Origin of the sequence: Streptomyces sp. NPDC050147 (assembly GCF_040660195.1) — a bacterium.
Classification (GTDB): domain Bacteria; phylum Actinomycetota; class Actinomycetes; order Streptomycetales; family Streptomycetaceae; genus Streptomyces.
The window spans coordinates 170,453-227,648 of record NZ_JBFALJ010000002.1 but is presented as its reverse complement, the minus strand read 5'-3'; the positions used below and the strand labels follow the sequence as shown (position 1 = coordinate 227,648).

Annotated in this window: 49 protein-coding genes (2 of these 49 cut by a window edge); 21 read left to right on the top strand and 28 right to left on the bottom strand. The window is 70.0% G+C overall.

What is annotated here, in order from left to right; genetic code table 11:
• From AB0I94_RS04695 to AB0I94_RS04635, 13 genes are all read right to left on the bottom strand, one after another.
• Positions 1 to 281, bottom strand: the 5' end (the start) of a protein-coding gene (locus AB0I94_RS04695) for a beta-ketoacyl-ACP synthase III (protein ID WP_363307951.1). It extends 721 nt beyond the left edge of the window; only the first 281 of its 1,002 coding nucleotides appear in the window; it begins with the start codon at positions 279 to 281; its stop codon lies off the left edge, out of view.
• Complete coding sequence (locus tag AB0I94_RS04690) at positions 278 to 940, bottom strand: DUF6875 domain-containing protein (RefSeq protein ID WP_363307950.1); 663 nt, start codon at positions 938 to 940, stop codon at positions 278 to 280. The genes AB0I94_RS04695 and AB0I94_RS04690 overlap by 4 nt, the downstream gene beginning before the upstream one ends.
• Positions 941 to 1,115: 175 nt before the next feature.
• A complete protein-coding gene (locus tag AB0I94_RS04685; RefSeq protein ID WP_363307949.1) occupies positions 1,116 to 1,757 on the bottom strand; it encodes a hemerythrin domain-containing protein in 642 nt (213 codons plus the stop codon).
• 63 nt (positions 1,758 to 1,820) lie between these two features.
• Positions 1,821 to 3,659 (bottom strand): acyl-CoA dehydrogenase, encoded by a 1,839-nt coding sequence (locus tag AB0I94_RS04680; protein ID WP_363307948.1) that lies wholly within the window; start codon positions 3,657 to 3,659, stop codon positions 1,821 to 1,823.
• Between the two features lie 41 nt (positions 3,660 to 3,700).
• Positions 3,701 to 4,798 (bottom strand): histidinol-phosphate transaminase, encoded by a 1,098-nt coding sequence (locus AB0I94_RS04675; protein ID WP_363307947.1) that lies wholly within the window; start codon positions 4,796 to 4,798, stop codon positions 3,701 to 3,703.
• A 55-nt stretch (positions 4,799 to 4,853) separates the two neighbouring features.
• Complete coding sequence (locus tag AB0I94_RS04670) at positions 4,854 to 6,503, bottom strand: AMP-binding protein (RefSeq protein ID WP_363307946.1); 1,650 nt, start codon at positions 6,501 to 6,503, stop codon at positions 4,854 to 4,856.
• 2 nt (positions 6,504 to 6,505) lie between these two features.
• Complete coding sequence (locus AB0I94_RS04665; protein ID WP_363307945.1) at positions 6,506 to 7,516, bottom strand: acyl-CoA desaturase; 1,011 nt, start codon at positions 7,514 to 7,516, stop codon at positions 6,506 to 6,508.
• Positions 7,517 to 7,579: 63 nt separating this feature from the next.
• Positions 7,580 to 9,058, bottom strand: a complete 1,479-nt coding sequence (locus tag AB0I94_RS04660; RefSeq protein WP_363307944.1) for an MFS transporter — start codon at positions 9,056 to 9,058, stop codon at positions 7,580 to 7,582.
• A 65-nt stretch (positions 9,059 to 9,123) separates the two neighbouring features.
• Positions 9,124 to 10,083 (bottom strand): SDR family NAD(P)-dependent oxidoreductase, encoded by a 960-nt coding sequence (locus tag AB0I94_RS04655; RefSeq protein ID WP_363307943.1) that lies wholly within the window; start codon positions 10,081 to 10,083, stop codon positions 9,124 to 9,126.
• Positions 10,084 to 10,104: 21 nt separating this feature from the next.
• The gene (locus tag AB0I94_RS04650) at positions 10,105 to 11,121 is read right to left on the bottom strand and encodes an SDR family oxidoreductase (RefSeq protein ID WP_363307942.1); all 1,017 of its coding nucleotides are present in this window, start codon (positions 11,119 to 11,121) and stop codon (positions 10,105 to 10,107) included.
• Positions 11,118 to 12,443 carry an FAD-binding oxidoreductase gene (locus AB0I94_RS04645; protein WP_363307941.1) on the bottom strand — a complete coding sequence of 442 codons (1,326 nt, stop codon included), beginning with the start codon at positions 12,441 to 12,443 and terminating at the stop codon, positions 11,118 to 11,120. Before AB0I94_RS04645 ends, AB0I94_RS04650 begins: the two co-directional genes overlap by 4 nt.
• A gap of 2 nt (positions 12,444 to 12,445) precedes the next feature.
• A complete protein-coding gene (locus AB0I94_RS04640) occupies positions 12,446 to 13,339 on the bottom strand; it encodes a cyclopropane-fatty-acyl-phospholipid synthase family protein (protein ID WP_363307940.1) in 894 nt (297 codons plus the stop codon).
• Positions 13,336 to 13,584 (bottom strand): acyl carrier protein, encoded by a 249-nt coding sequence (locus AB0I94_RS04635; protein WP_363307939.1) that lies wholly within the window; start codon positions 13,582 to 13,584, stop codon positions 13,336 to 13,338. The genes AB0I94_RS04640 and AB0I94_RS04635 overlap by 4 nt, the downstream gene beginning before the upstream one ends.
• A 204-nt stretch (positions 13,585 to 13,788) precedes the next feature.
• On the opposite strand from AB0I94_RS04635, the gene AB0I94_RS04630 reads away from it, so the two are divergent.
• From AB0I94_RS04630 to AB0I94_RS04610, 5 genes are all read left to right on the top strand, one after another.
• Complete coding sequence (locus AB0I94_RS04630) at positions 13,789 to 15,543, top strand: thiamine pyrophosphate-binding protein (RefSeq protein WP_363307938.1); 1,755 nt, start codon at positions 13,789 to 13,791, stop codon at positions 15,541 to 15,543.
• Complete coding sequence (locus tag AB0I94_RS04625) at positions 15,540 to 16,220, top strand: SRPBCC family protein (protein WP_363307937.1); 681 nt, start codon at positions 15,540 to 15,542, stop codon at positions 16,218 to 16,220. Before AB0I94_RS04630 ends, AB0I94_RS04625 begins: the two co-directional genes overlap by 4 nt.
• The gene (locus AB0I94_RS04620) at positions 16,217 to 17,242 is read left to right on the top strand and encodes a 3-oxoacyl-[acyl-carrier-protein] synthase III C-terminal domain-containing protein (protein ID WP_363307936.1); all 1,026 of its coding nucleotides are present in this window, start codon (positions 16,217 to 16,219) and stop codon (positions 17,240 to 17,242) included. Before AB0I94_RS04625 ends, AB0I94_RS04620 begins: the two co-directional genes overlap by 4 nt.
• Before the next feature lie 151 nt (positions 17,243 to 17,393).
• A complete protein-coding gene (locus tag AB0I94_RS04615; RefSeq protein WP_363307935.1) occupies positions 17,394 to 18,590 on the top strand; it encodes an FAD-dependent oxidoreductase in 1,197 nt (398 codons plus the stop codon).
• Positions 18,591 to 18,680: 90 nt separating this feature from the next.
• The gene (locus tag AB0I94_RS04610) at positions 18,681 to 19,175 is read left to right on the top strand and encodes a hypothetical protein (protein ID WP_363307934.1); all 495 of its coding nucleotides are present in this window, start codon (positions 18,681 to 18,683) and stop codon (positions 19,173 to 19,175) included.
• A gap of 267 nt (positions 19,176 to 19,442) precedes the next feature.
• On the opposite strand, the gene AB0I94_RS04605 is transcribed toward AB0I94_RS04610, so the two are convergent.
• From AB0I94_RS04605 to AB0I94_RS04575, 7 genes are all read right to left on the bottom strand, one after another.
• Positions 19,443 to 20,180, bottom strand: a complete 738-nt coding sequence (locus AB0I94_RS04605) for a 4'-phosphopantetheinyl transferase superfamily protein (RefSeq protein ID WP_363307933.1) — start codon at positions 20,178 to 20,180, stop codon at positions 19,443 to 19,445.
• The gene (locus AB0I94_RS04600; RefSeq protein ID WP_363307932.1) at positions 20,180 to 22,672 is read right to left on the bottom strand and encodes a LuxR C-terminal-related transcriptional regulator; all 2,493 of its coding nucleotides are present in this window, start codon (positions 22,670 to 22,672) and stop codon (positions 20,180 to 20,182) included. Before AB0I94_RS04600 ends, AB0I94_RS04605 begins: the two co-directional genes overlap by 1 nt.
• A 54-nt stretch (positions 22,673 to 22,726) precedes the next feature.
• Entirely contained in the window at positions 22,727 to 24,958 is a 2,232-nt protein-coding gene (locus AB0I94_RS04595; RefSeq protein ID WP_363307931.1) for an MMPL family transporter, read from the bottom strand.
• Between the two features lie 103 nt (positions 24,959 to 25,061).
• Entirely contained in the window at positions 25,062 to 25,973 is a 912-nt protein-coding gene (locus AB0I94_RS04590) for a TauD/TfdA family dioxygenase (protein WP_363307930.1), read from the bottom strand.
• A complete protein-coding gene (locus AB0I94_RS04585; protein WP_363307929.1) occupies positions 25,970 to 27,595 on the bottom strand; it encodes an AMP-binding protein in 1,626 nt (541 codons plus the stop codon). Before AB0I94_RS04585 ends, AB0I94_RS04590 begins: the two co-directional genes overlap by 4 nt.
• Positions 27,585 to 28,232: a thermostable hemolysin gene (locus AB0I94_RS04580; protein ID WP_363307928.1), complete on the bottom strand. Its 648-nt coding sequence runs from the start codon at positions 28,230 to 28,232 to the stop codon at positions 27,585 to 27,587. Before AB0I94_RS04580 ends, AB0I94_RS04585 begins: the two co-directional genes overlap by 11 nt.
• Before the next feature lie 26 nt (positions 28,233 to 28,258).
• The gene (locus tag AB0I94_RS04575; protein WP_363307927.1) at positions 28,259 to 29,038 is read right to left on the bottom strand and encodes an alpha/beta fold hydrolase; all 780 of its coding nucleotides are present in this window, start codon (positions 29,036 to 29,038) and stop codon (positions 28,259 to 28,261) included.
• Positions 29,039 to 29,383: 345 nt separating this feature from the next.
• On the opposite strand from AB0I94_RS04575, the gene AB0I94_RS04570 reads away from it, so the two are divergent.
• The 4 genes from AB0I94_RS04570 (at position 29,384) to AB0I94_RS04555 (ending at position 34,131) form a co-directional block, all read left to right on the top strand.
• Entirely contained in the window at positions 29,384 to 29,563 is a 180-nt protein-coding gene (locus AB0I94_RS04570; protein WP_363307926.1) for a hypothetical protein, read from the top strand.
• A gap of 5 nt (positions 29,564 to 29,568) precedes the next feature.
• A complete protein-coding gene (locus AB0I94_RS04565) occupies positions 29,569 to 31,917 on the top strand; it encodes a TOMM precursor leader peptide-binding protein (protein ID WP_363307925.1) in 2,349 nt (782 codons plus the stop codon).
• A gap of 297 nt (positions 31,918 to 32,214) precedes the next feature.
• Positions 32,215 to 33,456: a histidine kinase gene (locus AB0I94_RS04560; protein WP_363307924.1), complete on the top strand. Its 1,242-nt coding sequence runs from the start codon at positions 32,215 to 32,217 to the stop codon at positions 33,454 to 33,456.
• A 69-nt stretch (positions 33,457 to 33,525) separates the two neighbouring features.
• Positions 33,526 to 34,131, top strand: a complete 606-nt coding sequence (locus AB0I94_RS04555; protein WP_363307923.1) for a response regulator transcription factor — start codon at positions 33,526 to 33,528, stop codon at positions 34,129 to 34,131.
• Between the two features lie 37 nt (positions 34,132 to 34,168).
• Here AB0I94_RS04555 and AB0I94_RS04550 read toward each other — a convergent pair whose 3' ends face one another.
• On the bottom strand, positions 34,169 to 34,849 hold the full coding sequence (locus AB0I94_RS04550; protein WP_363307922.1) for an NADH oxidase: 681 nt from the start codon (positions 34,847 to 34,849) through the stop codon (positions 34,169 to 34,171).
• A 513-nt stretch (positions 34,850 to 35,362) separates the two neighbouring features.
• On the opposite strand from AB0I94_RS04550, the gene fusA reads away from it, so the two are divergent.
• The 4 genes from fusA (at position 35,363) to AB0I94_RS04530 (ending at position 42,188) form a co-directional block, all read left to right on the top strand.
• Complete coding sequence (gene fusA / locus AB0I94_RS04545; RefSeq protein WP_363307921.1) at positions 35,363 to 37,477, top strand: elongation factor G; 2,115 nt, start codon at positions 35,363 to 35,365, stop codon at positions 37,475 to 37,477.
• Positions 37,478 to 37,781: 304 nt separating this feature from the next.
• Entirely contained in the window at positions 37,782 to 37,910 is a 129-nt protein-coding gene (locus AB0I94_RS04540; protein ID WP_363307920.1) for a DUF6408 family protein, read from the top strand.
• 178 nt (positions 37,911 to 38,088) lie between these two features.
• Positions 38,089 to 40,134, top strand: coding sequence for a DUF2075 domain-containing protein (locus AB0I94_RS04535; protein WP_363307919.1), 2,046 nt, complete (start codon positions 38,089 to 38,091; stop codon positions 40,132 to 40,134).
• A gap of 110 nt (positions 40,135 to 40,244) precedes the next feature.
• Positions 40,245 to 42,188 (top strand): DUF2075 domain-containing protein, encoded by a 1,944-nt coding sequence (locus AB0I94_RS04530; RefSeq protein ID WP_363307918.1) that lies wholly within the window; start codon positions 40,245 to 40,247, stop codon positions 42,186 to 42,188.
• 154 nt (positions 42,189 to 42,342) lie between these two features.
• On the opposite strand, the gene ychF is transcribed toward AB0I94_RS04530, so the two are convergent.
• On the bottom strand, positions 42,343 to 43,431 hold the full coding sequence (gene ychF / locus AB0I94_RS04525) for a redox-regulated ATPase YchF (protein WP_363307917.1): 1,089 nt from the start codon (positions 43,429 to 43,431) through the stop codon (positions 42,343 to 42,345).
• A 197-nt stretch (positions 43,432 to 43,628) separates the two neighbouring features.
• On the opposite strand from ychF, the gene AB0I94_RS04520 reads away from it, so the two are divergent.
• Positions 43,629 to 44,288, top strand: coding sequence for a DUF6542 domain-containing protein (locus AB0I94_RS04520; protein WP_363307915.1), 660 nt, complete (start codon positions 43,629 to 43,631; stop codon positions 44,286 to 44,288).
• Between the two features lie 25 nt (positions 44,289 to 44,313).
• Here AB0I94_RS04520 and ppgK read toward each other — a convergent pair whose 3' ends face one another.
• Complete coding sequence (gene ppgK, locus AB0I94_RS04515) at positions 44,314 to 45,057, bottom strand: polyphosphate--glucose phosphotransferase (protein WP_363307914.1); 744 nt, start codon at positions 45,055 to 45,057, stop codon at positions 44,314 to 44,316.
• Between the two features lie 35 nt (positions 45,058 to 45,092).
• Entirely contained in the window at positions 45,093 to 46,076 is a 984-nt protein-coding gene (locus AB0I94_RS04510) for a 4-hydroxy-3-methylbut-2-enyl diphosphate reductase (RefSeq protein WP_363307913.1), read from the bottom strand.
• A gap of 84 nt (positions 46,077 to 46,160) precedes the next feature.
• On the opposite strand from AB0I94_RS04510, the gene AB0I94_RS04505 reads away from it, so the two are divergent.
• From AB0I94_RS04505 to AB0I94_RS04490, 4 genes are all read left to right on the top strand, one after another.
• On the top strand, positions 46,161 to 47,552 hold the full coding sequence (locus tag AB0I94_RS04505) for an APC family permease (RefSeq protein ID WP_363307912.1): 1,392 nt from the start codon (positions 46,161 to 46,163) through the stop codon (positions 47,550 to 47,552).
• A gap of 108 nt (positions 47,553 to 47,660) precedes the next feature.
• On the top strand, positions 47,661 to 48,911 hold the full coding sequence (gene xseA, locus AB0I94_RS04500) for an exodeoxyribonuclease VII large subunit (protein WP_363307911.1): 1,251 nt from the start codon (positions 47,661 to 47,663) through the stop codon (positions 48,909 to 48,911).
• A 120-nt stretch (positions 48,912 to 49,031) separates the two neighbouring features.
• Entirely contained in the window at positions 49,032 to 49,292 is a 261-nt protein-coding gene (locus tag AB0I94_RS04495) for an exodeoxyribonuclease VII small subunit (protein WP_363307910.1), read from the top strand.
• A 166-nt stretch (positions 49,293 to 49,458) separates the two neighbouring features.
• A complete protein-coding gene (locus tag AB0I94_RS04490) occupies positions 49,459 to 50,049 on the top strand; it encodes a malonic semialdehyde reductase (RefSeq protein WP_363307909.1) in 591 nt (196 codons plus the stop codon).
• A gap of 78 nt (positions 50,050 to 50,127) precedes the next feature.
• Here the strand turns inward: AB0I94_RS04490 and AB0I94_RS04485 are convergent, their stop codons facing one another.
• The gene (locus tag AB0I94_RS04485; protein WP_363307908.1) at positions 50,128 to 50,646 is read right to left on the bottom strand and encodes a DUF4245 domain-containing protein; all 519 of its coding nucleotides are present in this window, start codon (positions 50,644 to 50,646) and stop codon (positions 50,128 to 50,130) included.
• A 215-nt stretch (positions 50,647 to 50,861) separates the two neighbouring features.
• On the opposite strand from AB0I94_RS04485, the gene glpX reads away from it, so the two are divergent.
• The gene (glpX, locus tag AB0I94_RS04480; protein WP_363307907.1) at positions 50,862 to 51,893 is read left to right on the top strand and encodes a class II fructose-bisphosphatase; all 1,032 of its coding nucleotides are present in this window, start codon (positions 50,862 to 50,864) and stop codon (positions 51,891 to 51,893) included.
• 160 nt (positions 51,894 to 52,053) lie between these two features.
• On the opposite strand, the gene AB0I94_RS04475 is transcribed toward glpX, so the two are convergent.
• Positions 52,054 to 52,473, bottom strand: a complete 420-nt coding sequence (locus AB0I94_RS04475; protein ID WP_363307906.1) for a WhiB family transcriptional regulator — start codon at positions 52,471 to 52,473, stop codon at positions 52,054 to 52,056.
• Between the two features lie 127 nt (positions 52,474 to 52,600).
• Positions 52,601 to 53,281, bottom strand: a complete 681-nt coding sequence (locus AB0I94_RS04470) for a DUF1707 domain-containing protein (protein WP_363307905.1) — start codon at positions 53,279 to 53,281, stop codon at positions 52,601 to 52,603.
• Between the two features lie 159 nt (positions 53,282 to 53,440).
• Between AB0I94_RS04470 and AB0I94_RS04465 the strand changes: the two genes are divergently transcribed.
• Positions 53,441 to 55,108, top strand: a complete 1,668-nt coding sequence (locus AB0I94_RS04465) for a fumarate hydratase (protein WP_363307904.1) — start codon at positions 53,441 to 53,443, stop codon at positions 55,106 to 55,108.
• 78 nt (positions 55,109 to 55,186) lie between these two features.
• Here AB0I94_RS04465 and AB0I94_RS04460 read toward each other — a convergent pair whose 3' ends face one another.
• Positions 55,187 to 56,722, bottom strand: a complete 1,536-nt coding sequence (locus AB0I94_RS04460) for a ricin-type beta-trefoil lectin domain protein (protein WP_363307903.1) — start codon at positions 56,720 to 56,722, stop codon at positions 55,187 to 55,189.
• 122 nt (positions 56,723 to 56,844) lie between these two features.
• Between AB0I94_RS04460 and AB0I94_RS04455 the strand changes: the two genes are divergently transcribed.
• Positions 56,845 to 57,196: the 5' end (the start) of a class II fumarate hydratase gene (locus AB0I94_RS04455; RefSeq protein WP_363307902.1), read on the top strand. Its footprint extends 1,055 nt past the window's final position; the window shows 352 of its 1,407 coding nt (coding positions 1-352); the start codon lies at positions 56,845 to 56,847; its stop codon lies off the right edge, out of view.

Genomic DNA, 57,196 nt, shown 5'->3' with positions numbered 1-57,196 from the left:
TAGGTGAAGGTCGCGGCGATGACGCAGGTGATGTCGGCCGGCGTGATGCCCGCCGCCGCGACGGCCTTGGCCGCGGCCTCCTCGGCCATCACCGCCAGGGTCTCGTCGGGTCCCGCCCAGCGCCGGGTGCGGATTCCCGTGCGGGCGCGGATCCACTCGTCCGACGAGTCGATGAGGCTGCTGGCCTCTTCGTTGTCGACGATCCGGTGTGGGCGGTACGTTCCCACACCCATGATCCGTGCGTAGCGGGCCCCCTGGGACGTGCTCAGTGCCGGGCTCACGTGGTGCCCCACTTGCCCCGCGCCTCGGCGAAGGCCTCGGCGAACAGCGGGTCGGCGACCGAGCCCCGCTCGTGCCTGCCGCCGTACCGCTCCTCGTAGGCGGCGAACCACTCGGGGTCCGAGTCGAGGAACAGTACGTCGTGGAAGGCCATCCAGCGCATGGCCAGCATCGGCACCGGTGAACGTGAGACCTCGAACTCCGGGTTGCGGGCGGCCCGTTCGTCGCACTCCGGGTGGAACTGCGCCAGCATCAGACCGCGGCCCACGAGTTCGGGCTTGGCGAGCGCGTGCGCCTCGTCGAGCAGGCGGTGGCTGCCCTCGGGCAGTCCCGTCAGGACGAGGACCAGGGTGTGCAGGACGCGGTTGCGGCCCTCCCACCGTGTGCCCTCGAAGGCCTCGGCCATCCGGCGCACGAGGCCCACCATTCCCTCGGCGTCGGTCCCCGGGTCGACCTGCCACTCCTCGATGCGGAAGCTCTGCGCCTTCATCGAGGATTCGACGAACGGGCAGACGGCGCCCTCCCGGTTGATACGCTCGTGCGGACGCATGATGAACTCTTCTATCCACTGCCGCCCCCGTTCCAGGGGCGATGCGGCCGAGCGGTCTGGTGTGTCCGCCCTCCCGTACTGCGGAGTGACGGCCGATACCGACGGACTCATGAGGGTTCCCTCCGTGAATTCAGGACGCACTGAACCGCCACCCGGACTCGCGTGACGCAGAGGGGTGTTGAGGTCGCTACGCGACTCAGCGGTTCAGCTCGGGCAGTTGTTGGTCTTGGCCGGTCAACTCATCTCAGGGCGTTGCTCGTCCGGTCGCGCGGCGGTCCGGTGGAACTCAGTAGTTGTCGCCGAAGGCGGCGCGCTGACGCTTCTCGAGCCAGCCGCTGAACAGCTTGCCGATCGGCGCGGCCGCGACGCCGCCCTGCTCCCCCGGCCCGGCCACGGACAGCAGCCACGCCGGCATGAAGCGCAGTGTCCAGCCGGGTGCGGTCTTGCGCATGTGGGTCGCGAAGCCCTTCCAGATCTGCTTGCCGAGGGCTGGGGCGAGGCGGCCGAGGAGCTCGCGCTCCTCGTCGCCCGCGTGCCCGGCAAGCTGTTCGCGCACCTCCTCCGTGCGTTTGGCCAGTTCCGTCGCGACCGCTGGGTCCGTGCCCAGGCGTTTGCTCGTCTCGTGCCAGGTGTGCAGGACCTTCGCCAGCTCTTCGTGCTCGGCGGTCATCAGGGCCAAGGCCTCCTGGTCGGCGCCCAGTTCACGCAGGCGCGGCCAGAGGAAGTCGTCCTCGCCCTCGTGGTGGTGCTCGATCACCTGGAACAGCTTGTCCACGTAGTCGAGGAGGGCGGCGGCCTGTGCGGCGTCGGGCGTACGGGCCAGCTGCTCGGCGCTGCGGGCCACGCGGTCTAGGTCGCGCACCATGGCACGGTGGGCCAGCAGCATCGTCTGGTGGCCCGAGGGCAGGTGGGCGATGGACTCGGTCATGAATGTCGCTCCTTACAGGTCAACGGCGAGCGGTACAGGTGTGCGCGCGCCGGGCACTTCGGTTCACCAGGCCTCGTCCGGCACGGTCATGAGCACCGTGTCCGTCTGCTCCGCGACACGACGCTCTGCGGTCAGCAGCGGAAGCACCTCCTGGGCGAAGAACCTGGCTGTTGCGATCTTGCCTCGGTAGAACGCCGCGTCGGGGGCGTTCAGGCCATCCGGCCGCTCCGCCAGTTTCGACTCGGCCACCGTTGCCTGCCGGAGCAGGAGCCAGCCGAGGAGTACGTCGCCGGCCGCCATCAGGAGCCTGGTCGTGTTCCGTCCGACCTGGTACATCGCTGTGGATTCCTCGAAGGACCGCAGCAGGTGCCCGCCCATGACGTCGACGATGGCCCGCAGCTGCGTGACAGCATCCGCCAACTGGGCGTGCGCCTGCGTGAGTTCCGAGCCCGCCTCGGTGAGTGCCGTCTTCTCCACCTCGGTCAGCAGCGCACCGAGCGCGGCGCCCTGGTCCTTCGCGACCTTGCGGAAGAAGAAGTCGAGGCCCTGGATCGCGGTGGTTCCCTCGTACAACGTGTCGATCTTGGTGTCGCGGATGTACTGCTCCAGCGGGAAGTCCTTGAGGTAGCCGGCGCCGCCGAAGATCTGCAGGGCATGGTTGAGCTGCTCGCAGGCGCGCTCCGAGCTGTAGCCCTTGACGATCGGCAGGAGCAGGTCGTTGAGTGCCTTCGCCTCCTCGTCCACGCTGCCCGAGGCCTCGGCCTGCGCGATCCGGTCCTGCACCGTCGCGGTGTGGAGCACCAGGGCGCGCAGGCCCTCGGCGTACCCCTTCTGGAGGAGCAGGGAGCGCCTGACCTCGGGGTGGCGGGTGAGGGGGACCTTCGGTGCGGCCTTGTCGCCGAAGGCCGCCAGGTCCGTGCCCTGGAGGCGTTCCTTGGCGTACGCGACCGCGTTGAGGTAGCCGGTGGACAGGGTGGCCGCCGACTTCGTGCCGACGATCATCCGGGCCTGCTCGATGACCTGGAACATCTGCCGTATGCCGTCGTGGACCTCGCCGAGGAGTACGCCGACGGCCGGCTGCCCGGCGCCGAACGTGAGCTCGCAGGTGGCCGAGGACTTCAGGCCCATCTTCTCCTCGAGGGCGGTGGCGAACACGCCGTTGCGCCCGCCGAGGCGGCCCGTGGAGACGTCGGCGACGTGGAATTTCGGCACCAGGAAGAGCGAGAGGCCCTTCGTGCCCGGCTTGTGGCCCTCGGGCCGCGCGAGTACGAAGTGGACGATGTTCTCGGCCAGGTCGTGCTCGCCGGAGGTGATGAAGCGCTTGACGCCCTCGATGTGCCAGCTGCCGTCCGCCTGCCGGACCGCCTTGGTCCGGCAGGCACCCACGTCGCTGCCCGCGTCCGGCTCGGTGAGGACCATGGTGGCGCCCCACTGCCGGTCGACCATGAGGCGGGCGAGCTCGCGTTGTTCCGGGGTGCCGAGCCGGTCGAGGATCTTCGCGAAGCCCGCGAGTCCTTGGTAGAGGTAGAGGGAGGGGTTGGCGCCGAGCGCGAGTTCGGCGACGGCCCAGCGCAAGGACGGCGGGATGTCGGCGCCGCCCAGGCGGGACGGCAGGTCGAGCAGGTGCCAGCCAGACTCCATCCAGGTGCGGTACGCCTGCTTGAAGGAGTCGGGCAGCGTGACCGAGCAGGTCGCCGGGTCGTAGCGCGGCGGGGTGCGGTCGGCTTCGACGAAGGGGTCCGCCAGTTCGTGCACGGCGAGCCGCTCCACCTCGGCCAGGATGGAGCGGGCGGTGTCACGGCCCGTCGCCTCGAAGGCTCCCCTGCCGTACGTCCGGTCGCGGCCGAGGACCTCGAAGAGGTTGAACTCCAGGTCCCGCAGGTTCGACTTGTAATGGCTCATGGCGCGCTTCCTCGCTCCTTCGCGGCGATCACGGGTGGTGGTCAGTGGTGCCCGAGCAGGGCGGCCAGCGCCGTGGCCAGGCGCTCGACCTCGTCCACGGTCCCGACGGAGATCCGCAGATAGCCGGGGAGCCCGAGCACGTCGAGGTTGCGCACGAAGATGCGGTGCTCGGCGGCGAGCCGGGCCGCGAACCCGACGCTGTCGCCCGGGGCCGCTCCCTCCCCCGGCACTTTGACCATCACGAAGTTGGCGACGGAGGGGGCGTGTTCGATGTTCAGGGTGTCCAGAGACTTGCAGAGCAGTTCCCTGGCCCGTGCGTTGTCCGCGCGTACCCGGTCGATGTGTTCGGGCTGTTCGAGGGCGCGCAGCACGGCCCGCTGTGCCGGCCGGTTGACGTTGAAGGGCAGGGCGCCCGCGACCGTGTTGATCCGCTGGACGAGGTCCTGGGGGCCTATGACGAAGCCCATGCGGACCGAGGCGAGTCCCCATGCCTTGGAGAAGGTGCGGGTCACCAGGACACGGCGGCCCTCGCGCACCGCGTCCAGGGCGAACTCGTGGGCCGGTCCCGCGAAGTCCATGTACGCCTCGTCGAAGACGAGGACCGTTCCGCTGCGCTCCGCGGCATCGATCAGCTCCGTCACGGCGGCCTGGTCGAGCACCGCTCCGGTCGGGTTGAGCGGGTTGCAGACGAAGGCGAGTTCGGCGCCCCGCTCCATCTCGGCCACGACCCCGTCGACCGGGATCGAGGCGCCGCGCAGCGGGACCGTGTGGGCCCGCGCGCCGACGGCCGCGGCGGACACCACGTAACCGGGGAAGGTGGTGGCGGTGGTGACGACCGAGGCGCCGGGCTCGCGCAGGAACGCCATCGAGGTGACCAGGACCAGCTCATCGGTGCCGTTGCCGACCGCGATCATGTCGGGGGTGACCCCGAAGTGGGCGGCCAGCCTCCCGCGGAGCTCCCCGCACTCGCTGTCGGGGTATCGGTTGAGGTAGCTCGCCGCCTCCGCCCGCACGGCGTCGACGGTTCCGGGCGGCGGGCCGTACGGGTTCTCGTTGAGGTGCAGTCGCAGATGGTCCTCCTTGCCGACGATCTCGGTGTCGGCGAAGAAGCCCGGCGGTGGTGCCTGGACCTGAGGCATGTGGATCCCTTCTCGTACGGTGTCGCCACCCCGGCCGGCCGCACGGCCGGCCCGGTCAGCCCAGTTGGACGCGCGCTATGGTCTGCAGCTGATCGGCCTCCCCGCCGAGCAGGGCCCGGCAGCGGAAGCGCTGGATCTTGCCGCTCGGTGTCCGCGGCAGATGGCCGCGTTCCACGAAGACGCACTCGGAGAGCGCGATGCCCGACTTCTCCCTGGCCACGGCTGCGGCCTGGTCGGCGATGAGCTCGAAGTCGGCGCTGCTGCGCTTGGGTTCGAGCAGGAGCACCAGCTTGGAGACGCCCCCGCCGGCCATGTCGACGAGCGCCGAGCAGCCCTTGCGGACCGGGCCCATCGCCTCGACCGCGGATTCGATCTCGCTGGTGTAGACGTTGCGTCCGCCCACCGAGATCAGGTCGTCGGCCCTGCCGACGAAGTACACCTCTCCGTCGTGCACGAATCCCAGGTCACCGGTGTGCAGGACGCCGTCGTGGAACCGCTCGGCGGTGCGGTCGGCGTCGTTGAGGTAACCGGAGGCCAGACTCGGCGAGTCGACGCGGAGTTCGGAGACGCGGTCCGGTTCCTTGGTCGTCACCGTGACTCCGGGCAGCGGAGGCCCGTTGGAGACGAGCCGGGTGGCGCCCGGCGCGTCCTCGGGGACCTCGACGATGCGGCCGTCGAGCAGCGCGGGACCGTCGAAGCTGCGGGTGACGGGGTCCTCGCCGAGCGGGGAGCAGGAGACCGCGAGGGTCGCCTCGGCCATTCCGTACGCGGGCATGAACGCCGTGGCCGAGAAGCCCGAGGGGCCGAACGCGGCGACGGTGGCCTCCAGGGTCTCCCAGTCGACGCGTTCCGCCCCCACCACGCAGACCTTCAGGGCGAGCGGCTTGGGCAGCTGGTTGCGGCCCTGGGCGCGGGCGGCCAGGTGCAGGGCGGTGTTGGTGCCCGCGGTCATGGTGGCGCCGTACTCGGACATGTCGCGGAACCAGGTGCGCGGTGCCATGCCGAACCGCTCGGGCGACGACAGGACGAAGTCGTAGTCGAAGGCCCAGGCGTGCAGCATGGTGCCGAAGATGCCCATGTCGTGCGAGAGCGGCAGCCAGGAGGCGATCGTCTCGGCGCCGGGGCGCCCGCCGGTCATCTCGTGCAGCATGTGCAGGTGGGTGCCGATGGCCCGGGTGCTGAGCTCGCATCCCTTGGGCAGGCTGGTGCTGCCTGACGAGTACTGGATGAAGGCGGTGTCCTCGGGGCCTGGCGGCGTCGGGTCGATGCGGTGATCCCCGTACAGGGACGTCCAGTTGAGCACCGGGAACCGGGCGGCGAGCTCCACGGGGACGAGCGGCGCGAGGCCCTCGTCGATCAGGAGCACCGTGGGGCCGAGCCGCTCGGTGAGCACGCTCAGCTGGGCGCCGTACTCCTGCGGGCTCTGGCCACGGGCGGGCAGCGGGAACGAGGCGACGGCCCCGCCCGCCAGCCAGACCGCGAGGAGCCCGCGCAGGGTGTGCGCCGAGTTGGTCAGGACGGTGGCGACCCGGCTGCCGGGCGTGACTCCGGCGGCGCGCAGGGTCGTGGCCATGCCGTGGGCGTCGGCGACGACCTCGCTCCACGGGGTGTGCCCAAAGCCGTCGTCCTCCTGCCAGTGGTGCAGTACTCCGTGGGAATCGTCGCGCAGGAGGAGGTCCCAGAGTCCGGCGTCGGTGGTTGCCATGGTCACTCCACATCCACGAGGGAGAGATCGTTTCCGCCGCGCGAACGGTCCGCCATGGGCGCGATCCGCTGCTGGCTGACCAGGAGTTCCTCCTGGCTGAGCTTGGTGCCGTTGACGCGGCTCACGCCGGCCTCGCGCATCGTCATCCGCTCGGTGTCGATCCGGATGACCTTCCAGGCGAGGCGGGTCTTCTCCAGGCTCCAGATGAAGATCGCGGAGAGGTCGACCTCGTACCACTTCATGCCGTGCCGTGCGGACCGCGGGAAGGCGTGGTGGTTGTTGTGCCAGGCCTCGCCGAAGGAGGGTATGGCCAGCCAGGCGACGTTGCGGGAGTGGTCGGTGGTGGTGAAGCGGCGGCGGCCGAAGTAGTGGCCGATGGAGTTCACCGCGTACGTCATGTGATTGATGAGGAAGATCCGCACGAGACCGCCCCACAGCATGCCCGTGAACAGCGCCTGGACGGAGCCGCCGGTGATGGCGAAGGCGAGCAGACCGGGCAGGACGACACCGGCGGCGACGACGGCCACGAAGTTCTCACTGAGCCAGCGCAGCGGCTTCTCCCTGACCAGGTCGGGGCAGTAGCGGATCGGATCGGAGCTGAGGTTTGTGTCGAAGAGCCAGCCGAGGTGGGCGTGCCACATGCCGGCCATCGCGCCCTTGAAGCCGGGCTCGAATCCCAGGTGCGGGCTGTGCGGGTCGCCTTCCTTGTCGGCGACGCGGTGGTGCTTGCGGTGGTGGGCCGCCCAGATGATCGGCGGGCCCTGTCCGGCGAGTACGCCCGCCGTGGCGAGGGCGACGCGGACCGGCTTGTACGTCTCGAACGAGCGGTGGGTCAGCATGCGGTGGTAGCCGGTGGATATGCCGATCCCGGAGATGACGTACATCACGACCGTGACCAGGACGTCGGTCCAGCCGAAGATGTGGTTCCAGGCCAGGACCATGGCGGCGCCGAGTGCGAACAGCGGCACCAAAGAGGCCGTGAGCATGTACCAGCGGTGTTCCTTGCCGTCCATTTCTTCCCCTTGCTTTCGTTGGTCTTCGGGGCCGGAGGCCCGGGGCGTCGGACACCCTCGGCGTCAGACACCCGAGGTGGTCTCCGGGTCGAACTCGGTGCGGAGGGCGGGCAGAACGAAGGAGAGCAGCGCGGCGCATCCGGTGAGCACCGTCCCGACGAGGAACACGGTGTGGAAACTCGTCAGGAGGGCGTCCGGCATGGCCGCGCCGGATGCGATCTCGTCGTCCAGGCGGCTGCTCGCCAGGGTGGCGAGGACCGCGAGGCCGATGGCGCCGCCGATCTGCTGGCCGGTGTTGAGCACCCCGGACGCCGCGCCCGAGTCCGCCTTCGGCACACCGCTGACGGCGGCCACCACGAGCGGCACCATGGCCAGGCCGTAACCGGCCGCGCAGAGCAGCAGCGTGGGCAGGATGTCGGTGGCGTACGAGGCCTTGAGCGGGGCATTGAGCAGCAGGCCGAGCCCGGCGGTGGCGGACGCGAGGCCGATCAGGCACAGGATGCGGCTGCCGAGCTTGGGCAGCAGCTGGATCGCGATGCCGGAGAAGACCGCCATGGTGACGCCGAAGGGAGCCCAGGACACTCCGGCGCGCAGCGGGGACCAGTCCAGGAGGTTCTGCATGTACTGGGTCAGGAAGAAGAAGATCCCGTACAGGCCCGATGCGGCGAGCAGCATGATGACGTTGGCCGCGGAGATCTGCCGGCTCGCGAAGATCCCGAGGCGGATCAGCGGCTCGGGAGCGCGCTGTTCCCTGATGACGAACGCCACAAGGAGCAGGACGGAGCCGATGAGCCCGGCGATGGTGGCGGCGGAGCCCCAGGGGCGGTGGTTGGTGCTGATCACGGTGTAGACGAACAGCAGCAGACCGCCGGTGATGAGGACGGCTCCCATGCCGTCCGTCGCGGGCCGCTTGCCCGGGGCGCCGTCCTCGCGGTCGGCGAGCGCGGGCTTCAGGGCGAGGGCGAAGAGGAGGACGCCGACCGGGATGTTGATGAAGAACACCCAGCGCCAGTCGATGAGATCGGTGACGATCCCGCCGAGCAGCACGCCGGAGACCCCGGAGATCCCGGTGAGCCCGCCCCAGATGCCGAGCGCCTTGCGGCGCTCCCTCGCCTCGGTGAAGACCGTGATCAGGATGGACAGGGCGGCCGGGCTGAGCAGCGCGGCACCGAAACCCTGGGCGCCGCGCGACACGATCAGCATCTCGGGCGAGTTGGCCAGGCCGCAGGCGAGCGAGGCGGCCGTGAAGACCGCGAGGCCGGTGAGGAACACCCGCCGTCTGCCGAAGAGGTCGGCGCAGCGGCCGCCGAGCACCAGGAAGCCGCCGAACAGCAGCATGTAGGCGTCGACGACCCAGGCCAGTGAGGCCCGGTCGAAGTCGAGGGTGGTGCGGATCGACGGCAGCGCCATGGCGACGACCGTGTCGTCGATGATGACCATGAACTGTGCGCCGCAGGTCACCGCGAGCGCGAGCCCTGCCGCCCTGGTTGCCGCGCCGCCGCTCTCGGCTGCCGCGGTGGACGAGGCGGTTCCCCTGCCCATATGCCTTCTCCTGTTCGCCAAGCTGTGTGGGGGTGCTGCGTGGGGTGCTTCTGTGTCCGGGAGGGTCAGGAGGCCGCGGCCTGCGCGACGACCCGGTTGAGGCGGTCCATGCGCGTGGCCAGGCTCATCCGGCCCTCCAGGCGGAAGGCGGGCAGGCGTCGGCCGTCGACGTCGCTGAAGCCGTACTCGTCGGCCAGATCACCGGTGGAGAGCACCTGGCCGGAGCGGCTCAGCACGTCGGGGTCCGCGGCGAGCGCGTTGATCGCGCGGCCCACGTACTCCGGCGAGTGGACCACCGCGGCGGGGCCGTCGCCCAAGGCCTCCCAGGCCGCCTCGACCCGCTCGGTGCGGACGAAGCCCGGGTGCAGGGAGAGCGCGGCGATCTTCTTCTTGCGCAGGTCGGCCGCGAACGCCTTGCTGAGCCGGTCGTTGGCGGACTTGAAGACGTCGTACGCCGCCTGGCCCAGGTAGGTGTCGCCGTCGGTGAAGCCGATACCGACGATCAGTCCGGTCTTCCCGTCGTCCTTCCCGAACATCAGCGGGGTGAGCAGCCGCGTGATGTCGTACTGGGCACGCAACGATCCCTCGCAGAGTTCGTAGCGCCACATCGGCTGGTCCCAGTACGGGGCGTCGAAGCGCACGTCGCTCGAACGCTCGTAACCCGCCCACGCGTTGTTCACGAGGAGGTCCAGTTTGCCGTAGTCGCCCCTGACGCGGTCCGTGAGCGCCTGGTTGTCCTCGGTCGACCGGTGGTCGCAGCGCACGGCGATGCCGGTGCCGCCGCGGGCGGTGACCTCGTCCGCGGTGTCGTCGACCGTGCCGGGCAGGCCTTCGGTGCGGCCCTCGGTGCGGGTGCTGCGCCCGGTGACGTACACCGTCGCGCCGGCGCTGCCGAGGGCGAGGGCGATGCCGCGGCCCACGCCCCTGCTGGCGCCGGTGACCACGGCGACGGTTGTGTCGAGCCGCGGGGGCTTCCACTCCTCGCTCACGGGGGTCACGGGGTTGACGGGGTTCACGGCGTCCACGGTGGCGTCCTTTCTGACTGGCTAGCTGAGGTGGGCGGAGGCGTATTCGAGCGTCCGCTGGTAGGCGTCCGTGTCGTGGACGAAGGGGACCTGGTAGCGCTCGCGCAGTTCCGGCATCGACGTGGGCAGGACCCCGCCGCCGCAGCGGGTCACCTCGCTGACGTCCCGCAGGACGGAGAGGTACGAGCGGGCCAGCGGCGGCAACCGGTGCAGCTCCTCGGGGTCGAGGGCGTCGGGGTCGGTGACAGGGGGCGGGGTGAGGGTGCGGCCGAGGCCCGCCGCGTGCTTGGCGCACACGTCGATGGCGGCCTCCATGTCCATGGCCTCGTCGCCGTACGTCACCCAGAACTCGCCGCTGGTGTCGCCGAGTTCGACGGCCGCGAGCACCGCCTTGGCGAGCAGGTCCTGCGGGACGATGTCGATGCGGTTGCCCTCGTGCACGGGGATGAAGGGCGCCCGGCCGCGGCAGATCCAGTCGGACATCAGCTGCACGATCTGGCCCCGTGAGGTCCAGCCGGTCCGGGAGTCGCCGATCAGGTTGGTCGGCCGGAACACGGTGTGCGGGAGGCCGCTGTCCCGCAGGAGCTGCTCCGAACGGAGCTTGGAGCGCACGTAGTTGGTGGTGACGTTGGTGTCGCTGAGCTTGTACGGGGCGCTCGCCGAGAGCGCCGCCACGAACGCGGTGCTCATGAAGTGCACGGTGGCGCCCGAGAGTTCCGCGAACTCGATGACGCGGCGGGTGCCGTCCACGTTCACCGGCTTGTAGCGCTCGTCCGGCAGTCCCCACTCGGTGAGGCCCGCCGAGTGGATGACGGTGTCCACGTCCCGGGCGAGGGCCCGGTAGCTGTCCTCGTCGAGGCCGAAACGCGGCTCGGCCAGATCGGCGTCGAGTACGTGCTCGGTCCCGGCCGGCAGGGCCACACCGCCGGGCCTCGCCATGGAGATGAGCCGGATCGGTCGGCCCGGCATCTCCTCCAGGATGGCGCGGCCCACGACGCCGGACGCGCCGGTGAGCAGTACGGTGCGTCGCTCGCTCATGCCCGGGACTCCTTCCACTCCATCAGCCGTGTGGTGGCGCGGGCCCCGACGTAGAGGAACGGCTCGGGCGGGAAGTCGCGCTGCTTGCGGTGCTTGTCGTCCACGTACAGGAGCCGCGCGTACTCGGAGTCCTTGCCGAGGACGAGGTCGCGCAGGACCTTGCCGCCGGTGTGCGTGGCGGCGATGCCGTTGCCGTTGAAGCCGTAGCCGTAGAAGACGTTGCCGCCGGGCAGTGACCCGAAGTGCGGTGCGTAGTCACGGGTGACGTCGACGGTGCCGCCGTAGGTGTAGGTGAACTTGACGTCCCGCCACATGGGGAAGAACCGTCCGAACTCCTTGTGCAGCTCGCGGTAGGCCCGCTGGTCGTTCATGCGGCGCCGGCGCATGTCGCGGCCGTAGAAGTAGAGGGCGGGACCGCCCGCCCACATCAGACGGTTGTCGGCGGTGAAGCGGGCGCACGTCAGGAAGGTCTTCGCCTCGACGAGACCCTCGCGGCCCGCCCAGGCGATACGGCCCAGCTGCTCGTCGGTGAGCGGTTCGCTCACCATCGCGTAGCTCCAGATGGGCACGGTCTTGTTGCGGAACTCCTTGAAGGTGAACTGGTGCGCGTTGGCCGCGATGATCACCTTGTCGGCCCTGATCCGGCCGCCGGGGGTGACGACCGTGGGCCGCGCCCCGGGGTCGACGCGCAGGACCGGGGTGTTCTCGTAGACGGTCACCCCGCGCTCCTTGACGACCCGGGCCACACCGCGGGCCAGGCGGAACGGGTTGACCAGGGCGCCGCCGGTGCGCATGGCGCCCACGATGGCGGGTGAGCCGATCAGCTCCCGTGCCTGGCCGCCCGACAGGAGCTCGGGCTGCTCGCGGCCCGCGATGGTGGTCGCGAGCTCCCGGTCGGCGCGCAGGCGGCGCAGCTGGGCCTGGTCGGTGGCGACCATCAGGTAGTCATTGGCCTCGTACTCCGCGTCGATCTTGTTGCGGCGCGTGAAGCGGCCGATCTCCAGGATGGAACGCCCGACGGCCTGCGAGGCCTCCAGGGCGCGGCGGGTGCCGAACTCCTCGACCAGGGCCTGGATGTCCTTGCCGATGGTCGGGGTGACGAAGCCGTCCGCGCGGCCCGAAGCGCCGTAGCCGGAGTGCTTGGCCTCGACGATGCGGATGTCGAGGGCGGGCTCGGCCTCCTTCAGGAAGTGCGCGGCCCACAGGCCGGTGTAGCCACCGCCGACGATGGCGATGTCGCAGTCGACGTCGTCCCGCAGCGGGGGTTCGGGCGTGACGGACTCCGTCTCGTGCCAATAGACGACGTTCTTTCGTGTGGTCACTCTCAACGCCCCTTTTCGAGAATGATCCTCGCGAGGCCCAGGTGACGGTTCTTGAAGTGCCGCACGCTCGCGCCGAGATAGTTCTCGTAATTGACGACGTTGTCCTCGCCCGAGATGCGTACGGCGGCTTCCCTGTTCTCCTGGAGTCGCCGCAGCCATTCCCCGCAGGTACGGCTGTAGTGGTCCGGGTCGTTGCGCAGGGACACCACATCGAAGAGCTTTTCGCTGGATTCGATGACTTCGGAGAGCGCCGGGATCTCCGATTCCGGGAAAATGGTCTCGATGATGAACATGAGCTCACGCACGGTGGCCTTGTCCATCACGGTGTTGTTGCCCTTGATGTTCGTCTGCAGGGCGATGCGGCCGTGCGAGGGCAGCCATTCGTAGCAGCGCTCGAAGAACTCGCGGTAGGCCGCGATGCGTTCGGCCCTGGAGAGCCCGGTCCTGGCGAAGTGCTCGAAGGCGCCGATCGAGATGATCGCGTCGTAGCCCTCCGTCGGCTCGTGGTTCAGCCAGTTCTCCACCCGGATCTCGGTGCGCGCGATCCCGGACGCCCTGACCAGTTCGGCCTGGCTGTCGCTGAGGGTGAGCCCCGTGGCGTGCTGCACGCCGTAGATCCCGGTGAGGCGCTTGAGGAGGCTCCCCCAGCCGCAGCCGACGTCCAGGACCCGGCCGGCGCCCGCCGCCCTGGCCCCCTCGATGAGGTAGTCCAGCTTGCGGACCTGTGCCGCCTCCAAGTCGTCCTGAATTCCCGCCAGTTCTGCGCCCGACTCGTCCCACAGGGCGCAGGTGTAGGTGAGCGAACCGTCCAGCCACAGGCCGTAGAAGTCGTTGGAGACGTCGTAGTGGTGCCTGATCGCCTCGGCCGTGGCGCCCTGGTAGGCGGCGGTGCTCATGCGGCGGCCGCGGTCTGCGTGGACTCGACCAGCTTGACCAGGTCGCCGACGGTCTTCACGTTCGCCGCCTGGCTCGGGTCGAGCTCGATCTCCGCGTCGTCCTCGACGGTGTAGACGATGTCGGCGATCTGCAGGCTCGAAAGGCCCACCGAGTCGAAGGCCGTGTCGGCGCCGAGCGTGAGGCCGGAGGCCTTGTTGCCGAGCTTCTTCGCTATGAGGGCGCAGACGGTTTCCACGGTGATCACGATGGTGTTCCTTCCGGTCGGTGCGATGTGCGGTGAGTGATTGACCAGAACCTAACTACGGTCGGCCTCCCCGGACATGACAGAGCGGTATGGCAGATCCCTGCCATGCCCTGTCCCGCCCGGCTGGCAGGGACGTGCCACTTGTCCGTGGTGGACCGGAAGGCCTGCAATAGCTGGACCACCGCCTGGAAAGAGGGACGGTCCATGAGAAACCAATTCCGCGTGGTCGACTTCATCGTCGACTTTCTTCGCCGGCAGGACGTCGGGCATGTATTCGGAGTCGGTGGCGCCAATATCGAAGATCTCTACGATGCGATCCAGCACGCGGAATCCGGCCCGCTTGGGGTGGTCGCCAAACACGAGTTCTCGGCCGCCACCATGGCGGACGGATATCACCGCGCCTCCCAGCGCGTACCGGTGATAGCCGCCACCTCGGGCGCCGGGGCCATGAACCTGGTCCCCGGGATCGCCGAACTCAGGGCCTCCTACGTGCCCGCCCTCGTCCTGATCGGGCAGCCGCCCACCTCACTGGACGGGCACGGTTCCTTCCAGGAGACCAGCGGGCTCGCCGGGTCCATCGACGCGGAGCGGCTGTTCGGCGAGATCGCCGTGCACTGCGTACGCGTCGAGGACCCGCAGTCCATCACCGAGTCGCTGCCGCGAGCCCTCGCGGCGGCGCTCGACCCGGCGGCGCCAGGGCCGGCCGTGCTCCTGCTGCCCAAGGACGTGCAGCAGGCCCTGCTTCCCGCCTGGGACGCTCCTGGGCCACCCGAGATCGCCGTCCGTGAGCTCTCGTCGGCGGCCGAACGCGAGCGGGCCGTGGCCCTGTTGCGATCGGCCGGGGAGCGGCAGGGCGTGGTGGTGGTCGCGGGTGAGGCGGTGGCGAGGGCGGACGCGCGGCCCCAGCTCGCCCGGCTCGTCGAGGCGCTGGGGGCACGGGTGGCCGTGGCCCCGGACGCCAAGGACGTCTTCGACGACCGCGATCCGCGTCACCTGGGAATCGCCGGGGTCATCGGCACCGCGGACGTGCAGGAAGCCCTGGAGCAGGCGTCCGCCGTGGTGCTCGCCGGCACCCGGCTGCCGCAGATGGCGGGCGCCGGACTGCACGACCACCTCAAGGGCTCGCCGGTGGTCTGCCTCGACCCTCGGCCGCCGTTCCTGGAACCGCACGAGGACCTGGTGCGCCTCACCGGGCCGCTGGGCGAGGAAATGGCCGTACTGGCGCAGGAGTTGACGGGCGGGGGCGCGGGAGCTCCGGCGTCGGTGACCCCCGGGCAGGACGTCCGGCCCCCCGCGGCCGGGATCGCGCCACCGCCTCCCGGTGGTCTCGCGCACTCGGGCCCGCTGGACATGCGTACCGCCGCGAGCGTCGTCGGCGCCGTGCTGCCCGAAGGGGCCACCGTGGTGAGCGACGCGGGCAACACCGGCGCCACCGTGATCCACCACGTCGGGGTGCCCGTCGGCGGCCGGTTCATCGTCGCCATGGGCATGGGCGGCATGGGCCACAGCTTCGGGGCCGGCATCGGCGCCGCGTTCGCCACCGGCAGGCGCACCTGTGTGTTCGCCGGTGACGGGGCGTTCTTCATGCACGGCATGGAGGTGCACACGGCGGTCGAGCACCGGCTTCCGGTCACCTTCGTGATCTTCAACAACAACTCGCACGGCATGTGCCACACCCGCGAGCAGCTCTTCTTCTCCGGCGACTACACCTACAACCTCTTCCGCCCGGCCCGGATCGGCGAAGGCGCCGCCGCGATGTTCCCCGGCCTGGACGCGGTGACCGCCACCACCGCGGACGAGCTGCGCGCCGCGCTCGCCCGCGCCGAGACCACCGGCTCGCCCGCACTGATCTGCGTCGAGACCGACCCCACCGAGATGCCTCCCTTCCGTCCCTTCCAGCAGCACGCCATGGCCGTCGGAAAGAGCCGGCCCATCAACCAAGGAGTCGTACCAGGATGACCACCGCCCTCACGAACACGGACACCACCAGCGCCACCGCCGACTACGTCGCGCCGGAGCCGATCCCCGCCGACCTCAAGGACGTCCCCGGTCTGCTCCGCTGGGAGACCACGCCGCGCGAGGAAGCCCTGGCGCAGGCCGCGCAGATGACCAAGGAGTCGTTCACGTACGACGAGGTGTACGGGAAGTTCGTCACCGTCCACCAGTACATCGACGCGCCGCCGCAGGACGTCTACGACTACCTCACCAACGAGCGCAACCTGAACGAGTACACCTACAGCACCCGCGACTTCGCGCCCACCGACACCCCCGGCCTCTACCAGGGCCGCGACACCCTCCTCGACGACGAGACCAAGATCTTCCTGCGGATCGACGGCGACCCGCGCGCCCTCACCGTCGACATGAAGTGCGCCTGGGACCAGGGCGAGGAGCTGTGGATGGTCTACATCCACCGGATCATCGACGCGCAGACCGTCCTCAACAAGCCCGGCTCCGTGGTCATCTGGACCAACTGCCGTCACCCGTACTACGACAAGAACCCGCACCCGGAGCTCGCGTCGAGCCCCGAGCGCCCGTGGGTCGGCGACATGTGGAACCTCTTCTACGCCGGTCACCAGATAGAGATCGACAACATGAAGAAGATCCTGGAGCTGCGCAACGGCAGCACCGGCGCATGAGAGCCGTCAGTCTGCTCGAACTCGCCTCCTACCTGCCCGGTGAGCCGGTGGGCACGGAGTACTTCCTCGAACACCAGGAAGGCGCGGCCGACCTGGCCGGGCACACGATGTTCAAGGCGCCGCGCACCCGGCACCAGGTGTCCAGGGACGAGACGCCCGCGGACATGATGGAGAAGGCCGGTCTCGCCCTGCGGGACCGGATCGGGGACGACGCCCTGCGCGCCGTCGACGTGGTGATCACCAACTCACTGCTCCCGGAGGTGCCGTTCACGGGGCCGGGGGCCGAGGTCGCCCACCGGCTCGGCGTCAAGGCCGACTGGGTGCTCGACGCCCACAACGGCGGCTGTGCGTCCTTCGTCCATCTGCTGCGCCTGGCCCGTGCGTTGATCGGCTCCGGGCAGGCCAGGTCCGCGCTGCTCTTCAACGTGCAGAACAGCGCGGGCCCGGTGATGACGCAGCCCGACGTACGCAGGCTGCCCGAGGCCGTCATCCCCGGTGACGGCTGCGGCGCCGCCTATGTGGCGGCGTCCGACGAGTCGCCGATCCTCGGCATCGAGGTCGCCAACCACGGCGAGTACACCCGGGACTGTGGCCTCGCGCTGCACGACGGGCGCAAGTACTGGGAGGCGGGAGCCAGTCAGATGCACGTCGGGTTCACGCCCGACAAGGTCGCCGACATCGTCGAGCGCGGCAACCGCCTGGTGCCCGAGGTGGTGAACCGGGTCTGCGAGTCGCTCGACCTCAAGACCGACGACCTGGATCTGCTGATCACCAACCAGCCCAACCGGATGTTCCTGAAGCAGTGGCAGGAGCGGCTCTCCATCGGCCCCGACCGCCATCTGGACACCTTCGACCGGTTCGGGAACCTCTTCGGCGCGGCCGTCCCCATCACTCTCGACCACGGAATCCGCGAGGGCCGGGTCGAGGACGGCAGCCTGCTGATGCTGGCGGGCTTCGCCCATGCCGGGGACTTCGCGGGAGCCGCTGCCGTGCACTGGCGGGCGGGAGGTGCGCGGGGTTGACCCACGGGCCCGGGGGCGGTTCGCGCCGCCCCCGGTCCGCCCGCAGCTCACGGCCACTCGCCCGACTCACCGCGACTCACCGCGACGCGGCCCGACTCGCCCCGGCTCACCTCGACTCACCCTGACTCACCCTGACTCACAAGGAGAGTCCATGACCCGCCCCAAAGCCGTCGTCATCGGTGCCGGCATCGGTGGTCTGACCACCGCTCTCGCCCTGTACCGACGCGGCTGGGACACCACCGTCCTGGAACGTGCCCCCACCCTGGCCCCGATCGGGGCCGCCCTGACCCTGGCCCCCAACGCACAGCGCGCGCTCGCCGCCCTCGACCTCGGCGACGAGGTCACCGCCCTTGCGGCGTGGCAGGGCGACGGCCTGATGTGTGATCCGCGGGGCCGCCCGCTGACCCGCACGCACAGCTCGGCCGTCACGGCCCGGTTCGGCGGCCCGCTGGTGGTGCTGCGCCGCAGCGACCTGGTCGACCTGATCGTCGACCGGCTGCCCGACGGCGTCCTGCACACCGGCGAGGCGGCCTACCTCACGGACGCGGGATCGGCCGACCGCATGGCGCACGTCAGCACCCCTCAGGGGATGTACGAGGCGGATCTCGTCGTCGCCGCCGACGGCGTGCACTCCAAGACGCGCGCCATCCTCTTCCCCGGCCACCCCGGCCCCGCCTACGGCGGCTGGACCGTCTGGCGCATCCTCGCGCCGACGCCGGGACCCGCCTTCGTGCCGCACGAGTCGTGGGGTGCCGGTCTGGTCTGGGGCAGCCTGATCCGGGACCCGGACAGTGTGTTCATCTACGCCTGCGCCGCGACCCAGGAGGGCGGCCGCTCCCCCGACGGCGAGAAGGCCGAACTGCTCAGGCTTTTCGGCGACTGGCACGACCCCGTGCCGGCCCTGCTCGGCTCGGTCGACGACCAGGACATCCTGCGCCACGACGTCCACCACATGGCCGTGCCGCTCGACTCGTTCCACCGGGGGCGCAGCACACTCCTCGGAGACGCGGCCCACGCCATGGTGCCGACCCTGGGGCAGGGCGCCAACATGGCGATCGAGGACGGCGTGGTCCTCGCCCATCACGCCGTGCCGGGCAGAGATCCGCTGTCCGCGCTCGCCGCGTACGACCACGACCGCAGGCCGCGTACGACCGCGATGGTGCGGCGCGCGGAACGCATCCTGAAGCTGACGTCGCTGCGCTCCCGGGCGGCCGTCGCCACGCGCGACGCGGTGTTCAGGGCCGCTTCGAAGGCCGTCCCCGGCCTGCTCCTGCGCGGCTTCGACGGAATCGCCGACTGGCATCCGCCGACCGTGAAGATCCCGGTGGCCGAGCGCCACCCCCTATGACCCGGACGGCCCACCGGCCGTCCGCCTGCACCACCCGTCCACCCACCCATTCACAGATTCGAACTCAACCGCGACAGAAGGATTCTGACTGTGCGTCACTTCATCAAGGCCAGCACCGTTGCCACCGCCGCCCTGTTCGCCGGGGGCATCGCCCTCGCCGCCCCCTCCGCCGCGGCCCCCGCCGCCTCCCAGACCGTGACGGCGTCGTACGACTGCGGCAGCTACGGCGTCTCCGACCTGACGATCGAGGCCTCGGCCGCGGACGGCGTCGGCTCCGTCAAGATCTCCACCAGCAGCGGTCTGGCCCCGGTCGACATCCCGGCGAACTCGATCACCGCCACGCTGCGTCTGGAGCGCGCCGACGGCGGCACGGTGGACTTCACCGGCACCGCCAACGACGCGGCCGCCGCCGGGCAGCCGGTGACCATCGGCGCGCTGACCGGTGCGGTGTCCGCGGGCGACAGCCTCGACTCGTACATCCCGGCCGCGGGATCCGGCGACGCCTCGCTGAGCCTCAACATCCTCGGCACCGGCAACACGTGCAAGGCCGTCTCGAAGCAGACGCCGGGCCCGATCGTCTTCTGACCGATTCGCAGCCCGTCGTCCCCTGGGCAGGCCGGTGACCGGGGGTCTGCCGACCGGCCACCGGCCGATCCTGTCGGCCGGTGCTCACGTCAGAAGGACGCGGTGGGTGGCTGGTCGGGGCTCCGGACTGCCACGGCCGTCGGCTTCCGACCCGTCATCGGCCGGATCACCGCTCGACCAGCCACCCGCCGGATCGTCACGTGATCCGACCGGCCCACCACCCGGTCGCCGAGCACCGCACTCCCGGAGGCCTGACTGTGCGCACAGTCAGGCCTTCGCGGCTGTCCGCCCGCCGTCGGCCCCGTGCACCACGACCGGGGCCGTGACATCCGCGGGGCGGGCCAGCGCGGCCACGCAGCTCTCCCCCACGCTCACCTCACGCACCGCCCAGCGTTCCGCGCCCTCCCTGCCCGCCCGCTCCACGACCGCCGACTCCTCCCACGGCCGCACCGCCACCCCGGCGAGGTCCGTCCCGAGGCCGACCCCCCAGGCCTTGACCACCGCCTCCTTCCGCACCCAGCAGCGCATCAGGGCGTCGTCCCGCTCCGTGCCCTCCCCGGCGGTCGCGACATGGGCCCGTTCCTCCGGCGTGAGGGCCCGGCGGACCACCGCCTCGGCATCGAAAGCGCTCCGGCGCTCCAAGTCGACGCCGACGGGCGCCCCGTACGACAAGGCGAGCATCCACCACTCCCCGGAGCGCGACACACTCGTCCGCCACTCGGAGCGCGGCAGGCGGAGGTACGGCGGGCCGTGGTCCCGGCTCCCGCAGCCCGGGCAGCGCGCGACGCCCCAGTGCACCGCGGTCGGCCCTACGCCGTGCCATCGCGCGACCGTGCGCCGGATCTCGGCTCGGGCACCCGCGTACCGGGCCCGCGTCACCTCGTCCTTGAACCCGTCGAACCGGCGCCGCTCCCGGTCGTCCAGGAGCGCCACGTCCTGGTCGGCCACCGTGTCGGGCACCTGCCCGGCCCAGACGTGGACGCCCGCGCGCCCGGCCCCGCTCATCACCCGGCCCGCTGCATGGCGCGTACGACGTGCACCCGGGAGCCGCACTCCAGCTTCTGCATCACCACGCGCAGATGGTTGGTCACGGTCCACTCCGAGATGCCGAGCTGCCTGCCGATCTGCCGGTTGGTCATTCCCTCGGTGACGAGCAGCGCGACCTCGTGCTGCCGTGGCGTGAGTCCGTGCGGGGCGGCGGGCTCGGCCTGCGAGGGCGGTTCCTCCTTGGGCGCGGGCGCGAACAGGCCCGCGATCAGGGCGCTGTGCGGCGAGACCTGGCGGGCCTCCAGCCGGAGCCTGCGCAGTGCGGCCGGATCGAAGCCCTGGTGCAGCCGGTCGGCCACGGCCCGCAGCGCGATGCCCTCCTCGGAGACCAGCCCATGCTGCCGGCGCAGGGCCTCGGCGTGGGCCAGGACCTGGGAGAGCGCCTCCCTGTGCTCCTCGTTCCCCGGCCCCGCGGAGACGATCGCCATCGTCTCCAGGGCCTCGGCCGCCTCCGCGGGGCCGCTCGTGCCCATCAGGAGGCGGATCGACTCGCGCACGTTCACGTACGCCTCCGGGGAGCGGCCGAGCAGTCGGCGTACCCGGGCGAGCGCGTTGAGCAGGGCGGCGCGGACCACGACCGGGGACCACGGGTCGTGCCAGAATTCAGCGGCCCTGGGTTGCGACTCCAGCGGCGTGCAGGGCAGTTCGGCCAGCGCTCGCAGCGCCGGGCGTTCCGCGTCCGGGTCACCGTGTCCGGCGCGCAGCAGCGACTGCGAGCGCCGGGCCAGGGCCGCGCCATACACGTCCCCCGCGTCGTCGAGTTCCCCGAGCGCGGATTCGAGCAGCGCGCCCGCGCCCGCCGTCTCGCCCCTGCGGCGCAGCAACTCCCCGGTGTGCGCCGCCACCCGCGCCCGCACGACCGGGAGTTCGGCGGCGGCGACGGCCGCCCGGTCGAGCGCCGCCTCGGCACGCTGTCGCTCGTCCCGGCCGAGGGCCCAGCGGGCCACGGCCATCAGTGCTTCGGCGGCCAGGGCGCCGTCGGAACACGCGGCGGCGGAGTCCTCCATGGTGCCCACCGCGTCGAGGTCGAGCCCGTGGCCGAGCAGCGGGCCCTCCAGCGCGGTCAGCACGCGCAGCACTCCCGCGTGGTCCCCGCGCGAGCGCAGATGGCCCGTGGCCTTGCGCAGGTCGGGCAGCCGGGTCTCGACGGCCATGAGGAGCTGTCCCATGTCGCGCCCCGAACGCAGCCCGTCCGCGAGCACGGCGGCGAAGGCCGTGCAGTGCGCCGCGTGCTGGTCCAGGGCGCCGGCCAGCGCGTCAGGATCGTCGGCCAGGGCCTGGCGGTAGTGGGCGCGCGCCATGCGCGGCAGCCGGAACTCCGGCTCGCCGTCCGGGCCGCGACCGCTGAGCAGCAGGCTCTGATGGACCAGGGACTCGATCCCGGCCACCGCATCCGCCTGGCCGGCTCCCATCTGCCCCGCATCCGCCCGGCCCGTGCCCGCCTGGCCCGTGCCCGCCTGGCCCGCATCCGCCCGGCCCGTGCCCGCGCCCGCACCCGCGCCCGCACCCGCACCCGCACCCGCACCCGCACCCGCACCCGCACCCGCACCCGCCGCCCGGCGTACCTCCGCCAGGCCGAGTGGCCCCTCGTGCACGGAGAGCCTGGCGAGGAGTGCACGGTCGGCGGGGCTCAGGCCCTGCGCGGCCCAGCCAAGGGCGCTGCCGATGCCGTCGTGCCGGGCCGACGCGTCCCGCAGCCTGCGCCGGCCGATGGGCTCGCCCCTGCTCAACCTGTCGAGGACGGCCCGGGGGCCCTCGGTGCCGACGGCCTCCGCCGCCAGTTCGATGGCCAGCGGGATGCCGTCGAGTTCCCGGCACAGCTCCGTCACCGCCGACTGCGCCTGGGCACCGTCGAGTCCGGCGCGGTACCGGGGGCTCACGTGATCGGTGAAGAGCTCCTCGGCCGGTGAGCCCACGCCGGTCGGCAGCGGCTCCGTCACCAGGACGCGTTCGGCCCGGATGTCGAGGGAAACCCGGCTCGTGACCAGGATCTTCAGCCGCGGACAGGCCCTGAGCAGGGCGGAGATGTCCAGTGCCACGCGCGCGGCCACCGGGTCACAGTTGTCGAGGACCAGCAGCGTCTGGCGCGTACCGATACGAGCCGCCGCCGCCCTGGCCGTATCGACGCCGACGCTCGACCAGACCGCTCCGGCCCCGGCCGACTCGGCGAGGTCCGTCCAGAGCAGGGGCGCGCCACCGGCCCGTGTCCGTGCGATCAGCGCCGCGTGGGCCAGATGGCTCTTGCCCACTCCGGCGGGCCCGGTCAGCGTGACCAGGCGTTCGTGAGGCCTGGCCAACAACCGCTCCAGCAGGGCTAGTTCACTTTCCCTGCCGCGGATTCTGCCGAAACCGTGGTCCATCAGGCGCTCGGTCTCGGCTTCCGCCGCCACACCGCCGCCCCCCGGCGCGGCCGGGATCACGACCCCGTACTCCCGCTCTGGTGCAAACATTCCGCTCTCCCTTGTGTGGTTCCCCGCAACCCCAGCCGGTGAGTTGTCCTTGTCTCAGGCCCTGTTCACCACCTCCTCCCGGCCGCTCTGCCCCGAGCTGCTTCCCGCGTCGCCGGGTCCGGGCCGCGCCGAGGTGTCCTCCGAGGTCTCCATGCGGTCGAGCCGCAGCGCGGAGTGCAGTCGGCGCAGTGGCTTCGGCGCCCACCAGTTGGCGCCGCCGAGCAGCGTCATCAGGGCGGGCACGAGGAGCGCGCGGACGACCGTGGCGTCGAGGATGACCGCGAACGCGGTGCCGAGCCCCAGCTCCTTGACGAAGACCAGACGCGAGAGGGCGAGAGCACCCACCGCCACGCAGAACAGCAGCGCCGCCGACGTCACGATGCGTCCGGTGCGGGCCAGGCCCTCGGCCACCGCCGCGCGGTCGTCGAGGCCGGCCGCCCTCGCCTCCTTGATCCGGCCGAGCAGGAAGACGTTGTAGTCCGTGGAGAGTCCGAAGGCGAGCGCGAAGACAAGGACCGGAGTGGTGGACTCGATGCCGCTCTGCGCCTCGAAGCCGAGGTTCCCGTCCTGGAAGACCCAGACGAGGAAGCCGAGCGCGGCCCCGGTCGACAGGGTGTTCATCAACAGCGCCTTGAACGGCAGGACCACTGAGCCGGTGAAGGCGAAGAGCAGCAGCAGGGTGACCAGGGCGAGTACGCCGATGGCCGGCGGCAGCCGGTCTCGGATGCCGTCCTTCTGCGAGAGGAAGTCGGCGGTCTGCCCGGTGAACCGTACGGTCGTGGGCGCGTCGAGCGACCTGACATGCCCGGCGGCGTCCTTGGCGACCGTGCCGAGCGGCTCCCCCCGCAGGACGGCGTCGATCTCCCAATGCGTGGCGTCCAGACGTACCGGCTTCGCGACCGCCTCGACGCCCGGCACCCGCGCGATCTTCCGGGCGTACGCGTCAAGCTCGCCTCCGTCGGTGGTGTCGGCGACGACGCGCAGCGGTGAGGTGGCGGGCGCGGCGAAGTCGTCCTGCATGGCGGCCGAGACCTTCCCGGCGCTGATGCTGGTGGGCAGCGCCGACGCGTCGGCGCCGGTGAAGCGGATGCCGAGCATCGGGGACGCGAGCGCGAGCAGCAGCGCGGTGGCACCGACCGCGACGACGACGGGCCTGCGCATCACCAGCTGCGCGATCCGCCGCCAGCGCCTGACGGCAGGGTCGCCCTGGCCCTCGGTGCCTTCGGCCCGCACGGCGCGTTGCCAGCGCCGCGGTGCCCAGGAGTTGACGCGGTCGCCGAGCAGCGCGAGCACGGCCGGCAGGGCGATCAGCGCGAAGAGCACGGCCGCGAGCGACGTGATGACGCCCGCCATACCCATCGACTGGAGATACGGCTGGGGGAAGACGAGCAGCGCGGCGAGCGCGGCGGCCACGGTGAGACCGCTGAACAGCACGGTGCGTCCCGCGGTCTCCATGGTGCGGCGCAGCGCGAGCGCCCCGGCTCCGTGCCGCGCGAGCTCGTCGCGGTAACGCGAGACGATCAGCAGCCCGAAGTCGACGGCGAGTCCCAGCGCAAGCGCGAAGGCCAGGTTGAGCGCACCGGTGGAGACGTTGTCGAAGAGGGTGACGAGGCGCAGCCCGGCCATCGTGAGCAGCAGCGTGAAGATCGCGCCGACGACCGGGAGCAGCGCCGCGACCAGCCCCCGGAAGACCAGAAAGAGCAGCACGAGGACGACCGGCAGGGCGATGCCCTCGGCCGTCGAGAGGTCCTTGGTGGTGACCTCGCCGACCTGGACCATGCCGATGGTCGGCCCGCCGAGGTGGGCGTGGCCGCGCAGCGCGGGGTCGGCGTCGATCGCCTTCTGCAACGCCTTCTCGGCGTCCTTGGTCTCCTTGTCCTTCATCGGCCTGACGGCGCCGATGAGGACGGTGGAGCGCGAGTCCTCGGAGATCAGGGCCGGGTCGCCGGCCGACTTGTAGTCGACGACCCGCTTCACCTCGGGCCGCTCCTTCAGGAGGGCGATGCCCGCCGTCACCGCCTTCGGCTGCGGCCCGCCGGGCTCGATGGCCTCATCCGTACGGATCAGAAGCGCGTACCCCTGCTGGGTGTCGATGCCGGTGGCTTCCTGGATGACCTTGCGGGCCACGGTGTGCGACCCGGTGGGGTCGTCGTAGTCGGCGAGGCCGTTGGTCACTTTGCTCTGCAGGGTGCCGCCGAAGAGGGCGGAGAGCACGGCAAGGCCGATGACCAGGTACAGGGTCAGCCTCCGCTTCGCGTGGAGGGCGGAGCCCAGGGCAGAGAACATGCGGGATCACCTTCGAGGTTCGGTGGTACGGGGGCGGAGGCCGGCGCCGGGGGCGGGTACCGGCCTCCGCCGGTCGGACGCGCCGCCGCTGGGGCGGCGCGGGTCAGGCGGCCACGGGCTCTGTGGTGCGGACGAAGCTCAGCGCGTTGTAGATGGTCCGCCGCGGGTCGGTGATGGCCCTGCGGCCGTGCATCACCCGGGTGTTGTCGATGACGGCGACGTCCCCGTCGGCCCAGTCGAGGTTCTCGGTGAGGGCGCCGGTGGTCTCGGTGACGGCGGCGAGCAGCTCGTCGGAGAGCTCGCTGCCGTCCGCGAAGGTGATGCGCGGCTTCTCGTAGTTGAAGGACGGGCCGAGGATGCTGTTGGCGAAGGAGATCCGCTCGCCGAACAGGGTCGGGCCCGCCGCCGGTGTGCGGAACGAGTAGCGCACCCCGCCGTCCCCCTCGGGCGTCACCTCGGTGCCGGGCATCGACGCGGCGAGGGCGACGAGCTCGTCGACGGCGATCTCCTCGGCGGGCCTGCCGGTGAGGTGGTGGGCCATGGCGCGCCACTGGGGCTCGGCGACGTGCCTGCTGTAGACGATGTCCTGGCCGAGGAAGGCCGTGCGTACGGAGTCGGCGAGCTCCTCCCACACCCGGTATCCGTCGCAGACGGTGGTCTGGGAGCCGGACTCGGCCGCCTTCTCGCAGAAGAACCAGGCCAGGTGGGAGCGGAAGGGGCTGTTGCCGTTCTCGGTGTGCAGGCCGACCTCGGCCAGGCCCGCGTCGACCTTCTGCGCGACCTCCGAGTAGAAGTCGCGTGCCGGGTCGAGGGTGGTGGAGGTGGAGGTGCGCTGCACCAGGTCGGTGAAGGAGGCCATGTCCGCGGCGAAGCCGCGCAGGAGGAGGAAGCCCGCCTCGGCGAGCAGGCCGAGCAGTTCCTCGGGGTCGACGCCGGAGAGGGCGCCCGGCTCGGCGGGCGTCACGAGCAGCCCGCCGCCGGCGCCGTACGCAGTGGTGTTCAGGGCCGTGCTCATGCGGTGATCTCCTCGGGTGCGGTGCGAGTCAGCAGGTCACGGACGGCGTCCCTGCGCGGGCGCCCGGTCACGGTGAAGAAGGTGGCGTACTGCGGGTCGTCCTCGGCCAGCAGGCGTACGGAGGTGGCCCGTTCGATGGCGGAGAGGCTCCCGGCGCCGAACTGCTCGATCTGGCGGCGGGCTTCCACACGGTCCGTGCCGGCGTCGATCACGAACAGGCCGAGCACCTCGTCCAGGCCGTCCGCGACGATGGCCGCCTCGCGCACGAAGCCCAGTTCGCGGTAGCGGGCCTCGACCCACTCAGGGGACAGGTTGCGTCCCGCGGCCGTGATGACCAGGCTCTTCTTGCGGCCGGTGATCCGGATGTAGCCGTCGTCGTCGATGGTGGCCAGGTCACCGGTGTGCAGCCACCCCTGGTCGTCGACGACCACGCTTGAGGGGTCCTCCTGGGTGTATCCGGCAAACAACGACGTGCTCCGTATGAGCAGTTCGCCGTCCTGCGCGAGCCGCGCCCGTACGTGGTCGAGCGGCCTGCCCACCGTGCCGAACCGGAACTGTCCGGGGAAGTTCCAGGCCACGACCGAGGTGTTCTCGCTCAGGCCGTACCCCTCGTACAAGGGAATCCCGAACGCTTCGAGGCGCTCGAGTACGTCGAGGGAGACGGGCGCGCCGCCACAGGCGATGAAGACGGGGCCGGTGTGGCCGAAGAGCCGGTGCCTGCGCTGGGCCAGGTCTTCCGTGGGGTTCTGTTCGCACAGCGCGAGCAGCAGGCCCGCGACGGTCGGCGGTACGACCATGGCGGTGGGCTGCGCCTGGCGGAGCAGCGACAGCATCCGCGGGCCCGCGTCGGCCACGGTGCCGATCAGGGCGGTGCCGGGCGGAAGGAAGGTGACGCTGCCACCGTTCAGGAAGGGCATGTAGAGCCCGGCGACCTGTTCGATGAGCAGGCTGAGCGGCACCACGGAGAGATAGCGGGCGAAGACCGCGTCGTCCACCCGGCCGCCGAGTGAGGCGAGCAGTGCCTCCATTCCGTGCAGCCTGACCCGTACGCCCTTGGGCGCGGAGGTCGTGCCCGAGGTGTGCACCACCTTGACGACGGTGTCGCCGGCCGCTTCCGCCGCGGCGATCTCGGCGTCGATCGACGGGAGTCGGGCGTCGGCAGCGGCCTCGATGAGCCCCGGCAGGTCGATCCCGACGATCTCACAGCCCGCGGGGAGGACCTGGACCCCCTGGGCGGTGGCGCGCTCCAGCCACCGCTCGCCCCGCGGGTCGACCAGGCAGAGGTCGGCGTCCGCGAGCAGCGAGGACGCCTGTTCGGCGGTGAAGGCCATGGGGACCGGGATCTCCACGGCCCGCGCGAACAGGGCGGCGAGGTCGGCGACCACCCACTGCGCGGAGTTGTCGGCGAGCAGCCCCACCCGTACGGGACGGCCGAGCGCTTCTTGGCGCCGGCGCAGGTCGTTGGCGAACACCCGGGCGGCGCCGATGAGTTCGCGGTAGGTGTGGCGGACTCCCGGCCCGCCGGTGGAGGAGAGGACCTCGACCATGGCCGCGTCGCTCTCGGCGCGCCGCAGGAGCCCGGCCGTCAGGGACGTGGTGTGCGACATGACGTCAGGCAGCACGGGTCAGCTCCGTTCGGTTCTGGGAGAGCAGGCGGATGTCGACGGAGTCGAGTGCGTAGCGTTCGACGCCCGTGACCAGTTGCTGGGAGTGATCGGCCAGACGTCCCCAGCGCACCGCGGGCCGCTGGTCGTAGAAGGTTCCCCAGCGGGCCAGTTCCTCGGCGCCGAGGCGGGTGCCGTCGGCGTCGCACAGCCGGTGCGTGATGAGGCCGAGGCGCTTCGCCAGCGCCGCGGACCGGTTGGTCATCGTCATGGCGGCGTACGACCGGCCCAGGCAGGCCTGGATCAGCGGCAGCGCGCGGTAGATCTCCGCCCCCGCCAGGTTCGCGACCGAGGCGACGCTGCCGAGCTGCACGATCTGATGCCGTCGTACGTCCTGGCCGGCCGCCTCGCACAGCGCGTCCTCGATCGAACCGTCCAGGTACCGCTCCAGGAAGACCGGCCCGTTCTCCGGGAAGGAGATCCCGATGCAGGCCTCCACCTCGTCGGGGCCGCCGTCCTTCCGTCCTACGTACGCGATGAACTGATCCGGATCCGGGGAGACCCGCGCCCCGAAACTCGTCCCGAACACCCTGCTGACCAGCGATGCGGATTCCAGCCAGACCGGCGTCCCCCGCCGGGCGATCACTATCTTCACGTTCCGTGTTCCTTTCGAGAATGGGATTACTCGGCCGGTACGGCACCGAACTCGCGCAGCACCGCCGCGAGTTCTTCCAGCAAGGCGCTCTCCTTGGAGCGGACGAAGAAGTGTCCGCCCGGCATCGTGCGCAGCTCGGCCCCCCGGCTTCCGTGCTCCGACCAAGCGGCCATTTTGTGGACCGGCACCAGCCGGTCCCGCTCCCCGACGAACAGGCGCAGAGGCACCCGCAGCGGTTCGATCTCGTCCTCTTCCACCACCCCCGAGCAGAGCCTGAGATCGTCCCGGACCAGCGGCATGAAGCGCTGACGGAATCTGCGCCGCGCGGCCAGCTCCGGTGGGATTCCGCCCAGTTCGGCCAGGCGGGCCGCGAGTTCCTCGTCGTCCGCCGCCGGGTCCAGGATCCGGTTGGGCGGTATGTGGGGCGCGCGGTGGGAGCTGAGGACGAGCGCCCGCGGCAGTACGGCACCCCGGCGCTGTCTGCGCAGGGTCAGCGCGTGGGCGATGAACGCGCCCATGCTGTGCCCATAGAGCAGGTGGGGCCGCGAGAGAGCGTCGTCCAGCTGCTCGTCCATCTCCTCCACCAGAGCGTCGAGGTCGGTGAACCTCGGCTCGTGGGCGCGTTCCTCACGGCCCGGCGGCTGCACCGGCAGCACCTGGACGCCGGCGCCGAGCACGTCGAGCTCCCGCTGCCACCGCGCATAGGCGGACGCGCCGCCGCCCGCACACGGCAGGCAGAACAGGTTCGGCCCGGCGGCGGCGGTGTGTGCCGACTGCGGCAGGTACGGCGTCTCGGTGGCCCTCATGGACACCGAAGATTCCATTCGGGCCGGGGCCGGAAACAGTGGGTGCGTACCGGCGTCCGGGGTGGGTTTCTCTGCCCCGGGATGTGACCACGTCACACCCGTGAAGAAATCACAACTCCGGAATCAAATCCTCCAGAAGAGCCCCTGCCATTCGGTGGAGCGAAGGTGAATGGAGGTTTCCGATTACCGCAGGGGTTCTGCGACGGTCCTCGAGTGAAATTTGAAGGTGACACATGGGAAAGTCTCACCCCCCACTGATGAGCCCTTCACTTTCTGCGGACGCTTTCCCCGTATGAGGATCCTGGCAACGGAGAACGCCTCCCCAGACCGAAAAGGAACGTACTGATGATCGAGATCATTGCCGGCGCGCACACGCTTCCCGCCGCAGCGGACAGCCACACTTCCCCGCGCCCCGCACTCGTCGTCGACCACCTCGACGCCGGCGCCGACGACTCGGTGGCCCTGTTCACCTTCTGCACACTCCTGTCCGGCACCAGCACGGTCACCGAGCTCTCCCACGCATGACGCCCATGGGGGAACAGACCGCGTTCGTCGAGTTCAAGAGCCATCTGCGCTGCGCGGTCGTCCCCGGAGAAGCGGCCTATCTGGTGTCGCACTCCGGGATCACGGCGCTGCGCGGGGCGCAGGCGGAGGCCCTGGCCCCCCTGCTCGACGGGACCCGCACACCGGCCGCCGTCGCCCTTGCCGCCGCCTCTTCCCTCACGACGGAGGAGGTCGGCGACGCACTGCGGGTCCTCACGGACGCCGGGCTGCTCCGCTTCCGGCAGCAGGCCGACGAGTCACCGGCCGACCGGGCCGCCGAGGCGTACTGGGACCTCGCGGGCCTGGACGGCGCCCGCGCCACAGAGGAGGCGGCACGGGCGGCCGTGCGGATCGTGACGGCGCCCGGTCCTTCCGGGGCGTCCGGTGCTTCCGGGTCGCCCGGTCCTTCCGGGTCGTCCGGTCCTTCCGGGTCGTCCGGTCTCGCCGACGAGGTTCGGGTCCGCGAGGCTTGCGCCGCCTCGGGCCTGCGGATCACGGACTCGGCGGAGGATTCCTGCCTCAGCCTCGTCCTGTGCGATGACTATCTCTCCCCCGGCCTGCGTGAGGTGGACGCCGAGCACCGGGCGACGGGACGCCCCTGGCTCCTCGTACGCCTGGGCGGCCCCGAGCCCTGGTTCGGGCCGGTGTTCCGCCCCGACGACGGGCCCTGCTGGTCCTGCCTCGCGACCCGGCTGCGCGGCCACCGCACCACCGAACTGCCCCTGCAGCGCGCCCTGCGCCTGGACCACCCGGTGGCCAGACCCGCGGCCGACCTGCCGACCGGGCGGGCCCTCGCCGTGCAGGCCGCGGTGCTCGAAGCGGTCAAGTGGGCGAGCGGTCTGCGCGGTCCGGAGCAGAGCGCCGTACGCACCCTCGACACCCTCACGCTGCAGACCGCCACCCACCCGGTGTCCCGCCTCCCGCAGTGCGCGTCGTGCGGCGACCCGGCGCTCATGAGCGAGCGCGGCTGGCGGCCCACCGTGCCGCGCAGCCGCCCGAAGTCCGCGGACGGCACGGGCGGCGGGCACCGCGCGCTGGACACCGCGCGGATGCTGGAGCGCTACGGCCACCTGGTCGGCCCGGTCACCGGTGTGGTGAAGGAGATCCGCCGGGCTCCCGGCGCCCCCGACTTCACCCAGGCCTATGTGTCGGGCCAGAACCTCGCCATGGAGGCCGGCACCCTGTCCGGGCTGCGCGCCGGGCTCCGCTCGCTCAGCGGCGGCAAGGGACTGACCGCCGAGGAGGCGAAGGTCAGCGCGCTGGGCGAGGCCGTCGAGCGGTACAGCGGCACGCGGCGCGGTGACGAGGCGGTGGTGCGCGACACCTTCCACGGCCTCGGCGACGTGGCCCTGCACCCCAACTCCTGCCAGCTGTACGACGAGCGGCAGTTCCGCGACCGGTCCCGCTGGAACGCGGCCCGCTCGCCCTTCACCCACGTACCGGAACGCTTCGACGAGAACCGCCCCGTCGACTGGACCCCCCTGTGGTCCCTGGCCACGGGCACGCACCGGCTCCTTCCGACCAGCATGCTGTACTTCCCCGCCGACACGGTCTCCCCGCACGAGCCGATCGCCGACTCGAACGGCAACGCGGCGGGCAGCAGCTTCGAGGACGCCGTGCTCCAGGGCTTCCTGGAACTGGTCGAACGCGACGCGGTGGCCCTGTGGTGGTACAACCGCACGCCTCAGCCGGGCATCGACCTGCACTCCTTCGCCGAGCCGTACATCGACCGACTACGCGACGGTTACCGCAGGTTCAACCGGGAGATCTGGGCACTCGACCTCACGTCCGACCTCGGCATCCCCGTCGTCGTGGCCCTCTCGCGCCGCACCGACAAACCGTCCGAGGACATCATCTTCGGCTTCGGCGCCCACCTCGATCCCCGTGTCGCGCTGCGCCGGGCCCTGACGGAGATGGGCCAGCTCCTGCCCGCCGTCTCGGGGGCGCGCCCCGACGGCTCGGGCTACCGCGTGGACCAGCCGGAAGCCGTCAACTGGTGGCGGCACGAGACGACGGTCACCCAGCCCTATCTGACCCCCGAGCCCGGCACGGCCCCCAGGGCGCCCCACTCCTGGGACTACACCGCGAGGAGCGACCTTCGGGACGACCTCTCGGCGGCCACCGGCCTGCTCGCCTCGCGAGGCATGGACCTGCTCGTGCTCGACCAGACCCGTCCCGACATCGGCCTTCCCGTGGTGAAGGTCGTCGTTCCCGGACTCCGGCACTTCTGGGCGAGATACGCGCCCGGACGCCTCTACGACGTTCCCGTCGCGCTCGGCCGGATCGCGGAACCGACGCCGTACGCCGAACTCAACCCGATCCCACTCTTCGTCTGACACGAGTTCACGCGTCACGGGTGTTCGCGCGTCATGGGTGTTCGCGCGTCATGGGTGTTCTCGCGTCACGAGTGCGGGAGAGGCATTTCCCCGGGTGCCGCACAACGCAAAGTCCGAGCCTCTGCGCGCGTGTTCATGCGAAAGCACGGTTTTCCCGGGAAGGGACTGATGCGCAGCCATCCCACGTAAGGTCTGCTGGACGAGCGTTGTGGCCGAATACCACGGGCCCGGGGTTCGAGAGCGCCCGAGAAGGCGCGCTCTCGTACGCTCTCCTGGCAGAAGAGGAGCACTTCGAGGATGCACAGCGACACCAAGGACACGTCTGACGTGGCTGGTTCCCGATGGAGCCCCCGGCCTGCCCCCCGGCTGGCCCACGTCATCCTGTTGGCGGCGCTCATCTGCTATCTCGGCATCACCGCGATCAACCTGCTGAGCCAGAAACCCTCCACACCCGAGCTCATCACCGGACTCGTCACGCTCTTTGCCGTCTTCGGCCTGCAACTCGTGCATTCCAAGCACGGAGCCGACCGCGCCTCACCCTGGGCGAAGGCCGCCACCCTTGGCGCCCAGGCCCTTCTCACCTATCTGCCCCTGGTCTTCTTCGGCATCCTGTGGGGGGCGATGGCGGGCTTCCTCGGCGGCTCGCTGCTGCTCCTGCTGCCGCCCCGCCTTGCCTGGCCGCTCTACGGCGTGACCGGGCTGAGCCTGCTGGTCCCCGGGATCGTCGCCGGGATGTCGGTGGTCGACCTCGTCTACATGTGCCAGAGCACCCTGCTGACCGGCCTGGTGATCTACGGCCTGTCCCGTCTCTCGTCCCTCGTCGACGAGGTGTACGCCGCACGCGCCGAGATCGCCAGGATGGCGGTCGCCAGTGAACGCCTGCGCCTCGCGCGAGACTTGCACGACCTCCTCGGCTACAGCATTTCCGCGATCGTACTCAAGAGCGAACTCCTCCAGCGGCTGATCCGGGCCCAGCACCCCCGCGCCGACCAGGAGGTGGAGGAAGTCCTCGCCATCTCCCGGCAGGCGCTCGGCGACGTCCGCAGGGTGGCCCGCAGCTACCGCGACATGTCGCTCGTCCCCGAGGTGTCGTCGGCCAAGTCGGTGCTGGACGCCGCGGAGGTCGAGGTCCAGGTGGTCCTGGCCCCCGCCATCGAGGAGATAAGCCCTCAGGCCGGCACGGTGCTCGCCACGGTCCTGCGCGAGGGCGTCACCAATCTGCTGCGCCACAGCAAGGCGTCACGCTGCAACATCACCGCGGTGGTCGACGATGGAACGGCACGGCTGACGATCATCAACGACGGTGTGGTGGACGACTACCACGACGCCTCGCCAGACAGCGGAAACGGCCTCGGCAACCTGAAACAGCGGCTCGACGAGATCGGCGGCAGACTGATCACCGAACGCGAGAAGGAGATACCCCCGGACTGCGGGGGCTGGTTCCGCCTCGTCGCCGAGGTGCCCGCCCAGGCCTTCGGCCGAAACAGCGCGGAACAATCCCAGAAAATCGGGCGAATGAATCCGAATGGCGCGTTCTAGGCGGCTGATAACATGTGGCCGCGAGCAACAACGGGGGTTCGCGATACGGGTAATCATGGGGGGCTATCGATGATCCGTGTAATGCTCGCCGAGGATATGTACATGTTGAGAGGCGCATTGGTCGCCTTGTTGAACCTCGAACATGATCTGGACGTCGTGGCGAGCGTGGAACGCGGCGACGAGATTCTCTCCACGGCCCGCGAGTTCCAGCCGGACGTCGCCATCATCGACATCGATCTTCCCGGCCTCGACGGCCTGAGCGCGGCGGAGCAGCTGCACGAACGACTTCCTCAGTGCCGCACCCTGATCCTCACCAGTCTCGGCCGCCCCGGCACCCTGCGCCGTGCGATGTCCGCCAAGGTCTCCGGATATCTGCTCAAGGACGCCCCGCCGCAAGAACTCGCCCAGGCGGTACGGAAAGTGGCGGCCGGCCAGCGGGTCATCGACTCGGAACTCGCGCTGGCGGCGTGGGGCAGCGCGGACAGTCCGCTCACTTCCCGCGAGACCGAGGTGCTGCGCCTCGCGTCACAGGGTTCGGACGCCAGTGAGATAGCGAAGCGACTGCGCCTGTCGGTGGGGACCGTACGGAACTATCTGACCACCGTGGTGACCAAGCTCAACGCCCGCAACAGGGTGGACGCCATCCGCATCGCCAATGACTCCGGGTGGCTGTGAGCGGCCTCCGGGCGGCTGTGAGCGGCCTCCGGGCTGCTCAGGAACGGAGTTGGGCCGCGACTCCCGCTGCCGCCAGGTAGCAGAGGATGCCTTCCGTCACGTCGCCGGGCAGCGGCAGTACGGCGGTGATGGCTTTCAGCGTCACGGGGCGGGCGAGGGCGAGCGCGAAGACCATCATGGCCTCCTGCCGGTGGATGATCAGGCGGTGCGAGGCCGTGCGGGACTCGAAGGTGGCCGTGAGCGGGTCGAACGCGAAGGACAGCCCGAGGAACAGCCGAATGGGCCGCGTCTGATCCAGGGGCACGACGGCCAGGGACGCCCCGCCCGCATCGGCCGGGGACGCCCCGTCCACGTCGGCCAGCGGCGCGATCGAGAGGAGCGGACCGCTCAGGCCGTCCAGCCCGAGGGTGCGGACCAGCAGATGGGGAAAGCGCCCGAACACCGGCCGCATCATGAAGTAGACCTTCGCGTCCCGGACCCGGCCCGCTTCGCCGTCGTCGACCAGCGCGTTGCCGAGAAGAACGGGGCCCAACTGCATGCGCCGGAGCACCTCGAGGACGGTGGGCTCCGGGCTCGCCATGCGGGCGGTGCCCTGGTCCCAGGTGAGCACCAGGGACCCCGTAAGCGCGTCGGACTCGACCACCACGTCCTCGCGGAGCGACCAGAGATGCCGCAGCCGTCCGCCGGGCAGCTCCAGCAGGTCGATCGTGGCCTCCATGCGCGCTCTCCTCGCAGTGTCTGAGAGTGTCCACTGTGAAGGCGCGTGGAGGCATCCCGACAGTCATGAACTCATGCCGGGCCTGTGATCCCCTCACGGTTCGGGGAGGGGCTGCCCACCAGCCCGACGAGACGCTGTAGCCCCGCCGGTGCCGTGGCCCAGGAGTTGAGGACGGGCGGGAGCGAACTGGGGGCCGGGATATTCCGGTGCGGTGGAGGACCCGGCTGCCTAAACTCCACTCATCAGCCGCCCGAATGACCAGCCAAGCGAGGGAGCAGGGCCATGCGTCACCGCACAGCTGCCGACGCTCCCCGAACGCGGTTCGACGTGATCCTGGTGTCTTCGCGCGTGCGGTGCCGGCTGCGCGGCCGTCACTGAGTCTCCGTGGCGAACACCTGATCCACGACCACCGGTTCACCCTGTGAGCCCGTGGCTTCCGACGCCTGGTTCCCAGAGCAGTCCCGCCCGGAAATCGCGCTGCCCCGCCCGCATGACATCGAAAGGCCCAGGGCCATGCGCACCACCACCAACACCCCCGACACCCCCATCAACGCCACCCCCAACGCACGACGCCAGAGGCCCCCTTCCTCCTCCCTCGTCCGCAATCTCGGCATCCTGGCCCACGTGGACGCGGGCAAGACGACCGTCACCGAACGGATCCTGTTCCTGACCGGCGCCACCCACAAGAGAGGTGAGGTCCATGACGGCACGACCGTCACCGACTTCGACGCGCAGGAACGCGACCGCGGGATCACCATCTTCGCCGCGGCGGTCAGCTGCGCCTGGGACGGACACCGGATCAACCTGATCGACACCCCCGGGCACGTCGACTTCGCCGACGAGGTGGAGCGTTCGCTGCGCGTGCTCGACGGTGCGGTGGCGGTGTTCGACGCCGTCGCGGGCGTAGAACCGCAGAGCGAGTCGGTGTGGCGGCAGGCCGATCGGTACGACGTACCGCGGATCGCGTTCGTCAACAAGCTGGACCGGGCGGGAGCCGACCTCGACACGGCGGTCGCGTCGATAAGGGAGCGCCTGCACACGGTCCCGCTGGTGGTGCAGCTGCCGATCGGGCGGGAGGACGAGTTCACCGGGGTGGTGGACCTGCTGCGTATGCGTGCGCTGCTCTGGCACCCGGGCATCGACACGTACGAGACGACGCGTATCCCCGAGGCCCTTGCCGACCACGCACACGCGCGGAGGCGGGAGTTGGAGGAGGCGGTGGCGGAGCTGCATCCGGCGGCGATGGAGGAGTACTGCACGACGTCGACGCTCACCACCCCCGCCCTGAGGGCCGCACTGCGCGACCTCACGCTCAGCGGTGAGGGAGTGGTGGTGCTGTGCGGCTCGGCCTACCGCAACCGCGGGATCGAGCCGCTGCTCGAAGCGGTCGTGTCGTACTTGCCGTCCCCGACGGACGTTCCGCCGGTACGCGGAACACTGGGCGACACGGAGCAGGAGCGGCCCGCCGATCCGACGGCGCCCTTCGCGGGCCTGGCGTTCAAGGTGAACGCCACCGCGACGGGACGGCTCACGTACGTGCGCGTGTACTCGGGAACGATCACGAAGGGAGAGACGGTGATGGACGCGGGCACGGGCCGCACCGAGCGGATCGGCCGCATCCTGCGTGTGCAGGCCGACCGCCACGCGGAGCTGGACCGGGCGACGGCAGGGGACATCGTGGCCGTGGTGGGTCTGAAGAAGGCGAGCGCCGGCACCACACTCTGCTCCCCCGCGGCGCCTCTGGTCCTGGAACCTCCCGCGGTGGCGGCATCGGTGGTCTCGGTGGCGGTGGAGGCACGCAGGAGCGTGGACACGGGACGTCTCTCGTCGGCCCTCGCCCGCCTGGTCGAGGAGGACCCCTCGCTGGCGGTACGGGTCGATCGCGAGACGGGCCAGACGGTGCTCTCCGGCATGGGTGAGCTGCACCTGGAGGTCGCGGTGGAGAAGATCCGCCGCGCCCACGGCATCGAGGTCAGCGTGGGCCGCCCGCAGGTGGCGTACCGCGAGACGGTCGTGCGCGGCGTGCGGGGCTTGGTGTACCGGCACGTGAAACAGGACGGAGGTGCAGGCCAGTTCGCCCACGTGGTGCTGGACGTCGAACCACTGGAGGTACAGCCGGGCCCGACGCCCACCTTCACCTTCGACGCCACGGTGACCGGGGGCCGGGTTCCGCAGGAGTACATCCGAGCGGTGGAGGCCGGCTGCCGGGACGCACTCACGGAGGGCCCCCTGGGCGGCCACCCGGTGACGGGCCTGCGGGTCACCCTCACCGACGGGGCGACCCACTCCAAGGACTCCTCGGAGATGGCGTTCCGAACGGCGGGCAGATTGGCACTGCGCACGGCACTACGCGCGGCGACGCTTCAACTCCTGGAACCGGTGGTGGAGCTGACGGCAACGGTGCCGGAGGACGCGGTAGGCGGCGTACTGGGCGACCTGGCAGCACGCCGGGCCCACGTCACGAACTCCACCACACGCTCCGGCACGGCCACACTCACGGCAACGGTGCCACTGTCCGAACTCTTCGGCTACGCAACCCGCTTGCGCAGCCGCACCCAGGGCAGAGGCACCTTCACGACTCGGCCGCTGGGGTATGCGGGGGTGCCGGTGGGGGCGTTGGGGCGGTAGGAAGTGGGCTGGGCGGGCTCCGCTCGCGTGAGCAGGGCCCGCTCGTACCTTCGCGACCGCGACCGCGGGGAGCGAAGTGCCGTACGCCGTTGGCTTGACGAGGCTCCCTCGGTACCAATTCCTTGGTCAGGGCTCCCCGTCATGAGCTAGCGTTGGTCAGCACCGCGCCTCCTCCCTGGAGGATGTACGCGACGTGACCTGCGGAGACGTAGGCCCCTTTGGTTCGGTGACGTGGCCCCTTGGAGTGCTCCCGGCGGGAGCCATCCGGCGTCCGTCACGGACAAAACCGAAGGGGACGCCTTTCATGGCTGCCGTCGAGTACACGCGCAAGCGCCGCATTTGGGTCCGTGATGTCCTGGTGGGCATCACGGCGAGTTTCGGCTCGAACCTGGTGTGGATGCTTGCGCAGGCTGTGGTGCACCGCCTCGGTTGATCAGGGGCGGCGGGGCGGGCCTCCAGGGGGCCCGCCCTCACCGCGCCACAGCCCGAGTTAATCTACGGACTGTCATTGCGGCCCGACGGGCTTCCGCTCCGCTTCGGTGGAGTCACGAAGGACATGCCCCCACCCGCACGAGTCATCTCGTGCCTGGGGAACCTTCGTGCTCCTGCAAATGTCCGCAGCCGAGCTCGGCCAACTCATCGTTGCCCGGCCCGGTTCGGCGCACCTTCCGCTCACTGAGCAGCTGATCCACGAGCATTCCCGGATCAAAGGAGGAGCGGCCGGTCAAGGCGATATTGCTTCCTGGGACAACAGCGTTCCGGTGGTGATCACGGCTCTGCTGGAGTGCGGCCTCGATGAAGTCCAGGTACAGGTCGAGGTCGACCTGCCGCACACCAACTCCGCAGTCGACCTGGTGCTGTGCGGTCGGCACCCTGGTACGGGGACAGATTCCTACCTCGCGGTGGAGCTGAAGCAGGTACGGCACGCCACGGTGGACCCTCTGTGCCCCATCGCCGTCGATCTCGGCTTCGGCGACGGGAAGAACAAGCTGCATCCGGTGCGGCAGGTCCAACGCTACTGCGAGTACATGCTGCGATACCTGCCCCATCTCCGCGCGAACGATGACCAGCTGACGGGCGTGGCACTGCTTCACAACGCGCGTGACGCGGATGTGGAGGCGCTGTTCGGACTGCCCGAGACCGACCATGGGTTCCTCTACACACTTGATGATCTGGACCGATTCCGAAGGGCCCTTACTTCACGATTCGCAGCCGCGTCCGGTGAGCGGGCCGCATCCGCACTGGAGCAGGCCCGCCAGGACCCCTTGCTGAAAGTCACCGATGTGGCCCGTCAGCGGTCTGTCGTCGGCGGAGGCCTCACGCTCCTCGACGAGCAGTACGTCGCGTTCGACCGGATCACACGGCACCTGGAGAAGACCGCGCGCTTCACCGGCTTCGACGTCGGATTGTTCTACGACGCTGACGCCGCCCACAGCCCCGCCCCCGACCCGGGCGTCAAGCGCGTCTACATCCTGCGGGGCGGCCCTGGCAGCGGAAAGAGCGCCGTGGCCCTGGAGCTGCAGCGCGCCCTCGGGCTCAAGGGCCGCGAAGCAGTGCTGGCCAGCGGCTCGCACGCGTACACGGAAACTTTGCGCGAGATCATGCTCAGCACGGCCCGTCGAGGGCGGACAGCGGACAAGCGCAGCGCAGCCAACAGGCTGTACAGATACTTCAACAGCTTCAGCGAGACCCCGCCGGACAGCATCGACGTCCTCATCTGCGACGAAGCGCACCGGATGCGACGCAGCTCGACGTACCGCTGGATGCCGAAGGCTCTTCGGGACGACGACCGGCCGCAGGCAACCGAAGTGATAAGGGCCGCCAAGGTGCCGATCTTCCTGCTCGATGATCACCAGTCGATCCGCCCGGACGAGGTGGGCACTGCCACGTATCTCAAAGAACTCGCCGAGGACATGGGCTGTGAAGTCGAAGTGACCGACCTGGAGGGCACGTTCCGAGCGGGCGGCAGCAAGCGCTACCAGCGCTGGGTACAGCAGCTGTTGGGCCTTGACGTCTCCGACCCGGTGGCCTGGCGGCCGGACGGCAGGATGACCCTGACGGTCGCCGACTCCCCCGAGCAGATGGAGCAGTTCATCCAGAAGCGCCACTTCGAAGGGGCGACGGCCCGCATCACGGCGGGCTTCTGTTGGCCGTGGAGCAACCCGGACGGAGAACAGCTCGTCGACGACGTACAGATCGGAGACTGGCGCCGGCCGTGGAACGTGAAGCCGGAGCACAGTGTCTCGAACGCACCGAGGTCGGACCTGTGGTCGACCGATCGTCTTGGTGTCGGCCAGATCGGGTGCGTCTACACGGCACAGACTTTCGAGTACGACTGGAACGGTGTCATCATCGGCCCCGATCTCAGGTTCCGTGACGGGAAGTTTCAGGTGGACCGGAGCGCTTCCTGCGATCCCGCCTTCCGCGGCCCGATCGACGACGCGATCGTCACCCGTTGCGTCCTCAACGCCTACCATGTGCTGCTCACCCGCGGCGTCGCCGGCACCGTCGTCTACGCGGTCGACCCCGCGACCCACAATGAACTGCGCAGGCTCATCCCTGGCGCTATCGGCATGCAGCACTACGACGGGGCCCAGCCGAAGCTCACAGCCGAAGGATCGCAGCTGCCCCCCGCCTACCGCAGACGGCACAGGTAGCCTTGATCCCGTCGTAGCTGCGGCCCGCCGGGCTTCCGCTCCGCCTAGCGGAGTCATCCAGGACATGCCCCCACCCGCACGAGTTCCTTCGTGCTGCCTGGGGGCATCTCTTGCTGTTCCGCGACTCCGCCGCCGCGGTCGCCGCCGAGTGCATCTCTGGTGCACTTTTTTTCCGCCTGACGGAGCAGTTCGCGCACGTGCACGGTCACAAGCCCAGCTCGTCGGAGGTCCGCTCGTGGGAGCGGAGCATTCCGGTGCTCGCGAGCGCGCTCAACGACGCGGGGCTCAGCCAGGTTGAGGTGCTCCTGGAGTACGGACTGCCGCTGAACAGCAAGCGGGCCGATGCCGTGTTGGCCGGAGTGCATCCCGAGACCGGACTGCCGTCCTACGTCGTCGTGGAGCTGAAACAGTGGAGCAGCGCCGAGCCGGACGACGACGATCCGTCGCTGTGCCGCGTCGACGCGTACACCCGGGCTGTACTGAACCCCGTCGATCAAGTACGCGGCTACTGCGAGTATCTGCTTGCCTTCAACGGAGCGCTGGCCGAACACCCGGAACGCATCAGCGGTGCCGCTTATCTGCACAACGCCACTGAGTTCGGCGTAAGCGGGCTCTTCGAAGCTGAGCAGGACCAGTACGGCCAGCTATTCATAGGCGGGCGGCGTGGGGAGTTCGTCGACTTTCTGCGTTCGAAGCTGGGGGCGAAATCCGGCGCTTCGGCTGCGGACGAACTCGTGAACGGGAAGGTCGGCCCCTCCAAGCAGCTCATGGCGGTAGCCGCCCGAGAAGTGCGCGAGCGCGAGCAGTTCGTCCTGCTGGACGAGCAGCAGGTCGCATACCGCACGGTTCTCAACGCTGTCCGCCGCGCCAAGCGATCCGACCACAAGGAGGTCGTGGTCGTGACGGGCGGGCCAGGCACCGGCAAGAGTGTCATCGCGCTGTCACTCCTCGGTGAGCTGTTCCGGCAGGGCACCACAGCGCTGCACGCCACGGGCTCCAGTTCGTTCACGACGACGATGAGAAGGGTCGCCGGAGCCCGGAAACGTGAGGTGCAGGAGTTGTTCAAGTACTTCAACAGCTTCATGACCGCAGAGCGCAACAGCCTTGATGTTCTGATCTGCGACGAGGCCCACCGCATGCGGGAAACGTCGGCCAACCGCTACACACCGGCGTCGAACCGCACCGGCAAAGCTCAGATCGAGGAATTGATCGACGTGGCGCGCGTCCCGGTCTTTCTGCTGGACGAGCATCAGGTCGTCCGGCCTGGCGAGATGGGGACAGTCGCAGAGATCAAGGCTGCCGCCGCGAAAAAGGGGCTCCGCTGCCAGGTGGTGCCGTTGGACAGCCAATTCCGTTGCGGTGGCAGCGACGCTTATCTGCGGTGGGTGGTACGGCTGTTGGGGCTTGAGCAGGGTGGTCCTGTGATCTGGGAGCCCGACGGCAAGATGCAACTCCTGCTCGCGGACAGCCCGCGGGAGATGGAGGCGTTCTTGGACGAGCGCCGCTCGCAGGCTTACAGCGCGCGCATGTCCGCGGGCTACTGCTGGAAGTGGACGAAGAAAGTGCCGCCCGGGCAGGAACTGCCCGCAGACGTCATCGTCGGGGAATGGGAGCGGCCCTGGAACGTCTTCGGCGACCGGTCCGTCATGGGCGCACCTCCAGCCGCCCTGTGGGCGACCGATCCCGCCGGTTTCGGTCAAGTGGGCTGCGTGTATACGGCGCAGGGTTTCGAGTACGACTGGAGTGGCGTCATCATCGGCCCCGACCTGGTGTGGCGCGGCGACCGCTGGGTCACTGACCGTACGGCGTCCAAGGATCCGGTCTTCAAGAAGTCGACCCCGGACGCAGATGTGGACCGACTTATCCGCAACACGTACAAAGTGCTGCTGACGCGGGGAATGATCGGCACGGTGGTGTACTCGAGCGACCCCGAGACGCGCGCAAAGTTGCGGGAGCTGACCAACGCCCCGGCGCGGAACCGACTGCCCGACGGGGACGGCCCAGCGGTCAGCAGCGATAGCCGGCCGCAGGTCTCAAGCTCTTCTTGTCCGTGACCAGACGGACCAGGCGACGTCCTCGATGAGCCGGTCGATCCGAGCGAGCAACTCACGGTGGTCCTGAGCCAGGAAGGGGCCGACTCCGCGCGGAGCCGGCCCCTTTTTACCTGCGCGCCCTCAGACGGCCGAGCGTGGTGCTGCCTTCACCCGGTCACACGTTGAACCGGAACTCCACCACATCCCCGTCCCGCATCACATACTCCTTGCCCTCCATACGCGCCTTCCCCGCCGCGCGTGCCTCCGCGACCGAGCCCGTTTCGACCAGGTCCTCGAAAGAGATGACCTCGGCCTTGATGAAGCCCTTCTGGAAGTCCGTGTGGATCACGCCCGCGGCCTCCGGGGCCGTTGCGCCCTGGGGGATCGTCCAGGCTCGGGATTCCTTGGGGCCGGCCGTCAGGTACGTCTGGAGGCCCAGGGTGCGGAAGCCGACGTGGGCGAGGGTGGCCAGGCCGGGCTCCTCCTGGCCCACCGACTGGAGGAGTTCCAGGGCCTCGTCCTCGTCCAGCTCCACGAGGTCCGACTCCAGCTTCGCGTTGAGGAAGATCGCCTCCGCGGGGGCGACCAGGGCGCTCTGCTCGGCCTTGAACTCGTCGTCCGTCAGCTCCTCCTCGTCCACGTTGAAGACGTAGAGGAAGGGCTTCGTGGTGAGGAGGTGGAGGTCGTGGAGCAGCTCCTCCCGGCCCGAGCCCTGGACGATGCCTGCCGAGAAGAGCGTGTCGCCCTTCTCCAGGATCGCCTGGGCCTCCTCGACGGCCTTCACCTTGGGCGCCACGTCCTTCTTGATCCGCGACTCCTTCTGGAGGCGGGGAAGGACCTTCTCGATCGTCTGGAGGTCGGCGAGGATCAGCTCGGTGTTGATCGTCTCGATGTCGTCCTTCGGCGAGACCTTGCCGTCCACGTGCACGACGTTCTCGTCCTTGAAGGCGCGAATGACCTGGCAGATCGCGTCCGACTCGCGAATGTTCGCGAGGAACTTGTTGCCCAGGCCCTCGCCCTCGCTCGCGCCGCGCACGATGCCCGCGATGTCGACGAAGTCGACCGTCGCCGGGAGGATCTTCTGGGAGCTGAAGATTTCCGCCAGTTTCGTGAGGCGGGGGTCCGGGACGCCCACCACGCCGACATTCGGCTCGATCGTGGCGAACGGGTAGTTGGCCGCAAGGACGTCGTTCTTGGTCAGGGCGTTGAACAGGGTCGACTTGCCGACATTGGGCAGACCGACGATTCCGATCGTGAGCGACACGTTGCGACTTCCCGTACGTGGAGGCTGTGGGTGGACGGCCCGGAGGGCCGGAGCGACCGTAGGGCGATCCCCCAGTCTACGGCGTGCCGGCCCCGCCCTCGTCGGCGTACCGCCCTCCGTTCGAACGCATGGCCAAGGTCAGCCAAAGGGCGTGTCCCAGGCAGGATTATCGGTGTGGCTCGACCTAGGTTGGTCCGGTGGAGCAACACAGGACGCGTCCCCCTCAGCCTCCGGCCCGCCCTCAGCCTCCGGCCCGGCCGCGACGCACCGCGGACCTGCCCCCGCAGGGCAGGTCCGCCGACGCGGCGGCGGTCTACCGCGCCGCGCCGCGTCCCCGCCGCCCCGTCCCGCCCGTCGTACGCAGACTGCGCGCACTGCCGCTGTACCGCTCACTGCGCGCGATGCCCAACCCGCGTCTCACGGGGCTCGGCAGCGGGCTCTTCAGCGCCGCGACGATGTTCCTGCTCGCCTGTCTGCTGTGGCTGCTCTTCGGTAGCTCCTTGGTCGCGTACGGCGTGCTCTTCCTGCCCGTGAGCGCGCTGACCGCGTACTGGGTGCGGCCCGCCGACCTGATCACCGCGCCGATGGCCGCGCCGATCGCCTTCGCCGTCGGGCTCGTACCTCTCTCGGGAGGCAACGGCGGCGGCTTCGGCGGTCATCTCATGGGGCTCATCACGTCGCTCGCGCTGCACGCGGGCTGGCTGTACGCCGGGACGCTCGTCGCGGGTCTCGTCGTGACCGTGCGCCGGGTCAAGCGCATGGGGCAGCGGCGTCGGGCGCGCGTCGTCTCCCCCGTCACCGCAGCGCCACGGGGAGCGGCCCCGGCCTCGGCGAAGAGGCGTATGCCCACCTCGTAGGCGGCCAGGGCGACCCCCTACGGGGCTAGTCCCTCTCCGCCGCCGCCATCGCCGCGCCCACGATCCCCGCGTTGTTCTGCAGCTCCGCGGGGACGATCTCGGCCTTGATGTCCTCGATCAGCGGCAGGAACTTGTGTGACTTGCGGCTCACACCGCCGCCGATGATGAAGAGCTCGGGCGAGAACAGCATCTCCACGTGTGCCAGATACTTCTGCACGCGGTGCGCCCAGTGCTCCCAGCTGAGGTCCTCGTCCTCCTTGGCCCGGGACGACGCGCGCTTCTCCGCGTCGTGCCCGTGCAGCTCCAGATGGCCGAGCTCGGTGTTGGGGACAAGACGGCCGCCGGTGAAGAGGGCGCTGCCGATGCCCGTGCCGAGGGTGAGCAGGATGACCGTGCCCGTACGGCCACGCCCCGCCCCGAAGTGCATCTCGGCCACGCCCGCCGCGTCCGCGTCGTTCAGGACGGTGACGGGGACGCCGCCGAGCCGGTCGGACACCAGTTTCTGGATGTCCGTGCCGATCCAGCTCTTGTCCACGTTGGCCGCCGTACGCGCCGTGCCGCCGGTGATCACGCCGGGGAACGTGGCGCCGATCGGGCCCGTCCAGCCGAAGTGCTCGACGACCTCGCGCACCTTGTCGACCACGCCGTCGGGCGTGGCCGGGTGCGGGGTCAGTACTTTGTGCCGTTCTTTTGCCAGGTCTCCACGGTCCAGGTCCACGGGAGCGCCCTTGATCCCTGATCCGCCGATGTCCACACCGAAGATCTGCATGAGACCCACCGTACGACCCGGGCCTGGCCTCCGCGTTACTTCTTCGACAGCTCCGCGGCTTCGGCACGCAGGTCGCGGCGGAGTTCCTTCGGCAACGAGAAGGTGATCGACTCGTCGGCCGTCTTCACCGTCTCGACGTCTCCGTAGCCCCGCTCGGCCAGCCATTCGATGACGCCGTCCACCAGCACGTCCGGAACGGAGGCGCCCGAGGTGAGACCGACCGTGGTCACACCCTCCAGCCAGGCCTCGTCGATCTCCTCGGCGCCGTCGACGAGGTGCGAGGCGGGCGCGCCCGCGTCGAGGGCCACCTCGACCATGCGGATCGAGTTGGAGGAGTTCTTGGAGCCGACGACGATGACCAGCTCGGCGTCCTCCGCCAGCTTCTTCACGGCGATCTGGCGGTTCTGCGTGGCGTAGCAGATGTCGTCGCTGGGCGGGGAGATCAGGCCCGGGAACTTGGTCTTGAGGGCGTCGACCGTCTCCATGGTCTCGTCGACCGAAAGCGTGGTCTGGGAGAGCCAGACGACCTTGTCCGGGTCGCGGACCTCGACGTTCGCGACGTCTTCGGGGCCGTCGACCAGCGTGATGTGGTCGGGCGCCTCGCCGGACGTGCCGATGACTTCCTCGTGGCCCTCGTGGCCGATCAGGAGGATGTCGAAGTCGTCCTTGGCGAACCGGACGGCTTCCTTGTGCACCTTCGTGACCAGGGGGCACGTCGCGTCGATCGTCGCCAGCTTCCGCTCGGCGGCTTCCGCGTGGACCGTGGGCGCCACGCCGTGCGCGGAGAACATGACGATGGAGCCCTCGGGGACCTCAGCCGTCTGGTCGACGAAGATGGCCCCCTTCTTCTCGAGGGTCTGCACCACGTACTTGTTGTGAACGATCTCGTGGCGGACATAGATAGGGGCCCCGTACTGCTCAAGGGCCTTCTCGACGGCGATCACGGCACGGTCCACACCCGCGCAGTAGCCGCGGGGGGCGGCGAGCAGGACTCGGCGGGCAGGAGTCGAAGCAGTCATGCCCCCATCGTAAGGCCGAGCCCAGCGCGTCAAAGATCGGCTTCTTGGGGAGACTGAAGGCCTGCGTTCACTTACGGAGGCACGATGTCCGGTTACTCCGGCAACTCAGACACGACGGGCGGCGCCCACACCGTCACCGCCGCCGAGGGCGACGGTCTGCGGCGCAGTCTCGGCTTCCGTGATCTCGTCGTCTACGGGTTGCTGTTCATCGCCCCGATGGCGCCGGTCGGAGTCTTCGGGACGCTCGACGCCAAGTCGCACGGCGCCGTGGCCCTCGTCTACATCATCGCCACGATCGCGATGGCGTTCACCGCGTTCAGCTACGCCCAGATGGTGAAGGTGGTCCCCCAGGCGGGTTCGGTCTTCGCCTACGCGCGCGTGGGGCTCGGCAACGGCCCCGGGTTCATCGCCGGGTGGATGGCGATGCTCGACTATCTCCTCATCCCGGCCGTCGCCTATCTCTTCTCCGGGATCGCGATGGAGGCGCTCGTGCCCTCCGTCTCCCGGTGGGTGTGGACGGCTATCGCGGTCCTGGTGACGACGGCGCTGAACCTGTGGGGCGTACGGGCGGCCGCTCGGGTCGGGTTCCTCGTGCTCGCGATGGAGATCGTGGTCCTTCTTGTCTTCGTGGTGTCCGCGATCGTCGTCCTGGCGCGGGACGGGGCGGAGCGGGACTGGCTCTCACCGCTGAGCGGTGACGGCTCGCAGGGGGCGTTCGCGCTGGGTGCCGTGGTGGGGGCGGTGTCGGTGGCGGTGCTCTCGTATCTGGGCTTCGACGCGATCGCCTCGTTCGCGGAGGAGGTGACGGGGGGTTCGGCGAAGGTGGCGCGGGCGGTGCTGTGCTGTCTGGCGCTCGCCGGTGTGCTGTTCATCGCCCAGACGTATCTGGTGGCGCTCCTCGAGCCGGTGTCGTCGGCGCAACTGGCCGCCGAGCCGGCCAAGCAGGGGTCTGCTTTCTACGATGCGGTCGACTCGGCGGTCGGGGACTGGCTGCACGATCTGGTGGCCGTCAGCAAGGCGATCGGTGCGGCGTTCGCCGCGCTGGCCGGGCAGGCCGCGGCTGGTCGGCTGCTGTATGCCATGGCTCGTGACCGGCGGCTGCCGGGGGCTCTGTCGAGGACGGAATCCGGGACGCCTCGTCTCGCACTGCTGTGCGCGGCCCTCGTGACGCTGGTGGCCGCGGTGTGGGCGGCTCGGCGGGACGACGGGATGGACCACCTGGTGTCGGTGGTGAATGTGGGGGCGTTGACGGCGTTCGTACTGCTGCACGCGAGCGTGGTGGGGTGGTTCGCGGTGCGGAAGCGGGGCGGGGCGGTCAGCTGGTGGCGGCATCTGCTGATGCCGGTGCTCGGCGCCGCGATCACCATCGCGGTGATTGTCGAAGCCGCGGGGTCCGCGCAGGTGGTGGGTGCGGTCTGGTTCGCCGTGGGGCTTGCGGTGCTGCTTGGCCAGCGGGCTCGGCGCCGGGAGTCCTAGGGCCCTTCCGACGCGACGTAGGAACGGCAGCGGGCGCAGAGGCTCGGCCGCCGCCCCGCGCCGCAACAGGAAGCCCGCCGTGTCAGACCCTGCCGATACGCTCGGTGCATGGCTTTGAACACGTCCGCGGATGCCCCGCTGCCCGTCGGCGAGGTGTCGCGGCTCATCGGCGGGTGGATCGATCGGCTCGGCGCCGTGTGGGTCGAGGGGCAGATCACGCAGCTGTCCCGCAGGCCCGGCGCCGGCGTGGTCTTCATGACGCTGCGCGACCCCTCGCACGACATCTCCGTCAGCGTCACCTGCTACCGCCAGGTGTTCGACGCCGTGGCGGACGTCGTCTCCGAGGGCGCCCGAGTCGTGGTCCACGCCAAGCCGGAGTGGTATGCGCCCCGGGGGCAGCTGTCCTTGCGGGCCGTCGAGATAAAGTCCGTCGGCGTGGGGGAACTGCTCGCGCGGATCGAGCAGTTGAAGAAGAGCCTCGCCGGGGAGGGGCTGTTCGCGCCCGAGCGCAAGAAGGCGCTGCCCTTCCTGCCGCAGCTCATCGGGCTCGTCACCGGCCGCGCCTCCGCCGCCGAGCGGGACGTCCTGGAGAACGCCAGGCACCGCTGGCCCGCCGTCCGCTTCGAGGTGCGCAACGTCCCCGTCCAGGGCGTGCACGCCGTTCCGCAGGTCGTGCAGGCCGTGAAGGACCTCGACTCGCTCGACGCCGTCGACGTGATCATCGTGGCGCGCGGCGGCGGCAGCGTCGAGGACCTGCTGCCGTTCTCGGACGAGCAGCTCGTGCGGGCGGTCGCCTCCTGTCGTACGCCCGTCGTCTCGGCGATCGGGCACGAGCCGGACAACCCCCTGCTCGATTACGTGGCCGACCTGCGCGCCTCCACCCCGACCGACGCCGCCAAGAAGGTCGTGCCGGACGTCGGCGAGGAGTACGAGCGCGTGCGGTGGCTGCGGGACCGGGCCCGGCGCTGCATGGACGCCTTCCTCGACCGTGAGGACCGGGGTCTCGCGCACGCGCTTGCCCGCCCCTCCATGGAGAATCCGCACCGCATGATCGAGGAGCGCGAGGAGCAGGTCTCGGCGCTCGTCGACCGCAGCCGCCGCACGCTCGGGCATCTCCTCGACCGCGCGGAGTCGGAGCTGACGCACACCCACGCGCGCGTGGTGGGCCTCTCCCCCGCCGCGACGCTCCAGCGGGGGTACGCGGTGCTCCAGAAGCCGGACGGCGCGGTGGTGCGGGCCGCGGACGAGGTGACCGCCGGGGAAGAGCTGCGGGCACGGGTCGCCGACGGCCAGTTCACGGTACGGACTTTGGAGGGCGCGGGAGCCGCCGAAGCACCGGAAGCCGCATCCGCCGAGTAGGGCAGGGCGCAGGACACGGGGCGCAGGACCCGCGAGGCTCACGAGCCTTCCAAGCCACACGAGCCACACAGGCCATCCAAGCCACACAGGCCGTACGAACCGACATTTAGGGTGGGGCACATGACCAGCAAGACGGACGAAGCCGCGAGCCCGGCGGACGCACTCGGCTACGAGCAGGCGCGGGACGAGCTCATCGAGGTCGTACGCCGCCTGGAGACGGGTGGCACCACCCTGGAGGAGTCGCTCGCCCTGTGGGAGCGCGGCGAGGAGCTGGCGAAGGTGTGCCGCCGCTGGCTGGACGGCGCCCGCGCCCGCCTGGACGCGGCCCTTGCCGGGGCCGACGGGGACGGCGGCGAGAACGACGAGGACGACGAGGGCTAGGACGCCGCCGACGCCGCCCGACGACGCCCGAGTCGGAAGACCGTCCCCGTGACCTGCCGCGTTGTGAAGCGGATCACCAAGCGGCCGATTTTGTTGAAGGTTAAACCGCAAGGCCGTACCGTCGGTGACGCAAGCTGATCCACGCACGCACCGAGAAGGTTGATCCATGTCTCTCGTCCTTGACCCCGCCGCACAGGACCTGCTCTTCCGCGAGGCCCGCACCGCGAACTCCTTCACCGATGAGCCGGTCACCGACGAGCAGGTACGGGCGATCTACGACCTGGTCAAGTTCGGCCCGACCGCCTTCAATCTGTCGTCGCTGCGCGTCACGCTGGTCCGCTCCCCCGAGGCCCGCGAGCGCCTGGTCCAGCACATGGCCGAGGGCAACCAGCCGAAGACCGCGAGCGCCCCGCTCGTCGCGATCCTCTCCGCGGACAACGAGTTCCACGAGGAGCTGCCCGCGCTGTTCCCGCACTTCCCGCAGGCCAAGGACGTGTTCTTCTCGGAGCGCCCGGCCCGCGAAGGCGCCGCGCACCTCAACGCCGCGCTGCAGGCCGCCTACTTCATCATCGGCGTGCGCGCCGCCGGTCTGGCCGCGGGCCCGATGACCGGCTTCGACGCCGCCGGCGTCCAGAAGGAGTTCCTGGACGGCGACCACACCCCGCTGATGGTCGTCAACATCGGCAAGCCCGCCGAGAACGCCTGGTTCCCGCGCTCCCCGCGCCTCGAGTTCGACCAGGTCATCGAGACCGTCTGAGACTGACACGACTGACACCCTGCACGACCTAGGGCCCCGGCGCTGTTGTCGCCGGGGCCCCTCAGTCGTGCGCCGGGCTCAAGACGTCTTCAGCGCCTGCGCCATCCGCGTCAGCTGCCCGAACGACGCCGTGCCCGCGACCACCGTCGTCGCGCCCTTGTCCTCACGTACCAGGGCGTCGTACGTCTGCCCCTCGTAGCGGTGCCACGTCCGGCCGCCGATCTTCTCGGTCACCTTCGTCCGCTCGGCCCGCTGCGTGACCTCCTCGATGAACTTGACCGGCTTGGCCGTGGACTGCTTGACCGCGACGTACTCACCGGACGGGTCGAGGAAACCCAGGTGCCAGCTGTCACCCTTGGTGCCGTCGAACCGCACCGACGTCGGCTTCCACGCCTTGTCCAGGCCCTCGGGGGCCACCACCGGGTACGCCGCCGCCCGTCGCGCGGTCAGCAGCTCGATGCTGTAGTCGACGCGCTTGACGGGGGTCTTGGAGTCGTCGTGCGGGATGAAGACGTAGATCACGCCGGCGAAGAGGGTGATCACCGCCATCGACCACAGCATGTTCCGTACGGTCTGCTTGCCTTGTCTGCCTGCCACGCACCCATGGTCTCAGGCCCCGCGGACGGCTCTTCCCCCGGTGGCCCCTGAGCGTCCGGTCCGCTCATGCGTGGGGCCCTCTGCTCATTTTGTCGGCCTACGGATAGAGTCGTTCCAAACCCTCATCCGGCCGCCCTCCCGTCTCCCACCCCCGCCCTTCCAAGGACGCCCTACAGGCGCGCCACTTTTTTGTATCAGCAGAAAGGTGCTCTCCGATGACCGAGCATCATCTCCCTTCCGAGCTCGAAGTCTCTCCCGAGGCTCCCGACCGCAACCTCGCCCTGGAGCTCGTCCGGGTCACCGAGGCCGCCGCCATGGCCGCGGGCCGCTGGGTCGGCCGCGGCGACAAGATCGGCGCCGACGGCGCCGCCGTCAGGGCCATGCGGACCCTCGTCTCCACCGTCTCGATGAACGGCGTCGTCGTCATCGGTGAGGGCGAGAAGGACGAGGCACCGATGCTCTTCAACGGGGAGCGCATCGGCGACTCCACCGGTGCGGAGGTCGACATCGCCGTCGACCCGATCGACGGCACGACCCTGTGCGCGAAGGGGATGCCGAACGCCATCGCCGTACTCGCCGCCGCCGACCGCGGCGCCATGTTCGACCCGTCCGCGGTCTTCTACATGGACAAGCTGGTCACGGGCCCGGAGGCCGCCGACTACGTCGACATCAACGCCCCGGCCTCCGTCAACATCCGCCGCGTCGCCAAGGCCAAGGGCCGCTCGCCCGAGGACGTCACGGTCATGATCCTGGACCGCCCCCGTCACGAGGGCATCGTCAAGGAGATCCGCGAGACCGGCGCGCGCATCAAGTTCATCTCGGACGGCGACGTCGCCGGTTCGATCATGGCTGTGCGCGAGGGCACCGGCGTCGACATGCTCATGGGCATCGGCGGCACCCCCGAAGGCATCATCTCGGCCTGCGCGATCAAGTGCCTGGGCGGTGTGATCCAGGGCAAGCTGTGGCCGAAGGACGACGCGGAGCGCCAGCGCGCACTCGACGCGGGCCACGACCTGGACCGCACGCTGTCGACGACCGACCTGGTCCGCGGGGACAACGTCTTCTTCGTCGCGACCGGCATCACGGACGGCGAACTGCTCCAGGGCGTGCGCTACGCCGCGGAGACGGCCTCGACCTCGTCCCTGGTCATGCGCTCCAAGTCGGGCACGATCCGCAAGATCGACTCGGACCACCGGCTCGCGAAGCTGCGCGCCTACAGCGCGATCGACTTCGACCGCGCCAAGTAAGTGCGCGCCACGCACGCCAAGTAGGGTTCACCGTGCGCGAGTTGCGCACACCGGAGGGGGCGCCCCGTGCGGGGGACGCCCCCTTCGGCGTACGGACGCCACGTGCGCACTGAGCCACGTACGTCACGCAAGCCACGTACGTCACCTCAGTACGGCAGAGCTATCCCGCCGCGGCGATCGGACCCGCGGACGTGTGCGCGGCCTTCTTGAGCTCCACCTCGCGCCGGCGCCGCCTGGCGAGCACCACGCGGCGCTCCGCGGCCGTGAGGCCGCCCCAGACGCCGTACGGCTCGGGCTGGAGCAGGGCGTGCTCCCGGCATTCGACCATCACGGGACAGCCGCCGCAGACGCGCTTCGCGGCTTCCTCCCGGGACAGACGGGAAGCGGTCGGTTCCTTCGACGGGGCGAAGAACAGCCCGGCCTCGTCTCGTCGGCACACCGCCTCGGTGTGCCATGGGGCGTCCGAATCATGATCGCGCACTGGCACCCTTCCCCAAGCACTGTTACGTGCTCGTTCAGGGGAGGCCCCAGCGGCCGGAACAGCGGCGACCTGCAGGGACTGATGCGACGGCTGCAGCACGGGTCTACTCCTGACGACGGCTTCGCGAGCGAGAGACGATGCAGCAAGCTCTACCCGCTGTGCACGCGCCTATGCACTGAGTTCCGATGTACGAACCTTCGCGCCGCCGGTGGCCCGGATGCGCCCCTCAGTGGCCGAGATGCTTGCGCAAGTGCTTGTGCAGGTCCCGGACGAGCTTGCCCCGCTTGGGCTTCGCCTCGATGTTGCCGAGGACGGCATATCCGTCGACGAAGACGACCGGCGCGTCCCGCTCGGCCGAATCGAGCATGTCCACCTCGAAGTTGCCGAGCACCCCGGTGCCGTTGCCCCGCAGCGAGACGTTCTCCGGGACGCGGATCTCGACGTTGCCGAAGACGGAGATCGCCCTGATGACGACCTGCCGCTGCTCGAAGATCGCCTCACTGAGATCGATCTCCACGTTGCCGAAGATCGCGTACGCGTGCGTGCGGCGGCTCACGCGCCAGCGGCCCTTGCGGACGGAGCTGCTGAAGACCGCGACCAGGTTCTCGTCGGCGACCGGGGGCACCACACCGTCCGAGGGCCGGGAGGGGACGGGCTCGGGCCGCACCGTCGGGTGCGCCGCGCCGCTCGCCGCGGGCAAGTCGCTGACCAACGGCTCCAGTTCGCCCATGGTCTTGGCGCGATAGACCCCGTCGATGCGCTCGCTGTGCTCCTCGGCGGTCAGGCGCCCCTCGGCGAGCGCCTCGCGGAGGATGTCCGCCGTGCGGTCCCGGTCGGTGTCCGACGCGCGCAGGCCTGCCGGCTGCGGTTCCGGGTGGGTCTGCTGAGGGCGCTTTTCTAGGTCCACACCACTCAGCGTACCCAAACGCGATAGATCGCGACTACCCCCCGAGCCGCCCTACTGAGCCTTACCTCACAGGCTCGGCCGTCCCGTGGCGTTCTACGCTGGTTGGCGCGTCGCCAATGGAGGCCGCGCCGCTGTCTGCCGAGTGAGGAATGGCCGTAAATGCCAGAGTTTGAGTACTCCGATCTGCTCCCGCTGGGAGAGGACACCACCCCGTACCGGCTGGTGACCTCCGAGGGTGTCTCCACCTTCGAGGCCGACGGGCGGACGTTCCTCAAGGTCGACCCGGAGGCGCTGCGCAAGCTCGCCGCCGAGGCGATCCACGACATCCAGCACTATCTGCGGCCCGCGCACCTGGCCCAGCTGCGGCGCATCGTCGACGACCCGGAGGCGTCGGGCAACGACAAGTTCGTGGCGCTCGACCTGCTGAAGAACGCGAACATCGCGGCCGCCGGCGTGCTCCCCATGTGCCAGGACACCGGCACGGCCATCGTCATGGGCAAGCGCGGCCAGAACGTCCTCACCGAAGGTGAGGACGAGAAGGCGCTCTCGCACGGCATCTACGACGCGTACACGAAGCTGAACCTGCGCTACTCGCAGATGGCTCCCCTGAACATGTGGGAGGAGAAGAACACCGGCTCCAACCTCCCCGCGCAGATCGAGCTGTACGCGACCGACGGCGGCGCCTACAAGTTCCTCTTCATGGCCAAGGGCGGCGGCTCGGCGAACAAGTCGTTCCTCTACCAGGAGACGAAGGCCGTCCTGAACGAGGCCTCCATGATGAAGTTCCTGGAGGAGAAGATCCGCTCGCTGGGGACGGCCGCGTGCCCGCCCTACCACCTGGCGATCGTCGTCGGCGGCACGTCCGCCGAGTTCGCCCTGAAGACCGCGAAGTACGCCTCCGCGCACTACCTGGACGAGCTGCCCGCCGAGGGCTCCCCGACCGGCCACGGCTTCCGGGACAAGGAGCTCGAGGAGAAGGTCTTCGAGCTCACGCAGAAGATCGGCATCGGCGCGCAGTTCGGCGGCAAGTACTTCTGCCACGACGTCCGCGTGGTGCGCCTGCCCCGGCACGGCGCCTCGCTGCCCGTCGCGATCGCCGTCTCCTGCTCGGCCGACCGCCAGGCCACCGCGAAGATCACCGCCGAGGGCGTCTTCCTGGAGCAGCTGGAGACGGACCCGGCGCGCTTCCTGCCGGAGACGACCGACGAGCACCTGAACGAGGCCGCCGACGTCGTCCAGATCGACCTCAACCAGCCCATGGACGACATCCTCGCCGAGCTCACCAAGCACCCGGTGAAGACCCGCCTCTCGCTCACAGGACCCCTCGTCGTGGCCCGCGACATCGCGCACGCCAAGATCAAGGAGCGGCTCGACGCGGGCGAGGAGATGCCGCAGTACCTGAAGGACCACCCGGTCTACTACGCGGGCCCCGCCAAGACCCCCGAGGGCTACGCCTCCGGCTCCTTCGGCCCGACCACGGCCGGCCGGATGGACTCCTACGTGGAGCAGTTCCAGGCCGCGGGCGGCTCCAAGGTCATGCTCGCCAAGGGCAACCGCTCGAAACAGGTCACCGACGCCTGCGACACGCACGGCGGCTTCTACCTGGGCTCGATCGGCGGCCCCGCCGCGCGTCTCGCACAGGACTGCATCAAGAAGGTCGAGGTCGTCGAGTACGAGGAGCTCGGCATGGAGGCGGTGTGGAAGATCGAGGTCGAGGACTTCCCGGCCTTCATCGTGGTCGACGACAAGGGCAACGACTTCTTCCAGAACCCGGCCCCGGAGCCGACGTTCACGTCCATCCCGGTCCGCGGTCCCGGCCTGGCGTAGCACCACCAGGAGCACTACCGGTAGCACTACGAAGGGGCCCTCTCCGCGCGCGGAGAGGGCCCCTTCGTATGTCCGGGGTCAGGCGAACCGCTGGTTCGCCGCCCCCGTGCACTTCTGGAGCCGCAGCGGCTCCTTGGCTCCCGCCAGGGTGAGGCAGAGCCCATTCGCGGCGGCAGGCCGCAGAGTCCCCGCCTCACGGACGAACTTCTGGTTGGCGCCCCCGTGGCAGTTCCACAGCGTGACGGCGGTGCCTTCGCGGTAAGCGCCCTCGGGCACGTCCAGGCAGCGGTCCTGGGTCAGGCCCGTGTGCACGGACCCGAGCCCGGCGTCGTACCACCAGGTCTGGTTGCGGTTGCCGGTGCAGTCCCAGCCCTGGACCTTGGTGCCGTTGCGGCTCTTCGACGCGTCGACGTCCACGCACGTCCCCGTGCCCGCGTTCTTGAGCGGCTTGTACGCGTCGTCCCACCCGCCCTGGTAGAGCTTCGGGCTGCCCGTGCTCGCCGGGTCCGCGCAACCGCCCTCGCTCCAGCCGGAGTCGTAGAGCTGCGTCAGGCACGAGGCGAAGGCCGCGTGGCCGCGGGCGTTGGGGTGGAAGGACTGGCGGACCGAGTTGGCGTCCGGCGGGAAGGGGTTGGAGAGGTCCACGTACAGTCCGCGCGCCCAGGCGTCCTCCATGCAGACCTCATGGCCGTGGAAGAGGCGGGAGTTGTCGAGGTAGGTCGCCCCTGCGGCCTTGGCCGCCTTGCGCATGCCGGTCTCGAAGGCGGGGACGGCGTAGTTGCGGCCCCACTCGGTGTCGGAGTCGTAGCCGAGGCCACCGCAGACCAGCTTGCCCGGGAACTTGGGGTTGTCCCTGAAGTCCGGGCCGATCGGGCTCGGGTAGCCCATGACGACCAGCTTGTAGTCGTCGCCCGCGTATCCCGCGTCCTTCATGACGGTCTTCAGGTCGCGGACGGACTGCTCGACCTTGGGCACGAGCGCGTCGACCCGCGCCTGCCAGCCGTCGTTGTACTTGCCCGCGCAGGCGCCCTGACTGAGCAGGAACCGCGTCACGCAGTCGGTCATCACCGGCGCGAACTGGAGGTCGTCGTTGGCCCCGATGACGAGCATCACTGCCTTGATCCTGGTGTTGCGCGCCTTGACGGCGAGGTTGTCGCTCTGCACGAGCTCGTCGGGATACTGCTTCTGGCCGCCGATCTTGATGTTGACGGTCTGCGCACCCGAGCAGGCGACGTTGTACGTCACGTCGGCGGGGATGCCGGTGCGGTGGATCGCGGCGTCCGGGGAGCGGTGGCACCAGTTGTCGGGACCGTCGGTGCCGGGTTCGTACGTTCCGACGCCCTCCCCCGAGATCTCGCTGTCGCCGAGGGAGATCAGCCCGGTTCTGCGGTCCGCGAGCGGTCGTTCGGCCGGATCGCCGTAGAGCTCGGTGGCCTCGGCCGCCCGGATCTTCTCCAGGTCGGGCGGCAGGGGCGTGGCCGCGGGCGCCCGGTTCCTGTCCTCGGCGGCCTGGGCCGGCATGGCGACTGCCGTGCCGAGTAACGCCGCCATCGCCACGGCCGCCCCGAACGTACATCGCAGCCGAGCCTGGCGGCCTTGTCTGGTGCGCTTCATCGCGCCTCCCCGGTTTGGTGTTACCCACGGTTTTTACTGGTGAGTAAGAGCCTTGGGAATACCCGGAACAAGACAAGTGCTCAACTTTTCAGCGATGTTTGCCGGAGAGGTAGGTTCGAGGCATGACGAGCGACGCCAGCGCAAGCGGTGAGTACCGGATCGAGCACGACTCCATGGGCGAGGTGCGGGTCCCCGAACACGCCAAGTGGCGGGCGCAGACGCAGCGGGCGGTGGAGAACTTCCCCGTGTCCGGACAGCGCCTGGAGCGTGCGCACATCGCCGCGCTCGCCCGGATCAAGGCGGCGGCCGCGAAGGTCAACGCGGACCTCGGCGTGCTCGACAAGGACATCGCGGAGGCGATCGCGGACGCGGCGGGTGAGGTGGCCGAAGGACGCTGGGACGAGCACTTCCCCGTGGACGTCTTCCAGACCGGCTCCGGCACGTCGTCCAACATGAACACGAACGAAGTCCTCG

What these genes read in the sequence shown, in the direction of transcription:
- AB0I94_RS04690 (WP_363307950.1), bottom strand. Translation starts at nt 940, where the DNA reads ATGAGTCCGTCGGTATCGGCCGTCACTCCGCAGTACGGGAGGGCGGAC.
- AB0I94_RS04685 (WP_363307949.1), bottom strand. Translation starts at nt 1,757, where the DNA reads ATGACCGAGTCCATCGCCCACCTGCCCTCGGGCCACCAGACGATGCTG.
- AB0I94_RS04680 (WP_363307948.1), bottom strand. Translation starts at nt 3,659, where the DNA reads ATGAGCCATTACAAGTCGAACCTGCGGGACCTGGAGTTCAACCTCTTC.
- AB0I94_RS04675 (WP_363307947.1), bottom strand. Translation starts at nt 4,798, where the DNA reads ATGCCTCAGGTCCAGGCACCACCGCCGGGCTTCTTCGCCGACACCGAG.
- AB0I94_RS04670 (WP_363307946.1), bottom strand. Translation starts at nt 6,503, where the DNA reads ATGGCAACCACCGACGCCGGACTCTGGGACCTCCTCCTGCGCGACGAT.
- AB0I94_RS04665 (WP_363307945.1), bottom strand. Translation starts at nt 7,516, where the DNA reads ATGGACGGCAAGGAACACCGCTGGTACATGCTCACGGCCTCTTTGGTG.
- AB0I94_RS04660 (WP_363307944.1), bottom strand. Translation starts at nt 9,058, where the DNA reads ATGGGCAGGGGAACCGCCTCGTCCACCGCGGCAGCCGAGAGCGGCGGC.
- AB0I94_RS04650 (WP_363307942.1), bottom strand. Translation starts at nt 11,121, where the DNA reads ATGAGCGAGCGACGCACCGTACTGCTCACCGGCGCGTCCGGCGTCGTG.
- AB0I94_RS04640 (WP_363307940.1), bottom strand. Translation starts at nt 13,339, where the DNA reads ATGAGCACCGCCGCCTACCAGGGCGCCACGGCCGAGGCGATCAGGCAC.
- AB0I94_RS04630 (WP_363307938.1), top strand. Translation starts at nt 13,789, where the DNA reads ATGAGAAACCAATTCCGCGTGGTCGACTTCATCGTCGACTTTCTTCGC.
- AB0I94_RS04625 (WP_363307937.1), top strand. Translation starts at nt 15,540, where the DNA reads ATGACCACCGCCCTCACGAACACGGACACCACCAGCGCCACCGCCGAC.
- AB0I94_RS04620 (WP_363307936.1), top strand. Translation starts at nt 16,217, where the DNA reads ATGAGAGCCGTCAGTCTGCTCGAACTCGCCTCCTACCTGCCCGGTGAG.
- AB0I94_RS04615 (WP_363307935.1), top strand. Translation starts at nt 17,394, where the DNA reads ATGACCCGCCCCAAAGCCGTCGTCATCGGTGCCGGCATCGGTGGTCTG.
- AB0I94_RS04605 (WP_363307933.1), bottom strand. Translation starts at nt 20,180, where the DNA reads ATGAGCGGGGCCGGGCGCGCGGGCGTCCACGTCTGGGCCGGGCAGGTG.
- AB0I94_RS04600 (WP_363307932.1), bottom strand. Translation starts at nt 22,672, where the DNA reads ATGTTTGCACCAGAGCGGGAGTACGGGGTCGTGATCCCGGCCGCGCCG.
- AB0I94_RS04595 (WP_363307931.1), bottom strand. Translation starts at nt 24,958, where the DNA reads ATGTTCTCTGCCCTGGGCTCCGCCCTCCACGCGAAGCGGAGGCTGACC.
- AB0I94_RS04590 (WP_363307930.1), bottom strand. Translation starts at nt 25,973, where the DNA reads ATGAGCACGGCCCTGAACACCACTGCGTACGGCGCCGGCGGCGGGCTG.
- AB0I94_RS04575 (WP_363307927.1), bottom strand. Translation starts at nt 29,038, where the DNA reads ATGAGGGCCACCGAGACGCCGTACCTGCCGCAGTCGGCACACACCGCC.
- AB0I94_RS04570 (WP_363307926.1), top strand. Translation starts at nt 29,384, where the DNA reads ATGATCGAGATCATTGCCGGCGCGCACACGCTTCCCGCCGCAGCGGAC.
- AB0I94_RS04565 (WP_363307925.1), top strand. Translation starts at nt 29,569, where the DNA reads ATGGGGGAACAGACCGCGTTCGTCGAGTTCAAGAGCCATCTGCGCTGC.
- AB0I94_RS04560 (WP_363307924.1), top strand. Translation starts at nt 32,215, where the DNA reads ATGCACAGCGACACCAAGGACACGTCTGACGTGGCTGGTTCCCGATGG.
- AB0I94_RS04555 (WP_363307923.1), top strand. Translation starts at nt 33,526, where the DNA reads ATGATCCGTGTAATGCTCGCCGAGGATATGTACATGTTGAGAGGCGCA.
- AB0I94_RS04550 (WP_363307922.1), bottom strand. Translation starts at nt 34,849, where the DNA reads ATGGAGGCCACGATCGACCTGCTGGAGCTGCCCGGCGGACGGCTGCGG.
- fusA (WP_363307921.1), top strand. Translation starts at nt 35,363, where the DNA reads ATGCGCACCACCACCAACACCCCCGACACCCCCATCAACGCCACCCCC.
- AB0I94_RS04540 (WP_363307920.1), top strand. Translation starts at nt 37,782, where the DNA reads ATGGCTGCCGTCGAGTACACGCGCAAGCGCCGCATTTGGGTCCGTGAT.
- AB0I94_RS04535 (WP_363307919.1), top strand. Translation starts at nt 38,089, where the DNA reads ATGTCCGCAGCCGAGCTCGGCCAACTCATCGTTGCCCGGCCCGGTTCG.
- ppgK (WP_363307914.1), bottom strand. Translation starts at nt 45,057, where the DNA reads ATGCAGATCTTCGGTGTGGACATCGGCGGATCAGGGATCAAGGGCGCT.
- AB0I94_RS04510 (WP_363307913.1), bottom strand. Translation starts at nt 46,076, where the DNA reads ATGACTGCTTCGACTCCTGCCCGCCGAGTCCTGCTCGCCGCCCCCCGC.
- AB0I94_RS04505 (WP_363307912.1), top strand. Translation starts at nt 46,161, where the DNA reads ATGTCCGGTTACTCCGGCAACTCAGACACGACGGGCGGCGCCCACACC.
- xseA (WP_363307911.1), top strand. Translation starts at nt 47,661, where the DNA reads ATGGCTTTGAACACGTCCGCGGATGCCCCGCTGCCCGTCGGCGAGGTG.
- AB0I94_RS04495 (WP_363307910.1), top strand. Translation starts at nt 49,032, where the DNA reads ATGACCAGCAAGACGGACGAAGCCGCGAGCCCGGCGGACGCACTCGGC.
- AB0I94_RS04490 (WP_363307909.1), top strand. Translation starts at nt 49,459, where the DNA reads ATGTCTCTCGTCCTTGACCCCGCCGCACAGGACCTGCTCTTCCGCGAG.
- glpX (WP_363307907.1), top strand. Translation starts at nt 50,862, where the DNA reads ATGACCGAGCATCATCTCCCTTCCGAGCTCGAAGTCTCTCCCGAGGCT.
- AB0I94_RS04465 (WP_363307904.1), top strand. Translation starts at nt 53,441, where the DNA reads ATGCCAGAGTTTGAGTACTCCGATCTGCTCCCGCTGGGAGAGGACACC.
- AB0I94_RS04460 (WP_363307903.1), bottom strand. Translation starts at nt 56,722, where the DNA reads ATGAAGCGCACCAGACAAGGCCGCCAGGCTCGGCTGCGATGTACGTTC.